The organism is Kitasatospora sp. NPDC059577, assembly GCF_042735475.1.
Lineage (GTDB): Bacteria > Actinomycetota > Actinomycetes > Streptomycetales > Streptomycetaceae > Kitasatospora.
Genome location: NZ_JBHWBZ010000039.1, coordinates 1 through 57122 on the forward strand (window position 1 = coordinate 1; position 57122 = coordinate 57122).

At 74.2% G+C, this 57122-nt stretch carries 47 protein-coding genes; 23 read left to right on the plus strand and 24 right to left on the minus strand.

Annotated features, from left to right (window positions below; all coding sequences use genetic code 11):
- From ACFV0O_RS26210 to ACFV0O_RS26220, 3 genes are all read right to left on the minus strand, one after another.
- On the minus strand, window positions 1-1068 hold a 1068-nt coding region (locus ACFV0O_RS26210; protein WP_380345835.1), incomplete at its 3' end, for an FtsX-like permease family protein.
- On the minus strand, window positions 1065-1751 hold the full coding sequence (locus tag ACFV0O_RS26215; RefSeq protein WP_380345837.1) for an ABC transporter ATP-binding protein: 687 nt from the start codon (window positions 1749-1751) through the stop codon (window positions 1065-1067). The genes ACFV0O_RS26215 and ACFV0O_RS26210, both read right to left, overlap by 4 nt.
- On the minus strand, window positions 1748-2272 hold the full coding sequence (locus ACFV0O_RS26220) for a PadR family transcriptional regulator (RefSeq protein ID WP_380345839.1): 525 nt from the start codon (window positions 2270-2272) through the stop codon (window positions 1748-1750). The genes ACFV0O_RS26215 and ACFV0O_RS26220 overlap by 4 nt, the downstream gene beginning before the upstream one ends.
- A 390-nt stretch (window positions 2273-2662) precedes the next feature.
- On the opposite strand from ACFV0O_RS26220, the gene ACFV0O_RS26225 reads away from it, so the two are divergent.
- Window positions 2663-3319, plus strand: a complete 657-nt coding sequence (locus tag ACFV0O_RS26225; protein WP_380345841.1) for a hypothetical protein — start codon at window positions 2663-2665, stop codon at window positions 3317-3319.
- A 117-nt stretch (window positions 3320-3436) separates the two neighbouring features.
- On the opposite strand, the gene ACFV0O_RS26230 is transcribed toward ACFV0O_RS26225, so the two are convergent.
- Together ACFV0O_RS26230 and ACFV0O_RS26235 are read right to left on the minus strand one after the other, a co-directional pair.
- Window positions 3437-4120, minus strand: a complete 684-nt coding sequence (locus ACFV0O_RS26230; protein ID WP_380345842.1) for a YoaK family protein — start codon at window positions 4118-4120, stop codon at window positions 3437-3439.
- A 46-nt stretch (window positions 4121-4166) separates the two neighbouring features.
- A complete protein-coding gene (locus ACFV0O_RS26235; protein ID WP_380345844.1) occupies window positions 4167-4310 on the minus strand; it encodes a hypothetical protein in 144 nt (47 codons plus the stop codon).
- Window positions 4311-4535: 225 nt separating this feature from the next.
- Here ACFV0O_RS26235 and ACFV0O_RS26240 point away from each other — a divergent pair, with 225 nt between their 5' ends.
- From ACFV0O_RS26240 to ACFV0O_RS26255, 4 genes are all read left to right on the plus strand, one after another.
- The gene (locus ACFV0O_RS26240; RefSeq protein WP_380345845.1) at window positions 4536-5336 is read left to right on the plus strand and encodes an ABC transporter ATP-binding protein; all 801 of its coding nucleotides are present in this window, start codon (window positions 4536-4538) and stop codon (window positions 5334-5336) included.
- Complete coding sequence (locus ACFV0O_RS26245) at window positions 5330-8071, plus strand: FtsX-like permease family protein (RefSeq protein ID WP_380345847.1); 2742 nt, start codon at window positions 5330-5332, stop codon at window positions 8069-8071. The genes ACFV0O_RS26240 and ACFV0O_RS26245 overlap by 7 nt, the downstream gene beginning before the upstream one ends.
- A 313-nt stretch (window positions 8072-8384) precedes the next feature.
- The gene (locus tag ACFV0O_RS26250) at window positions 8385-8756 is read left to right on the plus strand and encodes a BlaI/MecI/CopY family transcriptional regulator (RefSeq protein ID WP_380345849.1); all 372 of its coding nucleotides are present in this window, start codon (window positions 8385-8387) and stop codon (window positions 8754-8756) included.
- Window positions 8753-9649 (plus strand): M56 family metallopeptidase, encoded by an 897-nt coding sequence (locus tag ACFV0O_RS26255; RefSeq protein ID WP_380345851.1) that lies wholly within the window; start codon window positions 8753-8755, stop codon window positions 9647-9649. Before ACFV0O_RS26250 ends, ACFV0O_RS26255 begins: the two co-directional genes overlap by 4 nt.
- 107 nt (window positions 9650-9756) lie before the next feature.
- Here ACFV0O_RS26255 and ACFV0O_RS26260 read toward each other — a convergent pair whose 3' ends face one another.
- A complete protein-coding gene (locus tag ACFV0O_RS26260) occupies window positions 9757-10842 on the minus strand; it encodes an NlpC/P60 family protein (protein WP_380345853.1) in 1086 nt (361 codons plus the stop codon).
- A 418-nt stretch (window positions 10843-11260) separates the two neighbouring features.
- On the opposite strand from ACFV0O_RS26260, the gene mutA reads away from it, so the two are divergent.
- The 3 genes from mutA to meaB are packed head-to-tail and all read left to right on the plus strand — an operon-like array spanning window position 11261 to window position 16340.
- A complete protein-coding gene (mutA, locus tag ACFV0O_RS26265; protein ID WP_380345855.1) occupies window positions 11261-13129 on the plus strand; it encodes a methylmalonyl-CoA mutase small subunit in 1869 nt (622 codons plus the stop codon).
- A complete protein-coding gene (scpA, locus tag ACFV0O_RS26270; RefSeq protein WP_380345857.1) occupies window positions 13126-15330 on the plus strand; it encodes a methylmalonyl-CoA mutase in 2205 nt (734 codons plus the stop codon). The genes mutA and scpA overlap by 4 nt, the downstream gene beginning before the upstream one ends.
- Before the next feature lie 17 nt (window positions 15331-15347).
- The gene (gene meaB / locus ACFV0O_RS26275; RefSeq protein ID WP_380345858.1) at window positions 15348-16340 is read left to right on the plus strand and encodes a methylmalonyl Co-A mutase-associated GTPase MeaB; all 993 of its coding nucleotides are present in this window, start codon (window positions 15348-15350) and stop codon (window positions 16338-16340) included.
- A 172-nt stretch (window positions 16341-16512) separates the two neighbouring features.
- Here meaB and ACFV0O_RS26280 read toward each other — a convergent pair whose 3' ends face one another.
- On the minus strand, window positions 16513-17115 hold the full coding sequence (locus ACFV0O_RS26280) for a superoxide dismutase (RefSeq protein WP_380345860.1): 603 nt from the start codon (window positions 17113-17115) through the stop codon (window positions 16513-16515).
- Between the two features lie 390 nt (window positions 17116-17505).
- On the opposite strand from ACFV0O_RS26280, the gene ACFV0O_RS26285 reads away from it, so the two are divergent.
- The 4 genes from ACFV0O_RS26285 to ACFV0O_RS26300 all read left to right on the plus strand — a co-directional run bounded on the left by ACFV0O_RS26285 (window position 17506) and on the right by ACFV0O_RS26300 (window position 23225).
- Window positions 17506-19779 (plus strand): M9 family metallopeptidase, encoded by a 2274-nt coding sequence (locus ACFV0O_RS26285; RefSeq protein WP_380345862.1) that lies wholly within the window; start codon window positions 17506-17508, stop codon window positions 19777-19779.
- Window positions 19780-20381: 602 nt separating this feature from the next.
- Window positions 20382-21428, plus strand: coding sequence for a cytochrome P450 (locus ACFV0O_RS26290; protein ID WP_380345864.1), 1047 nt, complete (start codon window positions 20382-20384; stop codon window positions 21426-21428).
- An 81-nt stretch (window positions 21429-21509) separates the two neighbouring features.
- Entirely contained in the window at window positions 21510-22559 is a 1050-nt protein-coding gene (locus tag ACFV0O_RS26295) for a JmjC domain-containing protein (protein ID WP_380345866.1), read from the plus strand.
- A gap of 168 nt (window positions 22560-22727) precedes the next feature.
- Complete coding sequence (locus ACFV0O_RS26300; protein ID WP_380345868.1) at window positions 22728-23225, plus strand: DUF6193 family natural product biosynthesis protein; 498 nt, start codon at window positions 22728-22730, stop codon at window positions 23223-23225.
- On the opposite strand, the gene ACFV0O_RS26305 is transcribed toward ACFV0O_RS26300, so the two are convergent.
- Entirely contained in the window at window positions 23204-26482 is a 3279-nt protein-coding gene (locus ACFV0O_RS26305) for a type 2 lanthipeptide synthetase LanM family protein (protein ID WP_380345870.1), read from the minus strand. The two genes, ACFV0O_RS26300 and ACFV0O_RS26305, sit on opposite strands and share 22 nt — an antisense overlap.
- Window positions 26483-26656: 174 nt before the next feature.
- Window positions 26657-26836, minus strand: coding sequence for a hypothetical protein (locus ACFV0O_RS26310; RefSeq protein WP_350525036.1), 180 nt, complete (start codon window positions 26834-26836; stop codon window positions 26657-26659).
- A 340-nt stretch (window positions 26837-27176) separates the two neighbouring features.
- On the opposite strand from ACFV0O_RS26310, the gene ACFV0O_RS26315 reads away from it, so the two are divergent.
- Window positions 27177-27749: a hypothetical protein gene (locus tag ACFV0O_RS26315; protein ID WP_380345872.1), complete on the plus strand. Its 573-nt coding sequence runs from the start codon at window positions 27177-27179 to the stop codon at window positions 27747-27749.
- A 54-nt stretch (window positions 27750-27803) separates the two neighbouring features.
- On the opposite strand, the gene ACFV0O_RS26320 is transcribed toward ACFV0O_RS26315, so the two are convergent.
- A complete protein-coding gene (locus ACFV0O_RS26320; protein WP_380345874.1) occupies window positions 27804-30197 on the minus strand; it encodes an FtsX-like permease family protein in 2394 nt (797 codons plus the stop codon).
- A complete protein-coding gene (locus tag ACFV0O_RS26325; RefSeq protein WP_380345876.1) occupies window positions 30194-30916 on the minus strand; it encodes an ABC transporter ATP-binding protein in 723 nt (240 codons plus the stop codon). The genes ACFV0O_RS26320 and ACFV0O_RS26325 overlap by 4 nt, the downstream gene beginning before the upstream one ends.
- A 205-nt stretch (window positions 30917-31121) precedes the next feature.
- Here ACFV0O_RS26325 and ACFV0O_RS26330 point away from each other — a divergent pair, with 205 nt between their 5' ends.
- Complete coding sequence (locus tag ACFV0O_RS26330) at window positions 31122-32363, plus strand: sensor histidine kinase (protein ID WP_380345878.1); 1242 nt, start codon at window positions 31122-31124, stop codon at window positions 32361-32363.
- Window positions 32360-33049: a response regulator gene (locus tag ACFV0O_RS26335; protein ID WP_380345880.1), complete on the plus strand. Its 690-nt coding sequence runs from the start codon at window positions 32360-32362 to the stop codon at window positions 33047-33049. The genes ACFV0O_RS26330 and ACFV0O_RS26335 overlap by 4 nt, the downstream gene beginning before the upstream one ends.
- A gap of 94 nt (window positions 33050-33143) precedes the next feature.
- On the opposite strand, the gene katG is transcribed toward ACFV0O_RS26335, so the two are convergent.
- Window positions 33144-35363: a catalase/peroxidase HPI gene (gene katG / locus ACFV0O_RS26340; RefSeq protein WP_380345882.1), complete on the minus strand. Its 2220-nt coding sequence runs from the start codon at window positions 35361-35363 to the stop codon at window positions 33144-33146.
- 279 nt (window positions 35364-35642) lie between these two features.
- Between katG and ACFV0O_RS26345 the strand changes: the two genes are divergently transcribed.
- From ACFV0O_RS26345 to ACFV0O_RS26355, 3 genes are all read left to right on the plus strand, one after another.
- Entirely contained in the window at window positions 35643-36056 is a 414-nt protein-coding gene (locus ACFV0O_RS26345; protein ID WP_380345884.1) for a Fur family transcriptional regulator, read from the plus strand.
- 392 nt (window positions 36057-36448) lie between these two features.
- On the plus strand, window positions 36449-37537 hold the full coding sequence (locus ACFV0O_RS26350) for a PP2C family protein-serine/threonine phosphatase (protein ID WP_380345886.1): 1089 nt from the start codon (window positions 36449-36451) through the stop codon (window positions 37535-37537).
- A gap of 97 nt (window positions 37538-37634) precedes the next feature.
- Window positions 37635-38051: a hypothetical protein gene (locus ACFV0O_RS26355; protein ID WP_380345888.1), complete on the plus strand. Its 417-nt coding sequence runs from the start codon at window positions 37635-37637 to the stop codon at window positions 38049-38051.
- Here ACFV0O_RS26355 and ACFV0O_RS26360 read toward each other — a convergent pair.
- Window positions 38046-39389 carry a cytochrome P450 gene (locus tag ACFV0O_RS26360; protein ID WP_380345890.1) on the minus strand — a complete coding sequence of 448 codons (1344 nt, stop codon included), beginning with the start codon at window positions 39387-39389 and terminating at the stop codon, window positions 38046-38048. The genes ACFV0O_RS26355 and ACFV0O_RS26360 overlap by 6 nt on opposite strands.
- A gap of 94 nt (window positions 39390-39483) precedes the next feature.
- On the opposite strand from ACFV0O_RS26360, the gene ACFV0O_RS26365 reads away from it, so the two are divergent.
- On the plus strand, window positions 39484-40104 hold the full coding sequence (locus tag ACFV0O_RS26365; protein WP_380345892.1) for an L-threonylcarbamoyladenylate synthase: 621 nt from the start codon (window positions 39484-39486) through the stop codon (window positions 40102-40104).
- A 24-nt stretch (window positions 40105-40128) separates the two neighbouring features.
- Here the strand turns inward: ACFV0O_RS26365 and ACFV0O_RS26370 are convergent, their stop codons facing one another.
- Window positions 40129-40842 (minus strand): hypothetical protein, encoded by a 714-nt coding sequence (locus ACFV0O_RS26370; protein ID WP_380345894.1) that lies wholly within the window; start codon window positions 40840-40842, stop codon window positions 40129-40131.
- 229 nt (window positions 40843-41071) lie between these two features.
- Here ACFV0O_RS26370 and ACFV0O_RS26375 point away from each other — a divergent pair, with 229 nt between their 5' ends.
- On the plus strand, window positions 41072-41734 hold the full coding sequence (locus ACFV0O_RS26375) for an NADPH-dependent F420 reductase (RefSeq protein ID WP_380345895.1): 663 nt from the start codon (window positions 41072-41074) through the stop codon (window positions 41732-41734).
- A gap of 81 nt (window positions 41735-41815) precedes the next feature.
- On the opposite strand, the gene galK is transcribed toward ACFV0O_RS26375, so the two are convergent.
- From galK to ACFV0O_RS26420, 9 genes are all read right to left on the minus strand, one after another.
- Window positions 41816-42946 (minus strand): galactokinase, encoded by a 1131-nt coding sequence (gene galK, locus ACFV0O_RS26380; RefSeq protein ID WP_380345896.1) that lies wholly within the window; start codon window positions 42944-42946, stop codon window positions 41816-41818.
- A complete protein-coding gene (gene galT, locus ACFV0O_RS26385; protein WP_380345898.1) occupies window positions 42943-44049 on the minus strand; it encodes a galactose-1-phosphate uridylyltransferase in 1107 nt (368 codons plus the stop codon). The genes galK and galT overlap by 4 nt, the downstream gene beginning before the upstream one ends.
- Before the next feature lie 255 nt (window positions 44050-44304).
- On the minus strand, window positions 44305-45459 hold the full coding sequence (locus tag ACFV0O_RS26390; protein WP_380345900.1) for a LacI family DNA-binding transcriptional regulator: 1155 nt from the start codon (window positions 45457-45459) through the stop codon (window positions 44305-44307).
- A 42-nt stretch (window positions 45460-45501) separates the two neighbouring features.
- Window positions 45502-47238 (minus strand): glycoside hydrolase family 36 protein, encoded by a 1737-nt coding sequence (locus ACFV0O_RS26395; protein ID WP_380345901.1) that lies wholly within the window; start codon window positions 47236-47238, stop codon window positions 45502-45504.
- A 10-nt stretch (window positions 47239-47248) separates the two neighbouring features.
- Entirely contained in the window at window positions 47249-48076 is an 828-nt protein-coding gene (locus ACFV0O_RS26400) for a carbohydrate ABC transporter permease (RefSeq protein WP_360263703.1), read from the minus strand.
- Window positions 48073-49011 (minus strand): carbohydrate ABC transporter permease, encoded by a 939-nt coding sequence (locus ACFV0O_RS26405; protein WP_380345903.1) that lies wholly within the window; start codon window positions 49009-49011, stop codon window positions 48073-48075. The genes ACFV0O_RS26400 and ACFV0O_RS26405 overlap by 4 nt, the downstream gene beginning before the upstream one ends.
- The gene (locus tag ACFV0O_RS26410; protein WP_360263697.1) at window positions 49008-50354 is read right to left on the minus strand and encodes a sugar ABC transporter substrate-binding protein; all 1347 of its coding nucleotides are present in this window, start codon (window positions 50352-50354) and stop codon (window positions 49008-49010) included. Before ACFV0O_RS26410 ends, ACFV0O_RS26405 begins: the two co-directional genes overlap by 4 nt.
- Window positions 50355-50710: 356 nt before the next feature.
- Window positions 50711-52078 carry a diaminopimelate decarboxylase gene (gene lysA, locus ACFV0O_RS26415; RefSeq protein WP_380345905.1) on the minus strand — a complete coding sequence of 456 codons (1368 nt, stop codon included), beginning with the start codon at window positions 52076-52078 and terminating at the stop codon, window positions 50711-50713.
- A 50-nt stretch (window positions 52079-52128) separates the two neighbouring features.
- Complete coding sequence (locus tag ACFV0O_RS26420) at window positions 52129-52308, minus strand: hypothetical protein (protein WP_380345907.1); 180 nt, start codon at window positions 52306-52308, stop codon at window positions 52129-52131.
- A gap of 320 nt (window positions 52309-52628) precedes the next feature.
- On the opposite strand from ACFV0O_RS26420, the gene kdpB reads away from it, so the two are divergent.
- The 3 genes from kdpB (at window position 52629) to ACFV0O_RS26435 (ending at window position 56509) form a co-directional block, all read left to right on the plus strand.
- On the plus strand, window positions 52629-54815 hold the full coding sequence (gene kdpB / locus ACFV0O_RS26425; RefSeq protein ID WP_380345909.1) for a potassium-transporting ATPase subunit KdpB: 2187 nt from the start codon (window positions 52629-52631) through the stop codon (window positions 54813-54815).
- A gap of 169 nt (window positions 54816-54984) precedes the next feature.
- Window positions 54985-55470 (plus strand): universal stress protein, encoded by a 486-nt coding sequence (locus ACFV0O_RS26430; RefSeq protein WP_380345911.1) that lies wholly within the window; start codon window positions 54985-54987, stop codon window positions 55468-55470.
- A 574-nt stretch (window positions 55471-56044) separates the two neighbouring features.
- The gene (locus ACFV0O_RS26435; RefSeq protein WP_360266557.1) at window positions 56045-56509 is read left to right on the plus strand and encodes a hypothetical protein; all 465 of its coding nucleotides are present in this window, start codon (window positions 56045-56047) and stop codon (window positions 56507-56509) included.
- On the opposite strand, the gene ACFV0O_RS26440 is transcribed toward ACFV0O_RS26435, so the two are convergent.
- Window positions 56497-57120: a hypothetical protein gene (locus ACFV0O_RS26440; RefSeq protein WP_380345913.1), complete on the minus strand. Its 624-nt coding sequence runs from the start codon at window positions 57118-57120 to the stop codon at window positions 56497-56499. The two genes, ACFV0O_RS26435 and ACFV0O_RS26440, sit on opposite strands and share 13 nt — an antisense overlap.
- Between the last annotated feature and the right edge of the window lie 2 nt (window positions 57121-57122).

Below are 57122 nucleotides of genomic sequence, written 5' to 3' on the forward strand. Positions count from 1 at the left end.
GTGGTTGACGGCGAAGTAGCCGAGTTCGCCGAGGCCGGCCACCAGCGGCACCAGCCGCCACGGGCTCGGCGGCTTCGGGGTGACCCGACGGGACACCCCGAGCGGCGAGATCACGACCCGGCGCAGCGCGAACCGGGCGGCGAGCGCGGCCGCCAGCGGCACGGCCAGTGCCACGCCGACCGCCTGCGCCGGGCTCAGGCTGACGTCCCCGGCGAAGAACCGGTCACCGGTGAACGGCACCTCGGCCACCACCGGCCGCAACGCGGCGTACGTGCCGAAGCCGAGCACCGTACCGACCACCGCCGCCACCGTGGACTCCACCGCCGAGATCACCGACACCTGGCCCGGTGTGGCCCCCACCAGCCGCATCGCCGCGTAGCGCTGCTCCCGGGTGGCGGCGGACAGCCGGGTGGCCGTGCCGATGAAGACCAGCACCGGGAAGATCAGCGCCCCGGCCACCACGGTGAGCACCAGCACCAGGGCGTCGTCGTGCACGCCCGCGCCGTAGCAGTCGTTGTCGCACACGGCGGGCAGCTCGGTGGCGACGGTCGTCACGGTGGTGGCCCGCGGCAGGGCCCTGACCTCGTCCACCGTGCGGCCCACGACCACCGCCAGGGTGTCCGGGGAGGGCAGCGCGTCGTCGCCGAGCGTGCCGGCCAGTCGGCCGGGGAAGCGGTCGCCGAGTTCGACGGCCGGCGTCGTGCCCAGCAGCTTCGCCAGGGCGGGCGAGGCGTAGTACTCGCCGGGGGGCGGCAACGCGCTCAGGCCGGGCGGGACGGGCGAGGTGGGCCCGGTGGCGGCGACCTCGGCGCGGAAGACGGCCCTCCCCCGGTAGTAGTCCATCCGGGCGCTCCACCAGAGCGGGTCCACCGGGGCGGCGACGGTCCCGCCCTTGACTCCGGTGTTCATCCAGAACTGCCGCTGGTTGGCGCGGTCGATCGCGTCGACGCTGGCCAAGGTCGACAGCAGCAGCCCGACGCCGATCGCCACGGCCGCCACGATCGTCATCAGCCGGGCCACCGCCTCCCGGCCGCCGCTGACGGCCAGCCGGAGCGAGAAGGCGATCACGGGGCCACCGGTCCGGCGGTGAGGCTACGGGCCCGCCCGTCGCGGACGATCGCCTCGCGGTCGGCATAGGCGGCGACCCGGGGCTCGTGGGTGACCAGGACGACGGTGGTGCCCTGCTCCTTGGCCGAGGTGACCATCAGCTCCATCACCTGTTCGCCGGTCAGCGAGTCCAACGCGCCGGTCGGCTCGTCGGCGAAGAGCACCCGGGGGCGGGCCACCAGGCCACGCGCCAGCGCGACGCGCTGGGCCTGACCACCCGACAGCTCGCCGGAGCGGCGGCCTTCCATTCCGTCCAGGCCGAGGCGGGCGAACCAGGGGCGGGCCTCGGCCAGGGCGGAGGACCGTCGTACGCCGTTCAGCAGCAGCGGCAGGGCGACGTTCTCCTCGGCCGTCAACTCCGGTACCAGTTGGCCGAACTGGAACACGAAGCCGAAGGTGTCCCGGCGCAGGGCGCTGCGCCGGGCCTCGGACAGGGTGTCCAGCCGCTGCCCGTCGAACAGCACTTCGCCCGAGTCGGGCACCAGGATGCCGGCCAGGCAGTGGAGTAACGTCGACTTGCCCGAGCCACTGGGGCCCATGACGGCGAGCACCTCCCCCGCCTGGACGGACAGGCTCGCACCGCGCAGCGCGGGCGTCTCGCCGAACGAGAGGGTGACGTCCCGGGCCTCGATCACGGCGGTCATGCCCGCACCTCCGCGGCGAGCGCGTCGAGGCGGGCGGTGGTGAGGTCGATCCAGCGCAGGTCGGCCTCCAGGTGGAACAGGCCGTGGTCGGCGAGCAGGGCGTCCACCAGGGCGCCGGTGCGGCGCAGTTCGGTGAGTTCGCGCATCCGGCGCAGGTGGGCGGCGCGCTGGCCGTCCAGGTACTGCTCGGCGTCGCGGCCCAACATCAGGGCCAGCACCACCTTGGTGAACAGCACGGACTGCAGGTTGGGTTCGGGTGCGACGGGCTCCCGGAGCCAGTCCTCGAACTCGGTCGCCCCCGTGTCGGTGATGACGTACCGCTTGCGTTCGGGCCCGTCGCCGGGCTCCGCCTCACCGGCCACCACCTTGCCGTCGCGGGCCAACCGGCCGAGGGTCGCGTAGACCTGGCCGTACGGGAGGGGCTTGCCGCGGCCGAAGAGGGCGTCGTAGTCGCGCTTGAGGTCGTAGCCGTGGCTCGGCTCCCGCTCCAGCAGCCCCAGCAGGGTCAAAGGAACACTCATGGGAGGACCATACACCCGACGTATACTCCGAGTGTATACATGGCGAGAAGAATGCTCCGACCTGGAAGGACGCCGACGTCGGGACGCGGGAAAGCAGGGGGCGGCCCCACGACCACCCCCTGCTCCGCCGTTCGGCCCGGCACCCCCACGGTCGAACCGGGCCACGGCCGCGCCCAGGCACGGGGGGCGCCGCCGGTACCCAGCCTGCCTTGCCCGGCCCGGCGCTGCCGAGGGCCGAACGTCCCGTCGGCGGGGCCGAGCGGCACTGGCGGGACGCCCCACGGGCGTGGCGGTACTACGAACGCGCACGACTCTTGTGCGCGGAGGGGCCCGGGGTGGAAATTGGTGGCGAACCGCCTTTCGCCCCAGCACCCCTGAGGAGCCGTCAACGTGTCCAGCGCACCCCGCCCCGCACGGCCCGCGTCGCTCCCGCGGCGAACCGGCCGTCAGCTGCGGCGGGCCCTCGGCGCCCGGCACGAACCGCTGGTCCGTCCGCTCGACCGCTCCCGGGCCCGGGCCTGGCTGCTCGCCGCGTTCGGCGCGGTGCTCACCGTCGCCCTCTCGGTGGGCGGCGCACTGCTGCTCTACCGAGGTGCGGCGCCCCAGGCCGACGCCGAACGCACACGGCTGCACCGGGTCGACGCCGTGGTGCGCGGCATCCCCGACCGCGGCGCCGCCACCGGCGGGCGCTTCGCCGGGGGCCACCGGAACCGGACCGACGTCGACGTCGCGTGGACCGCCCCCGACGGCACCCCGCGCTCCGGCACCGTCCAGGCCCCGGACGCGACCACCGCCGGTGGCCGCGTCCCGATCTGGATCGACCGGGCCGGCAACGCCTCCGCTCCCCCGGTCGACCGCGCCACCCTCGCCGTCTCCGCCGCCTGCACCGGCATCGGCACCCTCCTCACCCTGTTCGCCCTCGTCGTGCTCGTGCTGCGACTGCGCCTGCACGCCCTCGACCGCCGCGCCGAGAGCGCCTGGGCCGACGCCTGGGCCCGCCTCGAACCCCGCTGGAGCGGCCGCGCCGGTCAGCGCACCGAGGACTGACCACGGGCCACGGGGCCGGGCGGCTCCGCGGGGGCCGGGCTGTTCAGCGGGGCCGGGCGGCTCCGCGGGGGCCGGGCTGTTCAGCGGGGCCGGACGCCTCGGCGAGGGCCGGGACGTTCAGCGGGGCCGGGTCCAGGCCGGGGCGGGGGTGGGCCGGGCGGCCCGGTGGACGAGGGCGGCCACGGCGAGGAGGAGGGCGAGGGCCAGGCCGAGGGCGGTCGGGACGTTCGCGTGGAGGACGAGGAGGGCGCCGAGCAGGGCACCCGCGAACATCCAGCCGGCGGAGGCGAGTCGGCGCAGGCCGGTGCGGTCGGCGGCGAGGGCGGTGATGGTCATGGTGAGCACGGTGGTGGTGAGGTCGGGGACCTTGAGTGCGCGGACCACCGCGTTCTGGCCGCCCATGGCGAAGCCGAGCAGGCCGATCAGGGTGTAGCGGACCGGGTCGGCGGTGTGGCCGACGACCGCCGCCAGGACGGTGCTCACCGCGAGGAGCCCGGACTGGACGCCGACGGCGGTGGCCAGCAGGCGGCCGCGGTGGCCGGGCAGGCGGCGGGCGAGGTGGCCGCCCGTCAGGGCGCCGAGGAGGAAGGCCGCGAGCGCCGCGAGGGAGGCGGTGGCGGAGAGGTTGGGCGCGCCGGCCAGGGCGAAGCCGAGGAAGACCACGTTCCCGGTCATGTTGGCGACGAAGACGTGGCCCAGTTCGAGGTAGCTGACGGCGTCCACCACTCCGGTGACCACGGTCAGGACCAGCAGCATCGGCACCAGCGGCCCGTGCTCGGGATCGGGGTCGGGGGTCAGCATCGGGCCTCCCAGGCGGTTCGTGTGACGGTCCTTCCGTTCTACTCCCTCAGGCGAGCGCCGGGCCGCCCGGGCCGTCCGGTTCCTCGTCCGGTTCCTCGTCCAGGTACCAGTGCAGGTCACGCACCCCCGGCTCCGACGACGGCCGGCTGACGACCTGTTCGAGTGCCGGGGCGGTGGTCGGGGCGTGCACGACGGCACCTCCTTCACGGGGTCGGGGTACCGGCGGGTCGTCGCCCCGGGGCGGTCCGGACGATCTTGATGATGGCCATCGCCGCCACCGCGGCCGGGGAGGCGCGCAGGACGCCTCCGTCGGCCCTGCCGGGCTTCCGACCATTGCTCGACAGCTTTGTAGAAGTTTGACCGGACCCGACCCGGCCTTGGATACTCGTCTCCGGCATATATAGTTCACCGACATATGCAGTTGAGCAGCCCACGAGGGGGAAGTGTGTCCCACACCGATCCGACCCGGCCCGCGCCCGTCCTGCGCCTGGCCTCCGTCACCCGGGTGCACGGGCGGGGCGCCGCCGAGGTGCACGCCCTGCGCGGCATCGACCTGGCCGTCCACCCCGGCGAGTTCGTCGCCGTCATGGGGCCGTCCGGCTCCGGGAAGTCCACCCTGCTGACCCTGGCCGGCGGACTGGACCAGCCCAGCGGCGGCGAGGTGCTGGTGGAGGGCGTCCCGCTCGGCGGCCTCCGCCGCGGCAGGCTCGCCGATCTGCGGCGACGCTCCATCGGGTACGTCTTCCAGGACTACAACCTGATCCCGGCGCTCACCGCCGCCGAGAACATCGCCCTGCCCCGCGAACTCGACGGCGTCCCGGGACGCCGGGCCCGCCGGGAGGCACTGGCCGCCCTGGAGGAACTGGGCATCGGCGAACTCGCCGACCGCTTCCCCGACGACATGTCCGGCGGCCAGCAGCAGCGCGTCGCGATCGCCCGCGCCCTGATCGGCGAACGCCGACTGGTGCTCGCCGACGAACCCACCGGCGCCCTCGACTCCGCCACCGGTGAGGCCGTGCTCGGCGTGCTGCGCGCCCGCTGCGACGCCGGCGCCGCCGCGATGATGGTCACCCACGAGGCCGCGCACGCCGGCTGGGCGGACCGGATCGTCCACCTGCGGGACGGCGCGATCGCCTCGGAGAGCCCCGGCTACCGCTCCGCGACCTGCCCGGCCGCCGTCCACCGGCCCGGCGGCACCGAGGAGATGACGTGGTGAGGCTCGGAGCCTGGCGGGTCGCCCTGCGCATCGCCCGCCGCGACGCCCTGCGCGCCAAGGGCCGCAGCGCCCTGATCGTCGCCATGATCGCCCTGCCCGTCCTCGGCGTCACCGGCGCCGACGTGGTCCACCGCAGCGGGCAGCTCAGCCCCGCCGAGCGGGTCGAGCGGGTGGTCGGCGGGGCGGACGCCCTGGTCACCGCCCTCGACCCGGGCCGCACCGTCGAACAGGCCCCGGTCGCCGAGGACGGCGCCTTCGCCGTCCAGCCCCGCCCGGGGGAACAGCCCACCGCCGAGCAGCTGAAGGGCGCCGGCACCGATCCGGTCACCCTGGTCGGCGCGCTGCTGCCCCCCGGCAGCGCGCTCACCCCGGCCCGGCCGGGGCCGGAGACCGGCGCGACCTCGCCCGAGGGTCTCGTCCGCACCCTCACCACCGAGGCGAACCTCGCCGACCCGATCTGGCGCGGCCGGATCGACCTGGTCGAGGGCCGCGCCCCGAGCGCCCCGCACGAAGTGGCCGTCACCCGGGCCTTCCTGGACCACTCCGGGCTCAAGCCCGGCGGCACCACCACCGTCCAGGGGCTGGAGCGGACCACCTACACCATCACCGGCGTCGTGGAACACCCGGACGAGCTCGGCCGGGTCGAACTCGTCGCCCGACCCGGAGAGTTGCTGGACCAGCTGATCGCCGCCCAGAGCGCCGACCGGCCGGCCGCCGGGAAGGGTCCGGCCGAACGCGGCGCCTGGCTGGTGCGGCTGCCGTCCGGGACGGCGCTCGACTGGGCCGAGGTCCAGCGGTTCAACGCCCACGGCTACACGCTCACCGCGCGCTCGGTGGCGCTCGCCCCGCCGCCGGCACGGGCCGTCCCCTACTACCGCGACGCGTTCCGCCTCGGCGACCAGGCCACCGGCAAGAACACCGAGGTCGTCGTCGCCACCGTCACCGGCATGGCACTGCTGGAGGTCGCCCTCCTCGCCGGGCCCGCGTTCGCGGTCGGCGCCCGCCGCTCGCGCCGCCAGCTCGCCCTGCTCGGCGCAGCCGGCGGCCGCCGCACCCACGTCGGCGCGGTCGTCCTCGGCGGCGGCCTCGTCCTCGGCGCGGTCGGGGCGGTGGCCGGCGTGGCGCTCGGCACCGGACTCGTCGCCGCGCTCCGGCCGCAGATCGAACGGGTCGGCGGCACGCGCTTCGGACACTTCGCCCTGCCCCCGCTGGACCTCCTGGCGATCGCCGGAATCGGCCTGGTCACCGCCCTGCTCGCGGCCGCGCTGCCCGCCGTCCAGGCCGCCCGCCGCAGCGTCACCGCCGGCCTCACCGGCCGGGACACCGTCTGCGGCCCCAGCCGCTGGGTCACCGTCGGCGGCGTGCTGCTGGTCGCCGCCGGCGCCGTCCTCGCGATGTACGGCGCGGGCGCCGTGCAGCGCGACCAGCCGGGCATCGGCGGCTACGACACCCGGACGCTCACCGTGCTCGGCGGCTCGGTGACCGCCGAACTCGGACTGCTGCTCTGCACCCCGATGCTGGTCGCCCTGGTCGGCCGCGCCGCCGGCCGGCTCCCGCTCGGGCCCCGGCTCGCGCTGCGCGACTCCGCCCGGCACCGCTCGCGCACCGCCCCCGCGGTCGCCGCGGTGATGGCCGCCGTCGCGGGCGCCGTCGCCATCGGCGTCTACACCACCAGCACCGACGCCGAGAACCGGCGCGACTACCGGCCGCAGGCCCCGTACGGCGCCGTCCAGCTCACCAGCCACGTCGACGGGCCCCGGCTCGACCGGCTGCGCGGCGAACTGGAGAAGCAGCTGACCGGTCTCGGCCCGCGCGGGGACCTCGCCGAGGTCCAGTACCGCTTCTGCGACAACTGTTCCAGCGTCGTCCAGCTGAAGGGCCCGGTGAACCTGCGCGGCCTCGGTGCCCCACCGCACCTGGCCGCCGGTGACGCCACCGTGCTGCACAACCTCTTCGCCGTCCACGACCCGGCCGTCGAACAGGCGCTGGCCGCAGGCAAGCTGCTGGTCTTCGACAAGTCCCTGGTGGGCGCCGACGGCAAGGCCGTGATGATGCTGCGCGGCGGCAGCGGCACCGTGCAGCCGGGCGAGGTCCCCAAGCCCGACCTCCAGGAGGTACCGGTCGACGCCGTCCTGGTCGACAACCCGGCCGCCGCCGGCTTCGCCCAGGGCCTGGTGCTGCCCTCCGTGCTGCCGCGCCTCGGGCTCTCCGCCCAGCCGACCGGCTCGGTCTGGCTGCCCGCCACCCCGCCCGACCGCAAGTCGCAGCAGCGCGCCGAGGCGGCCGCGGTCCGGCTGGACCGGATGGCCGAACTGACCATCGAGCGCGGCTTCCAGCCGAAGAGCGACGCACTCACGCTGGCGCTCACCGGATTCGCCGCGCTGGTCGTGCTCGGCGCGGCCGGGATCGCCACCGGCCTCGCGGCCGCCGACTCCCGGCAGGACCAGGCGACCCTCGCCGCCGTCGGCGCACCGCCGCGGATCCGCCGCACCATGGCGGGCCTCCAGTGCGCGCTGATCGCGCTGCTGGGGGCGCTGCTCGGGGCGGCCAACGGATTCGTGCCGGCGGTGGGGCTGCTGAAGTCCCGGGCGAGCGGGTTCGGCGCCAAGCCGGCGCTGATCACCGCGCCCTGGGTCGAGTTGCTGGTGGTGGTGCTGGTGCTGCCGGTGGTGGCCGGGCTGCTCGCCGCGCTGTTCACCAAGTCCCGCATCCCGCTGGGACGACGGCTGTCCTGACCGCCGCCCCGCGGCCCCGACCGGTCACCGCCGCCCGCGGTGGCCGGTCGACCCCGGACACCGGTCGGGCCCCGGGCCGTCGAGCGCCGGGCCGTCGAGCACCGACCGATCGGCTCCGGGCATCGACCGGACCATGGTCGACACCGACCGACACCGCTCGGACACGATCCGGGCACCACCCGGACACGACCCGGAACGCGCCGGGCGCCCTCCCCTGCCGGCCGGGGACGGGCGCCCGGCGCTCGCCGTACCATGGGCCGCGTTCCGGCGGGCGAAGGGCGCCGGCGGTGGGCTCGGCGAGGGAGACAGGGCGGTGCTACGCGGGTTCGGCGACCTGGAGGCCGAGATCATGGACCGGCTCTGGTCCTGGGGCCGGCCGGCCACGGTGCGCGAGGTCGTGGACGACCTGCAACAGCAGCGGGCCGTCGCGTACACCACCGTCACCACCGTCGCCGACATCCTGCACACCAAGGGCTGGCTGCGTCGCGACAAGGTCGGCCGCGCCTGGGTGTACGAGCCGACCTGCACCCGCGAGGAGTACACCGCCCGGCTGATGCACCAGGCTCTGGAGACCACCTCCGACCGGGCCGGCGCGCTGCTCCGCTTCGTCGACCGGATCAGCGGCGACGAAGCCTCCGCCCTGCTCTCGGCGCTCGCCCAGGTGAAGTCCCGGGACCCCGAGTGACCCTCGCACTGCTGGGCCTGTACCTGGCGGTGACCGGCGTCCTGCTGCCCCGCCGGCTGGCCGGCTCCGCCCGGCTCCAGGCCCGTCCACTGGCCGGCGCGGTGCTCTGGCTCGCGCTGATGGCCTCCTTCACGGTGGCCCTGCTGCTCGCCGCGCACCACGCGCTGGAGCCCTTCGCCCACGAGCCGGCCGGGTTGCTCGGCCTGCTCCCCCACGCCGAGCCGCCCGGCGCCGTCCTCCCGCACACCCACGACTGGTGGCTGCTGGCCGCCGCCGGGGCGGTGGTCGCCGCCCTGGTGACCACCGTCGGCGTCCGCACCGGACGGGCCCGTCGGCGGCACCGGGCGCTGCTGGACGTGGTCGCCGTACCCGACCGGCGCTGGGGCGCGCTGGTGCTGGATCACCCGCACCCCACCGTCTACTGCCTGCCCGGGCGCCGTTCCCGGGTCGTGCTGTCGCGCGGGGCGCTGCGGCTGCTGGACGAGCGGCAGGTCGCCGCGGCCGTCGCGCACGAGCACGGACACCTCCGGGGCCGCCACCACCTGCTCCGGCTGCCGGCGGACACCTTCGCACTGCTCCTCGGGCGGCTGCCGCTGGCCCGGCTGGGGTGCTCCGAGGTCGCGCTGCTGCTGGAGATGGCGGCGGACGACGCGGCGCTGGCCCAGGTGTCGCGGGGTGAGCTGGCTTCGGCGCTCTGTGCGTTGGCGACCGCCGGAGTTGCGGTCCCGGACGGCGGGGCGCTCGGGGTGGCCGCCACCGGGGTGCTGGCCAGGGTCCGGCGGCTGGCCCGCCCCGGCGGCGGCCGGCGAAGGCTCGCCCGGCGGCTCGGGGTGGCGGCACTGCCGGTGCTACCGGTGCTGCCGTACCTGCTGGCCTGCGCACCGCACCCGTGACGGGCGCGGGCCGGGCGCGGTGCGCCCGGGCCGGTCGGTAGGCCGTCCGCCCGGAAACGGCGTCGGCCCGCCCCCGCCGGTGCGGGAGCGGGCCGTCGGGTCCGCGGTCAGGCCGGGCGGACGGCGCCCATGTAGGGCATCACCGCGATCGGCAGCACCTCGATGTTCTTGCCGGTGCGCGGCGCGTGGATCATCTTGCCGTCGCCGATGTACAGCCCGACGTGGTGCAGGTCGTCGTAGAAGAAGACCAGGTCGCCGGGCTGGAGGTTGGCCCGGTCGATGTGCGGGCCGAACTTCCACTGGTCCTGGGACATCCGGGGGATCGTGACGCCCGCCGCCCGGTAGGCCATGCTGGTGAGGCCGGAGCAGTCGAAACTGTCGGGACCGGTCCTGCTCCAGCCGTAGGGCTTGCCGAGCTGGGCCTGGGCGAACGCGATGATGGAGGCGGCCCGGCCGCTCGCGGGCGGCGCCGGGGTGCTCATGTCGGGGCGGTCGGCGGATCGGGAGGCGCGGTCCGCCGCCCCTGCGGCGGCTGCCTGCTTGGCCTCGGCCTTGGCCTTCTCGGCGGACTGCTGGGCGTTGATCTTGGCCCGGTCCTCGGCGCTGAGCTTGTTCAGCATGTCCTGCGCCTTGGACAGCTTGGTCTGGATGTCGTTCTTCTGCTCCGCCAGCTGCTTGCCGACCGTGTCGAGCTCGGCGAGCGTCGCGGTGGCCTCGGCGCGGTCCTGGTCGAGCTTGCGCTGCTCGTCCTGGGCCTGCTTCAGCAGGCTCGCCTGGGAGTCGGCGACCTGGTTCTGCACCGCGGCGCGCTCCAGGTACGCGGCCGGGTCGGAGTCGAGCATCAGCTGGACCGACGTGTCGATGCCGTTGTTGCGGTACTGGTCGGCGGCGACCGAACCGAGCCGGGTGCGCAGCTCGTTCATGGTCTCCTGGCCGCGCACCACCTTCTCCTGGATCTGGTTGGCGTCGCTCTGGAGCTTCTGCTGCTTGGCCTGGAAGCCGTTGTAGCGCTCGATCGCCTGCTCGGCCTGCTCGTTGAGGTTGTCCACCTGCTCCTTGACGGAGGCGAGGGTCGGCGCGGGTTCGGCGTGGGCGGTGCCCGAGGCGAGGACCGCGCCGCCGGCCGCCATGGCCGTGGTGAGGACCGCCATGCGGGCCCGACCGGGGGGACTGGGCTTGCGGCGCTTTCCCATGGGCGGTCGGCTCTCCTTCGGGGGAATCTCGGCCGGAACGGACGGGCCGGGGGCGGCGAAGGCAGGCAGGACGAGCAACGGGGGGATGTCACCCCGCCCACCTTCTTCGAAGTAACTTAATAGATGAGGGCCCGGGTTCCGCAATCCCCCTGATCATGACGTTTCGGTGCCATGACGGGACATCGATCGCGTTCCGTGCCATCGGTGTTGACTACGGACGCGGCCCTGCCGCCGGTTCAGCCACCGACGCCGACGCCACGCCGCCCCGACGGGACGGCCTGCCGCAGCCCGCCCGAGCGGACCCCGCTCCCCTTGGCACCGCCCGCCCCACGAAGTGCACGAGAACCCGCCAAATCGAGGGAAAGGTCACACGCGCCGCCCCTCCTGCCGCTATGCGAACGGGCGCTAACCTGCGCACATGAAGGTCCCGCCCGATGGGCTCCCCCTCGCCGCCGAGTTCCCGGCTGCGCACCGAGAGCAGTGGCAGCAGCTCGTCCAGGGCGTGCTGCGCAAGTCCGGTGCCCAGCCCGAGGACGGCGCCGCCGCCGAGCAGGCACTCACCACCGAGCTCCAGGACGGGCTCGGCGCACGCCCGCTCTACACCGCCGAGGACACCGCAGCCGACCCCGGCTACCCGGGCTTCCCTCCGTTCGTCCGCGGCGGGCGGCCGCAGGGCTCGGCCGTCTCCGGGTGGGACGTCCGGCAGCGGCACGCCGACCGGGACCGGCGGCGCACCAACGAGGCCGTGCTCGCCGACCTGGAGAACGGCGTCGGCTCGCTCTGGCTGGAACTGGGCGGCGAGGCCCTTCCGCTGGACGCCCTGCCCGAGGCGCTGACCGGGGTGTACCTCGACCTGGCCGCCGTGGCGCTCGACGCCGGACCCGATTTCACCGCCGCCGCCGAGCAGTTGTTCGCGCTGTACGAGCAGCGCGAGGTCTCCCCCGCCGCCGCCTCCGGCAACCTCGGCGCCGACCCGCTCGGCCTGCAGGCCCGCACCGGCGACACCGCGCGCACCCACGGGCTGGTCGCCGAGGCCGCCGCGCTGGCCGCGCGCTGCGCGGCCGGCTACCCGGGCGTCCGGGCCCTCACCGTCGACGCCCTGCCGTACCACGAGGCCGGCGCCTCCCCGGCCCAGGAGCTGGGCTGCTCGCTCGCCACCGGCGTCGCCTACCTGCGCGCGCTGACCGCGGCCGGACTGTCGGTGGACGACGCGCTCGGCCAGCTGGAGTTCCGCTACGCGGCGGACGCCGACCAGTTCCTGACGATCGCCAAGTTCCGTGCCGCGCGCCGCCTCTGGGCGCGGGTCGCCGAGGTCTCCGGGGCGTCCGCCGAGGCCTCGGCGCAGCGTCAGCACGCCGTCACCTCCCGGGTGATGATGACCGCCCGCGACCCGTGGGTGAACATGCTGCGCACCACCATCGCCTGCCTGGCCGCCGGGGTCGGCGGCGCCGACGCCGTCACCGTGCTGCCCTTCGACACCGCGCTCGGCCAGCCGGACGCCTTCGCCCGCCGGATCGCCCGCAACACCCAGTCGATCCTGCTGGAGGAGTCCCACCTGGCCCGGGTGATCGACCCGGCCGGCGGCTCCTGGTACGTCGAGCAGCTGGGCGAGGAACTGGCCCGGGCGGCTTGGGCCTGGTTCCAGGAGATCGAGCGGGCCGGCGGGCAGCAGGCCGCGCTCGGCTCGGGGCTGGTCGGCGAGCGGCTCGCCGCGACCTGGGCGGAGCGCTCGGTCAAGCTCGCCAAGCGGCGCGAACCGATCACCGGCGTCAGCGAGTTCCCGCACCTGGACGAGCAGCCGCTGGTCCGCGAGCCGGCCCCGGCCGCGCTCTCCGGCGGCCTGCCGCGGGTGCGCCGCGCCGAGGCGTACGAGGCCCTGCGGGACCGCTCGGACGCGGCGCTCGCCGCCACCGGCGAGCGGCCGAAGCTGTTCCTGGCCTCGATCGGGTCCGCCTCCGCACACACCGCGCGCACCACCTTCGCGGCCAACCTGTTCCAGGCCGGCGGCATCGCGACGACCTCCCTGGAGTCCGTGGACCCGGCCGCGTTCGCCGAGGCGTTCACCGCCTCCGGCGCCGGCGTCGCCTGTCTCTGCTCCAGCGACGCCCTGTACGGCGAGCACGCCGCACCGGTCGCCGCTGCCCTGCGGGCGGCCGGTGCCACGAAGGTGCTGCTGGCCGGGCGCCCCGGTGAAGTGCCGGACGGCGTGGACGAGTTCATCTACGCGGGCGGGGACGCGGTCGCCGTCCTGACCTCCCTGCTGGACCTGATCGGAGTGGCCCGATGATCCCTGACTTCACCGGAATCGGGCTGGACGGCGACGCCGCCGCGGACGCCACCGACGAGCGCTGGCAGGCCGCCTGGCGGCAGTCCACCGGCAAGGACGTCGACGAGCTGGTCTGGGACACGCCCGAGGGCATCGGCGTCAAGCCGCTGTACACCGCGCAGGACCTGGCCGGGCTGGACTTCCTGGAGACCTACCCGGGCATCGCCCCGTACCTGCGCGGGCCGTACCCGACCATGTACGTCAACCAGCCGTGGACCGTCCGGCAGTACGCGGGCTTCTCCACCGCCGAGGAGTCCAACGCCTTCTACCGCCGCAACCTCGCGGCCGGCCAGAAGGGCCTCTCGGTCGCCTTCGACCTGCCGACCCACCGCGGCTACGACAGCGACCACCCGCGCGTCACCGGCGACGTCGGCATGGCGGGCGTCGCCATCGACTCGATCTACGACATGCGCCAGCTGTTCGACGGCATCCCGCTCGACCGGATGTCGGTGTCGATGACCATGAACGGCGCCGTGCTGCCCGTCCTGGCGCTGTACATCGTCGCCGCCGAGGAGCAGGGCGTACCGCCGGAGAAGCTGGCCGGGACCATCCAGAACGACATCCTCAAGGAGTTCATGGTCCGCAACACCTACATCTACCCGCCGCAGCCGTCGATGCGGATCATCTCGGACATCTTCGCGTACACCTCGCAGAAGATGCCCCGGTACAACTCGATCTCCATCTCCGGCTACCACATCCAGGAGGCCGGGGCCACCGCCGACCTGGAGCTCGCCTACACCCTGGCCGACGGGGTGGAGTACCTGCGCGCGGGCCTGGACGTGGGGCTCGACGTGGACGCCTTCGCGCCCCGGCTGTCGTTCTTCTGGGCGATCGGCATGAACTTCTTCATGGAGGTCGCCAAGCTGCGCGCGGCCCGGCTGCTCTGGGCCAAACTGGTCAAGCAGTTCGACCCGAAGAACCCCAAGTCGCTGTCGCTGCGCACCCATTCGCAGACCTCCGGCTGGTCGCTCACCGCGCAGGACGTGTTCAACAACGTCACCCGCACCTGCGTCGAGGCGATGGCCGCCACCCAGGGCCACACCCAGTCGCTGCACACCAACGCCCTGGACGAGGCACTCGCCCTGCCCACCGACTTCTCCGCGCGCATCGCCCGCAACACCCAGCTGCTGCTGCAGCAGGAGTCGGGCACCTGCCGGTCCATCGACCCGTGGGGCGGCTCGGCGTACGTCGAGAAGCTGACCAACGACCTGGCCGCGCGGGCCTGGCAGCACATCCAGGAGGTCGAGGCCGCCGGCGGCATGGCCAAGGCGATCGACGCCGGCATCCCCAAGATGCGCGTCGAGGAGGCCGCCGCCCGCACCCAGGCGCGCATCGACTCCGGCCGCCAGCCGGTGATCGGCGTCAACAAGTACCGGGTGGAGAGCGACGAGCAGATCGACGTGCTCAAGGTCGACAACTCCGCCGTGCGCGCCCGGCAGATCGAGAAGCTGCGCCGGCTGCGGGAGGAGCGCGACGAGGCCGTCACCCAGGCCGCGCTCGACGCGCTCACCCGGGCCGCCGAGGCCGGCCCGCAGCGCGGCGGCTCGCTGGACGGCAACCTGCTGCACCTGGCCGTCGCCGCGGCCCGCGCCAAGGCCACCGTCGGCGAGATCTCGGACGCCCTGGAGAAGGTGTACGGCCGCCACTCCGGCCAGATCCGTACCATCTCCGGTGTGTACCGAGACGAAGCGGGCCCGTCGGCATCCCTCCAGCGCACCCGCGACCTGGTCGAGCGGTTCGAGCGGGCCGAGGGCCGCCGGCCGCGCATCCTGGTCGCCAAGATGGGCCAGGACGGCCACGACCGCGGCCAGAAGGTGATCGCCACCGCCTTCGCCGACCTCGGGTTCACCGTGGACGTCGGCCCGCTGTTCCAGACCCCGGCCGAGGTCGCCCGTCAGGCCGTCGAGGCCGACGTCCACATCGTCGGCGTCTCCTCGCTGGCCGCCGGCCACCTCACCCTGGTGCCCGCGCTGCGCGCCGAGCTGGCCGCGGCGGGCCGCGAGGACATCACCATCGTCGTCGGCGGGGTCATTCCCCCGCAGGACTTCGACGCGCTCCACGCGGCGGGCGCGGCGGCGGTGTTCGGCCCGGGCACGGTCATCCCGGACGCCGCCCACGACCTGCTCACGGCCCTGGCCGCCGAACTCGGCCACGAGCTGTGAGCCGGGGTCGCTGAGGGATGCCACCGAGGACGATCGACCTCGACAGCTACGTGACGGGTGTCCTGGACGGCTCGCGTGCCTGGATCGCGCGCGCCGTCACCCTCGTCGAGTCCTCCCGGCCCGACCACCGCGCGCTGGCGCAGCAGTTGCTCCAGCGGCTGCTGCCGCACGCGGGCGGGGCGGTCCGGGTGGGCATCACCGGGGTGCCCGGTGTCGGCAAGTCGACCTTCATCGACTCCTTCGGCACCATGCTGACCGCGCTGGGCCACCGGGTCGCGGTCCTGGCCGTCGACCCGACCTCCAGCCGGACCGGCGGCTCCATCCTGGGCGACAAGACCCGGATGGAGCGCCTGGCCGTCGACCCGCAGGCCTTCGTCCGCCCCTCCCCGACCTCGGGGACCCTGGGCGGCGTCGCCAAGGCCACCCGCGAGTCGATGGTGGTGATGGAGGCGGCCGGCTACGACGTGGTGCTGATCGAGACGGTCGGCGTCGGCCAGTCCGAGACAGCCGTCGCCGGGATGGTGGACACCTTCCTCCTCCTCAGCCTCGCCCGGACGGGTGACCAGCTGCAGGGCATCAAGAAGGGCGTCCTGGAGCTCGCCGACGTCATCGCGATCAACAAGGCCGACGGCGCGCACGAGCGCGACGCCAAGGCCGCCGCCCGCGAACTCGCCGGCGCCCTGCGCCTGTTGCAGGCCCCCGACGCGGCCTGGAGCCCGCCGGTGCTCACCTGCAGCGGGCAGGAGAACGTCGGCCTCGACGTCCTGTGGGAGCGCCTGCAGCAGCACCGCAAGGTGCTCGACGCCACCGGCTCCCTGGCAGCCAAGCGCCGTGACCAGCAGGTGGAGTGGACCTGGGCCATGGTCCACGACCAGCTCTACGCCCGACTGCACGAACACCCCGAGGTCCAGCGCCTCGCCCCCGACCTGGAGGCCCGCGTCCGCGCCGGCACCCTGCCCGCGGGAGCGGCCGCCCAGCAGATCCTCGACGGCTTCTTCGGCGCCCCGTAGGCGGCGGCGCCGACCGTCCCGGGGCCGCGCCGCCGACCCTGCCGCGCACGGGGGAACGCCCCGGACCGCCCGCCCGCGCGCGGGCCCCCCCGCCCCCCCCCCCCCGCGCGCGGGCGGCGCCCCCCGCCCGCCGGCGGCGCCCCCGGGCGCCGTCGACGCCCGGGGCCGGCGGTCAGGCGCCCGTGACGGCCGCGAAGCGGGCCGAGACGTCCTGCCAGTTGACGACGTCCCACAGGCGGGTGACGTAGTCCGGGCGGACGTTGCGGTACTGCAGGTAGTAGGCGTGCTCCCAGGCGTCGAACGCCAGCAGCGGGGTGGTGCCCTGGCCCACGTTGCCGTGGTGGTCGTAGACCTGCTCCACGATCAGGCGCTCGCCGAGCGGCTCCCAGGAGAGGATGCCCCAGCCGGAGCCCTGGACGCCGGTGGTCGCGGTGGTGAGCTGCTTCTTGAAGGTCTCGAAGCTGCCGAAGTGCTCGGTGATGGCGTCGGCCAGCTCACCCTCGGGGCGGTCGCCGCCCTCCGGGGAGAGGTTCTGCCAGAACAGCGAGTGCAGGACGTGGCCGGACAGGTGGAAGGCGAAGGTCTTCTGCAGGCCGACCAGGCCGCCGAACTGCTCCTTGTCGCGCGCTTCGGCGAGCTGCTCCAGGGTGTCGTTCGCGCCCTTGACGTAGGCGGCGTGGTGCTTGGAGTGGTGCAGCTCCAGGATCTCGGCCGACATCGCCCGCTCAAGCGCGGAGTAGTCGTACGGGAGGTCGGGAAGCGTGTAGGTGCCCATCAGGACACGGCCCCTTTCGGCGGGTTGAACGATGCTGATCGTGCCGGGACAACACTATTGCGTATGACTTGCAGGAGCGAAGTATGGGCTCCCGCTTATTCCGCACGTCACATCGGGCACCACGGCCGCCGACGCCGGGTACGGGTCCCGCAGGGGCGCCGCCGACGTCGGGCGCGGGCCCCTCGGGGGCGCCGGCAACGCCGGGATCCCGACCCTTCCGGCCGAGGCCTGCAACGGACCTGACAACGTTTCGGTTTCGGCCGGCGGCAAATCCGTTCCCGGGGCTTCCCTCCGCGTCAACCCGTGTGCCATTTTACATGTCACACATCAGGAACCCGTGCGCCCCAATCACCGCACGACCTCCCTCAACGGCCCCGGAGGCCCCCACACATGCGTCCCTTCCGGATAGCGAAGGCGAACGCGCGCAGACTCCCTGCGCTCGGCGCCGCTTTCTTCATCGCCCTCGGACTCTTCGCACCGCAGGCCCAGGCGGCTCCCACCGCCGGTCCCCAGGCCAAGACCGCCGCACCCGCCGCCAAGGCCGCCGTGCCGCACGCGATCCCGGTCCCCAAGTCTCCTGACACACCGAAGGACGCGCGCCCCCTCGCCTCGGACCCGCAGGCCAAGGCCACCGCCCCGACGGCGGGCAGCACCGTCGGGGCCGCCAGGACGGCGAAGCAGCTCACCGCCGCCGCCAACGCCTGCGACGTCTCCGCGTTCACCGGCAACACCGGCGCCGCACTGGTCCAGCAGGTCAAGGCCGCCGGGCTCGACTGCGTCAACTCGCTGTTCACCCTGACCGGCACCAACGCCAAGGCCGCCTTCAACGAGGCCCAGATGGTCAGCGTCGCCAACGCCCTGCGCGACGCCTCCGCCGCCTACCCCGGCGACGACTCCACCTCCGTCGGCCAGTTGGTGCTCTTCCTGCGCGCCGGCTACTACGTCCAGTGGAACAACAAGGACGCCGTCGGCCCGTACGGCGCCACCCTGCAGACCGCCATCCGCGGTGGGCTGGACGGCTTCTTCGCCGCCCCGCACAGCAAGGACGTCACCGAGGCCAACGGTGCCACCCTCGCCGAGGCCGTCACCCTGATCGACAGCGCCCAGGAGAACGCCCGCTACACCGGCGTCGTCAAGCGCCTGCTGGACGGCTACTCGAGCGCCTGGACCGGCTCGATGGCCACCGCCGTCGCCAACACCGAGACCGTCATCGAGCGCGGCTTCGACCTGCCGGCCTTCACCGCCGCCCTGCAGGCCGACCCCTCCTTCGCCACCAGCATGGCGGGCTTCGTCACCCGCAACAGCTCCCAGTTGAACGGTTCCGACCCGGTCACCTCGATCGGCATCCAGCTCGGCAACCTGGTCGCCAACGACGCGCTGCGCGCCCAGGGCCGCCCGATCCTCAAGGACCTGATCAACCGCTACCCGCTGGTCGGCAACACCGGCCCGCTCACCATGAACCTGCTCTGGTTCGCGGAGAAGAAGGACAGCGGCAACTGCTCCTACTACGGCACCTGTGACGTCCCGGCCAGGCTCGTCCCGCTCGTGCTCACGGTCGACCACACCTGCAACGCCAACCTGCGCATCCGCGCCCAGGACATGACCGCGCAGCAGCTCGCCGACACCTGCACCAGCCTGGTCAACCAGGACGCGTACTTCCACAAGGTGGTCAAGGACAACGGCCCGGTCGCCAACGACAACAACACCAGCCTGGAGGTCGTCGTCTTCGACGACTACTACAACTACAGCCTCTACGCCTGGGAGATGTACAACATCGCCGTGGACAACGGCGGCATGTACGAGGAGGGCAAGCCCGACGTCGCCGGCAACCAGGCCCGCTTCATCGCCCACGAGGCCTCCTGGCTGCGCCCCCAGTTCCAGATCTGGAACCTCAACCACGAGTACACCCACTACCTCGACGGCCGTTACGACTTCTACGGCGACTTCGACGCCGGCATGACCACCCCGACCGTCTGGTGGGTCGAGGGCCTGGCCGAGTACGTCTCCTACAGCTACCGGGGCGTCCACTACGACGACGCCGTCGCCCAGGCCGGCAAGGGCACCTACGCGCTGAGCACCCTGTTCGACAGCACCTACGACAACGCCGACTCCACCCGGATCTACAACTGGGGCTACCTGGCCGTCCGCTACATGCTCCAGTCGCACCCCCAGGACGTCGACGCGCTGCTCGCCAAGTACCGCGTCGGCGACTGGAACGGCGCCCGCTCCCTGCTCAAGACCACCATCGGCACCCGGTACGACGCCGACTTCGCCACCTGGCTCAAGGCCTGCGCCGCCGACAACTGCGGCTCGCTGCCCACCTCCCAGGCGCCGCTGTGCACCGCCGCCGACGCCCGGCAGTTCGACAAGAACTGCCGCCGCGACGGCGTGGCCGCCACCACCGGGAACTACAGCTACAGCTTCCTGTACCTCCCGGCCGGCGTGCAGCAGCTGACCATCACCACCAGCGGCGGCACCGGCAACGCCGACCTCTACTACAACGGCGGCGCCTGGGCCACCACCGGCTCGTACCAGGCCAAGTCCACCGCCGGCGGCAACAACGAGACCCTCACCATCGCCAACCCGCCGTCCGGCTGGGTGTACTTCAGCCTCTACGGCCAGCAGGGCTTCGGCGGCGTCACCGTCACCACCAGCTACAACTGACCGACCGGGAGGCTCGGGCGACCGAGCGCTCCCGTACGCACCGGAGGGCCCCGCGGCGACGCGGGGCCCTCAGTCGTTCCCGCCGCCGTTCCCGCTGGCGTTCCCGCCGCCGGGCAGGCCGGTGGCCTCGGTCCTCAGCTCCATACCGCCATCTTCCCCCCACCCGCGGACGTTCCGGATCAGGGTTATAACAATTCCCCCAAGAATGGGCCGTCAACATTCCATAGAGATCCGATCATCTTCTGTCCGAGGGGTGTCGAAACACCGAACGGTCGGTTAGGGTCCAGGCACGAATGAAGCGCTTCGGAGTCCGCCAGCGGAATTACCGATTCGCTTCACGGCTCGGTGCGCACCCTGCGTCGCACCCACAACCACGAATTGGAGAAAGCCATGAAGATGATCAAGGCGATCGTCAAGAAGTTCAAGAAGGACGAGGACCTCGCCGCCAACGCCTGGGTCCTGCACGTCATCTGATGCACAGCTGACGGGTGGGGGCGCGGCGCGGCCGAGCCGCGTCCCCCACCCGACGGCGCGGCACGAACGCACGCCACCGACATTCCGACAAAGGCAGGGAACTCGTGGAAGAAATGGCGCCGGCCGCCGTGCGCAACCATTCCCTGGTTTATGCCCCGAGAATCCGCGACCTGCTGGACCGGACCGAGAAGGTATTCCGGATCGACCCGGCCACGGTCGGCGTCGCCGACTGCCGGCTCCTGGCCGACGTCGTCGCGGCACGCCCCGTGCGGTCCGACGAGCGCTCGGTCTACAAGCCGGCCGCGGGAGCCGACATCCCCCACGACAGCGCGACCCGGACGATCCGCGCGCTCGGACAGGACGTCATGGCGGGCATCCGGACACCGCCGCCCCCGGCCCGCGCACTCGCCGGCGCCTGGCCCTACGCGTCCACCTCCTACCTGCGCCGCTGGCTCTTCGCGTCCGACCCGCTGCCGATCTCCCTGCTGTCCAAGCGCGGCGTCACCCGCTCCGACACGCTCTCCCGGATCGTCGACCGCGCCGTCACCGTCCGGCCGGGCTCCGAGGCCGCAGGACGGTCGACCGCGCTGGCCGGACTGATCCGCGGAGCCTCCGACCCCCTGGACCGCAAGCAGGCCATCGCGATGTACCGGCGGGCGACGGCCACCCTCTGCGACGGCGTGGCCGCACTGGCCGGCAACGCCCTGTGGCTGCTGCGGCAGGAACGGGAACAGCGGGGCGAGGAGCGGGATGCGGCCCCCGCCGACCTCACCGCCGCCCTCTGGGAGACCCTGCGGCTGCTCCCGCCCGCGTGGATGCTGTGGCGCAAGGGCGGGGACGCCTACACCGCACTGCACCCCGAGATCGGCCCCGGGGACGACGTCGCGCTGTTCCCGCTCCTGATGCACCGGCACCCGGACTACTGGTCCGACCCGATGGAGTTCCGGCCCGAACGGTGGACCGGGGTGGCGGACCCCGAGAAGACGCCCGCCTTCATGCCGTTCGGGTTCGACGGCGCGCGCTGCTGGGCCAAGCACCTGGTCGTCCCGCTGGCCGAACGCCTGCTGACCGTCGCCTTCGACAACGGCCTCGTCATCCGGGGACCGCACCGGGACGCCCCCGTCCCCCTGCGCTCCCTGCTCTCCGTGCGGTTCGACGCGGCGACCGGGGCCTGACCCGGCGGCTCCGGGCCGGAAACCGCCGACCGCCGACCGCCGACCGTGAGAACCGAACCCCCTGACACCACGGGACACACCATGGAATCGCCCACGCTGGCCCACTGGGTCGGCGACGTCGAGAGCTTCGCCGACCACCGGTGGCAGCGCGAGCCCGCGGTCTTCACCCCGCAGGCCCCCGCCCCGCCGTTCGACCTCGACGCGTTGGACGACGCCTTCGACGGCGGGCTGCTGCGCACCCCCTACCTGGAGATGGTCCGCTCCGACAAGGTCACCGTCCCGGCCGAGGCCTTCACCACCCCGCGCGTCGTCAACGGCGTGACGTACGAGGGCTTCGCCGACCGGGTGAAGGTCCTCGCCCGCCTGCGCACCGGGGCGACGCTGCTGCTGCGGTGCGTCGACCAGTGGCACCGCCCGACCGGTGAGCTGGTGACCCGGCTGTCGGAGGAACTCGACCGGCGCGTCGAGGCGTTCTTCTTCCTCACCCCCGCCGGCAGCCAGGGCCTCGCGGTGCACCGCGACGACGCCGACGTGTTCGTCCTCCAGACCGCCGGACGCAAGACCTGGTACGTCCACGACGCGCCGGCCACACCGGACTGGTCCCTCGGAGAACTCCCGGACGACGAGCACTCGCCGCAACGCCTGCGCCGCGTCCTCGAACCCGGCGACGTGCTCTACGTCCCGCGCGGCTTCGCCCACCGCGCGGTGGGCGCCGGCGGGCTGTCCGCCCACCTGTCGCTGACCGTCCGCGACCTCTCCCTGGACGACCTGCGGACGGCCCTCGCACGCCGGCTCGCCGAGGGGTTGGACCTCCCGGCACGACCGCTCGGCCAGGCCGCGATCGCCGACGCCTGCGCCACCCTGCTCGGCCATGCCAGGACGCGGCTCGACACGGTCGAGCCCGGGGACCTGCTGCGCGCCGCCCGGGCGGCTCGGCCCTCCTCCGCGCAGCCGGCCTCGCCGGACGCACCGGCCGCGCGGAGGGGGCCCGGCACCGCGACGGAGCCGGAGACCTTCGCCGGCACGGCCCAGGCCTGGGAGACCGGCGGCCCCGGCACCGGACGCGCCGGGCTGGGGTCCGTCGGCCGCACCTGGCGCCGGCTGCGCGACGCTGCCCGCGCCGCCGACTGACGCCGGTCCGGCGGGGCGCCGGGCCACCGGGCCGCCGTTCGTCCGGCGGGTCCCGGCGGGTGTCCCTCGATCCGGGCGATTCCGAGCCGGGAACGCCGAGTTGGTGGCGGTCGATCACGGAGGAGTCCGTGCTGTCCGTTCCCGAACGGGACGGGCAGACTGTTCGGCATGCGATCCGACGATCAGAACGACATCCCGCCCAAGCCCGCGATGCCGGACGTCGCCGCCGCCCGCGCGATCGGCCCGGACGCGGCGGTGGAGGCACGGTGGCAGACGGTGATCCCCCGGTGGGAATCGACCGCACGCACCCACGGGCGCGGTCCAGGAAGTGAATGCGTCGACCTCGTCCGGCTGCTGCGGGCGGCGTACGCCGAACCCCGGCTGCGCCGGCTCTACCCCTGGACCAGCCACTACACCCTGCGGTTCAGCCGCTCGACGACCTCCCCGTGGACCGACGAGGGCAACCCGTTCGTGGAGCCGATGGGGGGCGGGGTCTACCGCGTCCACCCCCCGTCCGGCCACGACCCGCTCGGCAGTCCGGCCGGCCCGGAGGCGGCCGTCGCGCTGGTCGTCGAGCACCTCCCGCCGGACCTCGGACCGGTGGTCGACCGGGTCGAGGAGAAGGGGGACCGAGCCGGGGCCGGTCAGGGAGCCACCGGCGGGTGAAGGGCGAGGAGGGACGGCACGCGGGCCGGGGCGGCGAGGCGGAGGAGGCCGTGGCCGATGCCGGCGAGGCCGACCATGAGGGACGGGCTGTGGACGCCGTGCGGGAGCCCGCAGACCCAGCCGCGGGTGTCGAGGGCGTCCATGGTGGCGCGGGCCCGGGCGTGCCAGGGGACGCCCGCGAGGTGGAGGGTCTCCAGGTTGCCGAGGTCGCCGTGGCAGAGCGAGAAGTTGAGGCCGAAGCCCTCGCGGCGAACCGTGTCGAGCGCGGTGTCCCGCTCCTTGCGCAGCAACTCCGCTCCGTCCGACAGGAGTTCGGCGAGTTCGACCCGGGCCAGGGCGATCCCGGAGGCGCCGTGGCACCAGAGGGCGGGAAAGGAGGGGCCGTCCGGACCGCCGTCCTCGCGGACGTCGCGCCAGTTGGCGGCGGACGGGTCGAACAGGGTGCGCTCGTAGTCGAGCGCGGCGAGCGCGAGTTCGGGCAGCGCCGGATCGCCGAGGCGGCGGCCGGCGCGGGCGAGGGCCCAGGCGATCCCGGAGCCGCCGTGGGCGAACCCGGCCAGGGGGCGGTCGGCGGCCCCGGCGAGGGAGGCGGGGAGCCAGCCGACGCCGCCCTCGGGGTGCGGGGCGGCGGACCGGGCCAGGCGTTCGGCGCAGGCGGCCAAGGCGGCGGTGACGGCCGGGCCCGGCCGGACGGCCTCCCAGGCGAGCAGGCCGCCGATGGCACCCGCGTTGCCGGAGAGCAGGTCGTGGAGGGTGTCCTCGGGTGCGGTGGCGGCGATCCGGCCGATCACCAGCCCGGCCAGGTCGTCGAGTTCGGTGTCGGGGTGGTGGGCGGCGAACTGCGCGAGGGCGTAGAGCACGCCGCCCGTCCCGGCCAGCCCGCCGCCGAGCCGGTCGGCACGGCGGCGGATCTGGTGACGGAGCGTCAGTTCGGCGGCGCGCGCGGCCTCGCCGTGCGACCGGTCCCCGGTGACGACGGCGAGCTGGTGCAGGAAGAGCGTGATGCCCGCGGTACCGCTGTAGAGGTCCGGGCCGAGTTCGGCGGGGGCCCAGCGGCCGGGCGGCGTCCAGTTGGGGCCGGCCCAGGCGAGGTCGGCGCTGCCCCGGTGGGCCTCGCGGAGCAGCTGCTCGCCCGCCTCGACGGCCTTGGCGAGGGCACGGCCGGCGAGCCCTGCCGCCTCGCCCGCTCCGTCGAGTTCGCCGGCCTCGGCGGGTAGGTCCCGCACGTCGACGGTGACCGTCCGGCGCGGCTCGCGAGCACCGTCGGCCGTCGTCACCGACAGCCGCAGGAGCTGGAGTTGGTGGGCGAGGTCCTCCTCGCCGAGGCCGTCCGCCTTGGCGAGCGCGAGGTCCAGGGCGGGCCGGTCGGTGACACCGGGGATGACGGCGCCGGTGGCGGAGCGGGCGTCGACGCCGTCCGGGCGGACGGTGAAGACGGGCACGTCGCCGCGCCACAGGTCGGCGCGCTCGTGGGCGACGAAGGCGAGGGCGTGCTCCTCCCAGGCGGCGAGCGCCCAGAGCCGGTCGAGGTGGCGGTCCTGGTCGAGGGCGTCGCGCAGCAGGTCGGGGTGGCAGGCGGTGTTGAGGAGGCTGCGGTACTCGAAGGTGTCGCGGCGCAGCAGCCGGGTCTCGTCCCCCGCGAACGCCCGGAGCAGCGTGCGGAGCCGGTCCTTGTCGGCGGCCAGCAGCCGGTAGGCTTCGGTGAATCCGGCTTCCAGCGCGCCGAGGTGGTCGGCCAGTCGCAGCGGCTGCCCGGCGGGGACCGGACGGCTGCCGGGCGCTTCGACGGGCAACCTCCGGTACTCCAGGCGCAGTTCGTCCGTTCCCTGGCCGACGAGGACGGGGGCGGGCCGGGGCGGGAGGCTGGCCGGGTCCCAGCCGAGGGCGGAGAGGTCGGTGCCGCCGTTGCCCTCGTCCCACATGCGTTCGGGGAGCAGGCCGGAGCGCAGGACCGAGTGCCGGGCCCGGTGGCGGGCGAGCCGCTCGGACTCGGAGAGGTCCTTGGCGGGCTCGTGCAGGTCGGGGTGGAGGAGTGCCTCCAGGTCGATGAGGACGGGCTGGTCGCGGACGGCGAGCAGGTTCTGGGCGTGGCAGTCGACCGCGTCCAGGACGTACATCAGCGCCGCGAGGGTTCCGGCCCGGTGGTAGAAGTCGCTCAACTCGGCTTCGTCACGGGCCGGTTCCGCGGTGACGTGGGCGACCCAGCCGTAGCCGTCGCCGGGCAGGTGGGCGAGGTCACGCAGGGGCAGCCGCAGCCGGGGGTTGAGCCAGTGCAGGAGTTGCTGGAAGTGCGTCTCGGCGCCGAACGGGCGCGGCTTGTGGACGATCCGGACGCCGTGCTCGAAGCGCAGCGAGCCGACCGTGGCGCCGCCCCGGTGCGAGTCGCCGAGACCGGTGGTGAGTTCGGCGAGCCGGCCGAGCGGGCGGCCGTCCGCGAAGGTGGCGGTGAGGGCGGGCAGATCGGCGGCGAGCCGGCGGAACAGGGTGAGGGTGGTGTCCGTCCACTGCTCGGCGGCGGTGACGAGGCGGAACGCCAGGACCGGGTACTCGGCGAGGAGGTGCAGTGCCCGCTCGGGGCGGGTGAGCCGGTCCAGGAAGTCGCGGTAGCGCAGCTCGGGGGTCTCGCCGGTCGACTCGCCGGTGAGGCGGGCGACATGGAGCTCGGTGATGACGGTCCGGGTGGCCATCCCGTGGACGGTCGCGGTGAGCGCGGGGAGGGCGAGCGCGGTCAGGTCCTCGGGGGTGCCGAGCGCGGGGGCGTCCAGCGCGGCGATCCCGGCGCGCAGCCGGTCGCGGGCGTCGGCGAGCAGCGGTGCGACGAGCCGGGCGAAGGCGTGTTCCTCGGGAACGGCCGGGGCGGGCGGTACGGCCAGGGCGGGCGGAACGGCCGGGGCGGCTTGGCCCTCCGGAGCGGCTGCGGGGGCGTGGCGGTGGAACGCGGCGGCCAGGCGCTCGGCCCACGGGGGCACCCCGAGGCGGTCGGCGAGCGCGTCCGGGTGCTCGCCGAGGAGGGCGCGCAGGGCCTCCGGGTCGAGGCCGTCGGCGGCGAGGCGGCGCTCGAACCAGCCGTCCCGGTCGAACGGCGCCTGGGCCCGCCAGCGGTCCAGCTTCCGGCCGGCCCGTTCGGCGGCCTCCCGTTCGGCGGCCTCCTGTTCGATGGTCTCCCGTTCGAGGGCGCCGCCCTCCGGCACCGGGCCGCGGGCGGACAGCGGGACGGCTCGGGCGGCAGCCCGGAGGAGTTCGGACGCGTCGGCCACGGGGCGGTGCTGCCTCTCTGCTCTGGGCTGGGCTGCCCGGCACTGCATTGCGCTGCGCTGTGCTGCGTTGCATTGCGTTGCGTTGCACAGCGCTGTTGGACGGCCGCCTCCGAAGGGTGCGGCACGGACCGACGCGGACCGCCGGTAGGACCGGCGGCCGCGTCGGCTCCGGTGTCAGAAGCTGCAGACGTGCCCGCAGCTCGACCAGCCGCCGCAGGTGCTCGCCTGCACGGCCGCGGTCACGTAGAGCTCGTCCGTCGGCTCACCGGCCGGGTGGACCTGGTGGCCCTGACCGAGGGTGAGCCGGAAGTCCTCGTCCTTGAGCGCGCGAACCTGCTCAGCCGTGGGCTGCATGGTGCCTCCTCCAAGCGTTCGGTCTGGCACGGGTGTGCCGGGTCGGGATCCTGACAGCGGCCCACCCCTCACACCAGGGCTCGCGCATCACCGGTTCCGATTTCGGCCAGGATCGAAATAGCGTCCGCCCGGCGCCCTCCTCCCCGTTCCCCCAGGCCACGTCCGGCCCGTTCGCGCGACTCGGCCCCACAGACCCCCGCACACCTGTCCGAAAGCCGGACGGCTGCCACGGGGTGAACCCCGGCTGAGGTTTGAACGCCGCCCTCCTGTGGCACCGCCCTGCACCCAGGGTGACGATGGAGGCCCGGCCACCCGCCGGTCCCGGCCCGATCGGAGTGCGATGAGCGAGCAGCACAACGCCGTCCTGCTGACCTTCCCCGATGCCGCCGACTGGCGCCCGGCCTTCGAGGAGGCGCAGCACCTGCCGGGCCTGCGGGTGGCCGCCGCGCTGGAGCGCAGCACCGACGGGGTGCTCGACATCAAGGACACCTTCACCCGGGGCGCGGGCGTCGCCACCGTCGGCTCGGGCCTGCTGGGCGGGCTGGTCGGGCTGCTCGCCGGGCCGGTCGGCATGCTGCTGGGCTTCGCGGCCGGCGCGGCCCTCGGGAACGCGGCGGAGGAGCGGAACGCGTCCGAGGCCGGCGCCGCGCTGATCGTGCTCTCGACCCGGGTGCCGGACGGTGGCGCGCTGGTCGTCCTGGAGATGCGGGAGGCCTCGCCCGGCCCGGCCGACGACCTGGCCGCCCGGCACGGGGCGACGGTCGAGCGGATCGACGCGCACACGTTCACCGAGCAGGTCCGGGCGGCGGAGAAGAAGGCCGAGGAGCAGCGGGCTGCGGAGCATGCGAAGGAGCACCAGCCCACGGCACAGGGGCCCGCCGACGGGCCCGCCGAGGGGCCCGGCAAGGCCTGACCGCGCCGTCCGGCGCGCGCCGCCCGCCGCCACCCGGGCCTCCCGCGACCGCCGTCACTCCGCCCGCAGGGCGTCCACCGTCCTCGCCCGGGCCGCCCGGACGGCCGGGAGCAGCGCGCCGAGCACCGCGATCAGCACGCCGCCCAGTCCGAGCAACGCCAGCAGCGGGGTGGAGAGGACGTCCAGCGCCGAGGCCGGGAAGTTCAACCCGGCGGAGTGGCCCATGGCCGGCACCGTGACCCGGTGCAGCAGCAGGCCGACGGGCAGGCCGAGCGCGCCGCCGACGGCGCCGACCAGGACCACCGAGGCGAGCACCGCGGCCACCGTCTGCGCCGGGGTCATGCCGATCGCCTTGGTGACACCCGTGTCCCGTCGGCGTTCCCTGGTCTCCAGGACGACGGTGTTGAACACCCCGAGTCCGGCGACCGCCACCAGCAGCGCGGTCAGCGTGGCGGTGAGGGACCGCATCGCGAGGATCACGTCGCTGGAGCCGTGCGGCGCGTCGGCCTCGGCGGTCATGTGGGCGGGGGCGAGTGCGGCGCTGACGGCGGTGGCGAAGGCGGCGCGGTCGGTGCCGGGCTTGAGGCCGACGAACCAGACGGCCGGCGCGGGAGCCGTTCCGGGCGGGAAGGTGGCGGCGTCGGTGAACAGTTCGTCGGTCTGCGCGTGGGGGTCGAAGACCTCGCCGACGATCCGGACGGTGACGGCCCGTCCGTGGGTCGTGAAGGTCACCCGGTCGCCGAGCTTCGCCGAGGCCTCGGTCAGGAAGGTGGCGGGTGCGACGGCCTCTCCCGGCCCCCGGTACCAGCGGCCGGACACCATCCGGTAGCCGGCCCGGCTGCTGTCGCCGGTGAAGGCGGTCACCGTGGTGTCGCCGGCGACGCCGGGCACGGTGACGTCCTCGACGCCGGTGCCGTAGTAGGACGCGGTGCCGGGCTGGGCGGCCAGCGCCGCCGTGACGACGGCCGGGTCGGCCGCGACCGGCCCGGGCACCGGGGCCGGCCGGCCCGCGGCCGGCGCGTCGGGCCGTTGGGGGTGCACCAGGACGTCGGCGACGTCGTGGTTCTTCGCTTCCTGCACCCAGGCCATCGTGCCGCCCATGCCGACGGCGAACACCGCCGCCGCCGTGCCGAACAGCACCGCCGCGAGCGTCCCGGCGGCCCGGGCCGGGCGGGCGAAGGGCTGGGCGAGACCGAGGCTCAGCGGCCGGGGCAGCGGCAGCCGGGCGGCCAGCGCGGCGGCGCGTCGTGCGACGGCGTCCCGCCGGGTGCCGCCCGTCGTCCGGCCGACGGCGAGCGCATCCACCGTGCGCAGCCGTCCGGCACGGGCGGCGGCGGCCCAGGCGGTCAGCGCGACGGCGACGAGGGTGCCGCCCGCCACCGCGACGTCGACCCAGGGCGCGATGCCGGAGGTGGTGGTGCCGTAGAGCTGCCCGGTGGTGGCGAGCACCGGGACGGTCAGCAGGTTGCCGACGACCACGCCGAGCAGGGTGCCGGCGGCGGCCGGGACCAGGGCCTGGGCGACGTACGCCCGCACCACCTGGGCGGGGGTGCAACCGAGGGCCTTGAGGACGCCGATCCGCCGGGTCGCGGTGCCGACGGCGCCGGCCACCACGTTGCCCGCCACCAGGACGGACATCGCCAGGCCGAGCAGGCCGAAGGCGACCATGAACGGCAGGAACAGCGCGGTGTTGCGGTCGGAGCCCTGTCTGGCGGTGAGCCAGGACTGCGCGCCGGTGAGCGAGCCGGCGGGCGCGGCGGCGGCCACGGCGGCGCGGTCGGCGGCCACCTCGTCGGCGGTGCCGGCCCGGGCGAAGCGGTAGAGCAGCGCGTAGCCGGGGGTGTCGCCGGGCGCGGTGAGGGCGGCGACGGCGTCCGGGGTCACCCAGGCGTCGGAGGTGCGGCTGACGGACCGGGCGAGGCCGACGACCTTGAGCACCGGTGCTCCCGGCAGGCCGGGCAGGCGCAGCGTGCCGCCGACGTCCGCCTGCTGGTTCCGGTACCCGGTGTCGATCACCACTTCGTCCGGCCGCTCGGGCCACCTGCCCTGCAGGAGGTCGACGTCGTCGACGTCGGCGGCGGCCGGGACGCGGCCGGTGACGGTCATCGGCGCCATGGTCAGGCCGGGCGGGACGCCCGCGTCCGTTCCCGGGCCGGGTTCGGGGTCGACGGTGACGGTGCGGAACGGCCCGGCGGCGGCCGTCACCCCGGCGGCGTGCACGGCGGCGGCGAGCTGCCCGGCGTCCGTCCTGGTGCCGTCGAAGCGCGCGGTGAGGTGGGCGCCGTGCTGACGGTCGAAGGCCCGGTCGAAGGGGGCCTGGGAGGCGACCAGCAGCGAGCCGCCGAGCACTGAGCAGGTGGTCGCCACCATCGCGGCCAGCCCGACCGCGACCGACTGGGTCCGGCGCCTGCGGACCCCGGCGCGCACGACCCGGCCGAGCGCGGTCACGCCGTGACCTCCGAGTCCGCCTCGACCCGGCCGTCGCGCATCCGGACCGTGCGGGTCGCGCAGTCCTCGGCCAGGCTCAGGTCGTGGGTGACGAGCAGGACGGTCTGGCCCTCCTCGTGCAGGTCCCGGAACAGCTCCTTGACGTCCTCGCCCGAGGCCGAGTCCAGCGCACCGGTCGGCTCGTCGGCGAGCAGCAGCGTCGGCCGGTTCATCAACGCCCTGGCCACCGCGACGCGTTGGCGCTCACCGCCGGAGAGCCGGCCCGGGTGGGCGCGGGCGTGCCGGTCGATCCCGAGCGACTCCAGCAGCTCGCCGGCCCGGCGCCGGGCCTCGGCGCGCGGCACGCCGGCCAGTTCACCGGCGAGCACCACGTTGTCGGCGACGGTGAGGTCGTCCAGCAGGTTGAAGAACTGGAACACCATGCCGATGGTGGCGCGCCGGTAGCGGGCCGAGGCCGCCTCGCCCAGCCGGTCGACGCGGACCCCGGCCACGGTGACCGTCCCGGCGCTCGGCCGGTCCAGTCCGGCCACCAGGTTCAGCAGCGTGGACTTCCCGCTCCCGGACGGCCCGAGCACGGCCACCGACTCCCCCGCCCGCACGCTCAGCGTGACTCCGTCCAGCGCCGCCCGGGCCCCCGCGTAGTGGCGGCTCACCCCGTTCAGCTCGATCACCGGGCCGCCGCCCGGCCCCGGTCCTGTCACTCCTCGGACGCCGCTCATCCCCGCTCCTTCGCACGTTCCGCCTGCTGGTCGGCACGACGGTACGGACGGGCGGCGCCCGGTGGCGTCCGCCGCCCGCGGCAACTCCCGTACCGCGCCCGGCGGACCGGACGCGGCGTCATCCTTGCGACGTAGTCGGCGGATGTACCGGTCACCGCCGCCCGCGGGGCTGTGCCGGGCGGCCCGCGGCCCGCACAATGTCCCGGTGATCAACCATCCGACGGTGCGGCGGCTGCGCGCGGCGCTCCGCCCGGCCGACGGCCCGGGCGACGCCCCGCCGCCCCGGCCGACCCGGCGCGGCCAGGCCTTCGACGTCGCCCTGGCCCTCTTTCTCGCCGTCAGCAGCGGTCGCTACGCCACCATCGCGGACAATCCGCAGGTGACCACGGTGACCGGGCTGTTGCTGCTGGTCCCGCTGGTGCCGCTGCCCCTGGTGCTGCGCCGCCGCCACCCGCTGGCGGTGCTCTGGACGGTGCTGCCGGCCGCGCTGCTGGTCCGTCACCAGTCACAGGACATCGCGTACTCGGCGGGCGTGGCGGTGATCGTCGCCGCGTACAGCGTGGCCGCGTACGGGCGCCGTCCCGCGGCCGTGCTGCTCAGCCTCCCGGCCGCGACCGCCGCGCTGGTGCTGCTCTTCGCCGAGGCCAAGCTGCCGCACTTCCCCAACGGGGTGATCGCCGCCCTGGTGCTGGTGCCGGTGTTCGCGGTCGCCTACGAACTGCGGATGTGGCGCCGCCGGGTGGACGAGGGGCGGGAACGGCTCTCCGCGCTGGAGCGCGCGCAGCTGGCCGCGCTGCGGCGCGCGGTGGAGCTGGAACGGGCGCGCATCGCGCGGGAGCTGCACGACGTCGTCACCCACAACGTGAGCATGATGACGATCCAGGCCGGGGCCGCCCGCAAGATCCTGGACACCGCCCCGGACAAGGCCCGCGAGGCGATGGCCGCGGTGGAGTCCGGCGGGCGTGCGGCGATGACCGAACTGCGGCACGTGATGGGCCTGTTGACCATCGATTCGGAGACCGGCGGGGACCCTGCCGCCGAGGCCGACCTCAGCCCCCAGCCCGGCCTCGGCCGGCTGGACGCACTGGTCGAGGGCGTCCGCCGGGCCGGGCTGCCCGTCGAGCTCGCCGTCCGCGGCGAGCACCGGTCCGTACCGCCCGGGGTCGAACTGGCCGCCTACCGGGTCGTCCAGGAGGCCCTGACCAACACCGTCAAGCACGCGGGCGGCGCCGCCGCCGCGGTGACCGTCGAGTACGCCCCCGGCCGGCTGACGGTGGACGTCACCGACACCGGCGGCCGCCCCACCGGCGCCGCCGCCACCGGCAACGGGCGCGGCCTGCTCGGCCTGCGCGAACGCCTCGCCGTCTACGGCGGCACCCTGCAGACCGGCCCCCGGCCGCGCGGCGGCTACCGCGTCACGGCCCTGATCCCGTTGGAGAGTCCATGAACGCGCAGCCGATCCGAGTGGCGGTCGCCGACGACCAGGCCCTGGTCCGCACCGGCTTCCGCCTGATCCTGGAGTCGGAGGGGATCGAGGTCGTCGCCGAGGCCGAGGACGGCGAGCAGGCCGTCTCCGCCGTCCGCCGGACCAGACCGGACGTCGTCCTGATGGACATCCGGATGCCCGTCCTGGACGGACTGGAGGCCACCCGCCGGATCCTCGCCGCCCCGTCCGAGCAGCCACCGCGGATCATCATGCTGACCACCTTCGACCTCGACCACTACGTGTACGCGGCCATGGCCGCCGGGGCGAGCGGCTTCCTGCTCAAGGACGTCACCCCGGAACACCTGGCGGCCGCGGTCCGGCTGGTCCGCACCGGGGACGCGCTGCTCGCCCCCGCCATCACCCGCCGCCTGGTCGAGCGCTTCGCCCGCCCGGACGCCCCGACCGCCGCCGCGCCGCACCGGGAGCTGGGCACGCTCACCCCGCGCGAACTGGAGGTGATGGGGCTGCTCGCCCGCGGCCTCAGCAACGCCGAACTCGCCGCCCGGCTGCAGCTGTCCGAGGCGACGGTGAAGACGCACGTGGCCCGGATCCTCGGCAAGCTGGGCCTGCGGGACCGGGCCCAGGTGGTGGTCGCGGCGTACGAGACCGGGCTGGTCAGCGTGGGGTCGGTGCCCGAGCTGCCGTAGCGGCCGGGGCCGGGCGTGGGTCCGGGCCGGGGCCACGACGGGCCGGTCCCGTCGGCCGACCGTCGGCCGGGGCCGGGGCCACGACGGGCGGGGATCAGGCAAGGTCGAAGCGGTCCGCGTTCATGACCTTGACCCAGGCCGCGACGAAGTCCGTCACGAACTTCTCCTTGGCGTCGTCGCTCGCGTACACCTCGGCGACGGCCCGCAGTTCGGCGTTCGAGCCGAAGACCAGGTCGGCCCGGGTGCCGCTCCAGGTGACCTTGCCCGAGGCGTCCCGCGCCTCGAAGGTGTTCGAGTCCCCCGAGGTGGCGGTCCAACGGGTGTCCAGGTCCAGCAGGTTGACGAAGAAGTCGTTCGTCAGCGCGCCGGGGGTCGCGGTCAGGACACCGTGCGCGGACCGGCCGTGGTTGGCGCCCAGCACCCGCAGGCCGCCGACCAGTACGGTCAGTTCGGGGGCGCTCAGGCCCAGCAGGTTCGCCTTGTCGAGCAGCAGGTGCTCGGCCGGCAGCCGGTTGCCCTTGCCCACCCAGTTGCGGAAGCCGTCGGCCTTGGGCTCCAGCGCGGCGAAGGTCTCGGTGTCCGTCAGCTCCTGCGGCACGTCCACCCGGCCCGCCGCGAACGGCACCTCGACGGCGAGGCCCGCGGCCTTGGCCGCCTGCTCGACGCCGACGCCGCCGGCCAGCACCACCAGGTCGGCCAGCGAGACCTGCTTCCCGCCGCCCGCCTGCGCGTTGAACTCGCGCTGCACGCCCTCCAGGGCGCTCAGCACCGAGGCCAGCCGGTCGGGCTCGTTGACCTCCCAGCCGATCTGCGGCTGCAGCCGGATCCGGCCGCCGTTGGCGCCGCCGCGCTTGTCGCTGGAGCGGAACGAGGAGGCCGCCGCCCAGGCGGTGGAGACCAGCTCGGCCACCGACAGGCCGGTGGCGGTGATCCGCCGCTTGAGGTCGGCCACGTCCGCGACCCCGACCTGCTGGTAGTCGACCGTCGGCAGCGGGTCCTGCCAGAGCAGCTGCTCGGACGGGACCTCCGGGCCGCGGTAGCGCACGACCGGGCCCATGTCGCGGTGGGTCAGCTTGTACCAGGCGCGGGCGAAGGCGTCGGCGAACGCGTCCGGGTCCTCCAGGAAGCGCCGGGAGATCGGCTCGTAGACCGGGTCGAGGCGCAGCGACAGGTCGGTGGTGAGCATGATCGGCACGTGGCGCTTGGTCGGGTCGTGCGCGTCCGGGACGGTGCCCTCGCCGCCGCCGTCCTTGGGCTTCCACTGGTGGGCGCCGGCCGGGCTCTTGGTGAGCTCCCACTCGTAGCCGAACAGCGTCTCGAAGAAGCTGTTGTCCCAGGTGACCGGGGTGGGGGTCCAGGCGCCCTCCAGGCCGCTGGTGATGGCGTCGCCGCCGACACCGGTGCGGAAGCGGCTCTTCCAGCCGAGGCCCTGCTGCTCCATCGGCGCGTCCTCGGGGTCCGGGCCGACGTTGTCCGCCGGGCCGGCGCCGTGGGTCTTGCCGAAGGTGTGGCCGCCGGCGATCAGCGCGACGGTCTCCTCGTCGTTCATCGCCATCCGGTAGAAGGTCTCGCGGATGTCGCGGGCGGCGGCGATCGGGTCCGGGTTGCCGTTGGGGCCCTCGGGGTTGACGTAGATCAGGCCCATCTGGACGGCGGCCAGCGGGTTCTCCAGCTCGCGGTCGCCGGTGTAGCGCTCGTCGCCCAGCCAGGTGGTCTCCGGGCCCCAGTAGACGTCCTCGTCCGGCTCCCACTCGTCGACCCGGCCGCCGCCGAAGCCGAAGGTCCGGAAGCCCATGCCCTCCAGGGCGACGTTGCCGGCCAGGACGATCAGGTCGGCCCAGGACAGGCTGCGGCCGTACTTCTTCTTCACCGGCCACAGCAGGCGGCGGGCCTTGTCCAGGCTCGCGTTGTCGGGCCAGCTGTTCAGCGGGGCGAAGCGCTGCTGACCGCCGCCGGCGCCGCCGCGGCCGTCGCTGATCCGGTAGGTGCCGGCACTGTGCCAGGCCATGCGGATCATGAACGGGCCGTAGTTGCCGTAGTCGGCCGGCCACCAGTCCTGCGAGGTGGTGAGCACCTCCTGGATGTCCCGCTTGACGGCCGGGAGGTCGAGCGCTTCGAAGGCCGCCGGGTAGTCGAATTCCGCTCCGAGCGGGTTGGCCACGGCGGGGTTCTTGGCAAGGATCTTGAGATTGAGCCGTTCCGGCCACCACTGGCGGTTGCCACCGCCCTGGGTGGGGTGCGGCGCGCGCCCGTGGTTCACCGGGCAGCCTTCCGCGTTCGCCCCTACGCCGGTTGCATCGTGGATGTCAGACATGGGAATCCTTCCCTCACAAGGCGGATCACGGTGTCTTCGCTGGCTGCCTTCGGCACCTGTCGGTGCTGTCCGGAGCTTCGTGCCACGTGTTGCTGCTGCGTACCACAGCAACGGGAGCCACGTGCTGTTGCTGACCAGGCTAGCGCCGGAGCCGATCCTACGATGGACGGAATCCAAGTCAAGAAAGACACCAAGCCCATATCCGATCGGGATCCGGAGGCCGCAGGATGTGTATTGGTAAACTCCGGTCTTCCCCTTGACCTGAATAGGTGAACCGATATGAGTGACCTGCTGGAGCGACTGCGCGGGCGCGGCTGGCGCCTGACCTCCCAGCGGCGTGTCGTGGCCGAGGTCCTGGACGGCGAACATGTGCACCTGACCGCGGACGAGGTGCACGCCCGGGCGGCCGAGCGCCTCCCCGAGATCTCCCGGGCGACGGTCTACAACACCCTCGGCGAGCTGGTCACGCTCGGCGAGGTCATCGAGGTCTCCACCGACGGGCGCGCCAAGCGCTACGACCCCAACGCCCACCGCCCGCACCAGCACCTGGTCTGCACCGGCTGCGGCGCCATCCGCGACGTCCACCCCCTCGGCAACCCGCTGGCCGACCTCCCGGCCGAGCAGCGCTTCGGATTCACCGTCTCCCAGGCCGAGGTCACCTACCGGGGGCTCTGCCCGGTCTGCGCGGGCTGACCGCCCGTCCCGCGCGGCCACGGGGACCCCTGACCCGCTTCCGCGACCCCAACCGGGATGCGCACGCCGTCGGGGCGCCGGGAGTTCGGCGCTCCGGATGCTCCTCCCGTACGGCGCGGGGGCGGTGACCGGCAACCTCGCCGCCGGACGGGCCACCGACCGCCGGGGACCCGACACCGTACTGACCGCCGGATAGGCCGCACTGGCCGCCGCGCTCGGCGGACCGGCCCGGCTCGCCGCGGCCGCAGAGCTCCGCGGCGCCGCCGGCCGGACCGCCGGTACTGCTCCGGGGCACCGGCAGCCGGTGCCGGACACGGCCACTGGCCCGAGGTGCCGCCTGCCGGGAGCCCGGAGACAGTGGAGGGTGGGGCCTTTCCCAGCCTGGAGGACACGTGCGTGCCGACAGACCGGACGGGATGCCGCCGCTGCACCTGCCGCGGCACACGAGGCTGCTGCTGTTCTGCGCGTTCCTGCTGCTGGTCGCCGCCGTCGTGGCCGACCTGGTGACCGGGCCCGGGACGACGTTGTCGCCCGTGCTGGCGGTGGCGCCGGTGCTGGCCGGGGCGACCACCCGCAGCGCCCGGGTACCGCTGGCGGCCGGCGGTCTGGCCGTGCTGGCCGTCGGACTGCTGGAGACCACCAACACCGAGCTGCCGACCGAGGTGCACGTCACCGCGCTGATCACCGTGCTCGCCGCGACCCTGGCCAGCGCGGCCAACGTGGTGCTGGTGGCGGCCCGCGAGCGGGAGCTGTTCCAGGTCCGCACGGTGGCCGAGGCCGCACAGCGGGCCCTGCTACGGCCCCCACCGGAGCGGATCGGACCACTGCGGGTCGCGGTGCGCTACGTCGCGGCGGCAGCCGAGGCCCGGATCGGCGGCGACCTGTACGCCGTGGTCGAGACCCGCTTCGGAGTACGGATCCTCCTCGGCGACGTCCAAGGACACGGGCTCCCCGCCGTGGAAACCGCCGCGGACGTCCTCGGAGTGTTCCGCGAAGCCGCCCGCACCGAACCCGACCCGGGCCGGCTCGCCCAGCGACTGGACGCGGCACTCACCGCCCGCCCGAACGCAGACCGCTTCGCCACCGCACTCCTGCTCGACGTACCCCCGGACCGGGGCCCGGTCCGGGTCGTCAACTGCGGCCACCCACCCCCACTGCTCCGCCGCTCCGGCCGCGTCAGCGAACTGGAACCACCGTTCCCGGCACCCCCACTGGGCCTGCTCGGACTGACCGACGACCAGTACCCCACACGACACTTCGACCCCCAACCCGGCGACCTGCTACTCCTGCACACCGACGGCGTGACCGAGGCCCGGGGCGCCGGGGGCGTCTTCTACCCGCTGGAGGAGCGCCTGCCGGGGCTGCCCGCGGGGAGCCCCGCCGACCTGCTGGACGCCCTGCTGGCAGACGTGGGGGAATGGGTCGGCGCCGTCGGCCTGACCGACGACGCGGCGCTGCTCGCGATCCGCTGGGAGCCGTGATCGGAGCCGGGAGCGGCGGCGTCGTAGAAATGAGCACCGGCGGCAACCGAGACATCAGTCTCGCCTTGGCTGCGAACGCACAGGATGGAGCCGTGAGTTGGAGCAGACGTACGTCCTTCTGATGACGAATGGTGAGAACCGTCGCGCCGGCTGGCAGATCTGGGCGAAGGACCTCTTGGCGCAGGAAGTGGGTCGAGGCCGCGCGCGGGTCGTTTCAGAGCTGCACATCGTCCCGAGCTGGGAGCACCGCCTCTACACGGCCGATCTGCGCACGCCGTCCGGCCGGCGGGCCAAGGTCGGACTGCTCTTGGCCGAGCCCGACGACCACCCGCGGATGAAGGACTTCTTTCCTGGGCTGGCGCTGCTTGCCCCGGCTTGGGACGGCGGCTACCGGGACCTGGTGAGGCGGTGCGCGGAGGTGTTCGTGCCGTACCTCGAAGCTGGTGTCCCGATGGATTGGGCACTCCACTGCGAGCGCCCCCTTCGTTCCGACTCTGCCGCGCCGGAATCATGAGGTAAGGCCCATCGGCTGCGGCCGGGGAGCACCTGTCCATCCCCAACGAACACGCAGATCTTTCAGCCCGTTCTGAAAGTTCGAGACCAGTCGCTTCGGCGGCACGGCCGAAACGAGCTCCAGACCCGGCAGGTCGGCGACGATCCGGTGGATCAAGGCCGACATCTGGATCCTCGCAAGTCGCGCTCCCACGCAGAAGTGGGGGCCGAACCCGAAGCTGACGTGGTCGTTCGGCGTGCGAGCGATGTCCAGGCGGTCCGGCTCCGGGAAAACCGCTTCGTCTCGGTTGGCGGATGCGTGGTAGACGACCACCTTGTCCCCGCCGCGGATCAGCTGCCCGGCCACCACCACGTCTCGGGTGGCGGTGCGTCGGAAGTCCAGTACCGGGGGCCAGAATCGAAGCAGCTCATCCACCGCCGTGGGCATCAGGCCCGGCTGTCGACTCAGGCGGGCGAACTCGTCGGCATGGGTGAGCAGGGAGTACAGCCCGCCGGGCAGACCGTTGCGCAGCGTCTCGTTGCCGGCGACGGCGAACAGGAAGAACATCGTCTCGAACTCGGCGGCGGTCAGGCCGGCTTCGCGCATGCGGGCGACGATGCTGCCCGGCGGTGGCTGTTCGGCGAGTGCGTGGGCGTAGGCGAACATGTCGGCGAGCGCCGTGCGGGAACGCGGGTTGAGCGGGCGGCCGTCGGGGGTGGTGAGGGCCGCGGGGCGGTGGGCGAGGGCCGCGCGGCCGAGGTCGGTGAGGTGGGACGGGTCGGCGGTGCTGGATTCGGCGTGGTCGGGGTCCTGGTATCCGATCACCCGGTTCGACCAGTCCACCAGCAGCTGCCGGTCCTGATCGGGCACGCCCAGGATCCGGGCCAGGGTCCACACCGGCAGGTCGGCGGCGATCGGCACGAAGTCGGCCTCGCCCAACGGACGGATCGCGGCCACGAGTTCGGCCGCGCGCCCCTCGATGGCGACGGTCAGCTCGGCCAGCGCCCGCGGGGTGAACGCCGCGGCGACGGTGCGGCGCAGCCGGGAGTGGTCGGGCGGGTCCTGGTTGAGCATCATCGCCCGGGCGAACTCCAGGTCGGCCGGGGTGTCGGGGTCGCGGATCTGGGTCGCCCCGAGGTGCGAGGAGAACACTTCCGGTGTGCGCAGCACGTGCTTCACGTCCGCGTGCCGCAGCACCGCCCAGTAGCCGGTCCCGGCCGGCCAGTCCCCCACCGCCGGCTCCTCCACCCAGCACACCGGCGCCTCGGCCCGCAGCTCGCGGAACAGCTCGTACGGCACGCCCTCGGCGTAGGTGGCGGGAAGGAAGATCCGGTTCGCCCGCGCCTGATCGAAGCCCATGCCGACCGACCGTACGCCGTGCCCCGGCGACCTGTCAGGACGCGGGACGACGCGGCTGCGGGCTTCGGTCGCCGGGATCCCGTAGGGTCGGCCAATGGCGAAGTACTTCGACGTGCATCCAGAGTCCCCCCAGCCGCGCACGATCGGCACCGTGGCGGACAGCCTCCGGTCCGGGGCCCTCATCGCGTACCCGACCGACTCCTGTTTCGCCCTGGGCTGCCGGCTGGACAACCGCGACGGCCTCGAACGGATCCGGTCGATCCGGCGTCTCGACGAGCGCCACCACTTCACCCTGATGTGCGAGGACTTCGCGCAGCTGGGGCAGTTCGTCCAGCTCGACAACAACGTCTTCCGGGCCGTCAAGGCCGCGACGCCGGGCAGTTACACCTTCATCCTGCCCGCCACCAAGGAAGTCCCCCGCCGCCTGATGCACCCGAAGAAGAAGACGGTGGGCGTCAGGATCCCCGACCACGTCGTCACCCGGGCCCTGCTCGCCGAACTCGGCGAGCCCCTGCTCTCCAGCACCCTGGTCCTCCCCGGCGACGACGAACCGATGACCCAGGGGTGGGAGATCAAGGAACGGCTCGACCACGTGCTGGACGCCGTGGTGGACTCGGGCGACTGCGGCACGGAACCGACGACGGTCGTCGACTTCTCGGGCGGCGCACCGGAGATCGTCCGGCGCGGGGCCGGGGACCCGTCGCGCTTCGAGTGAGCGTCCGGCACCGAGCGGAGCGTCTCAGCTCCCGGCCGGGCCGGGCGGGGCGGTCGTCACCAGGACGTCGTGCACGGTGAAGAGCTGTTCGAGCGGGCCGGATCCGTCGGTCCGGTCGATCGCCTCCTCGACGGCGCGCCGGAGGGCCGGGCCGCGCAGCCACGCGGTGAAGGCCAGGTGGGCGGCGCCCCCGCGGTCCCAGAAGGCGTTGCGGGGCCTGCCGCCGCTGTCGAGCAGGAACTCGTGCAGCCTGTCGACGGCGGTCGCCGTCGCCAGCCGCTCCCACGCCGCCAGCCGGCCGTCGGTGCCCGCCGGGTCGGCGGCGGCGAGGGCGCACAGGACGGCCTCGGCGTCCCACCACGCGGGTCCGGTCAGGACGTCCGACCAGAGCGCGTCCAGGAGTTGGCGCAGGTACGGCGCCTCCGGCCAGTCGGACCAGCCCGCCCGGGCCAGCTTGAGGCAGAACGGCTCCAGGTCGGGGAGGGTGAGCTCGCCGGCGAGGAGGAGCTGGAGGATCCGGGGCGTGAAGTACCGCAGGTCGGCCGGGGAGCCGACGGTGTTCAGCACCGATGCGGCGTACCGCGTCAGGTCCTCGGGCCCGAGCCGCTCCCGGGGCGTGCGGAGCAGGGTGTCGATCGCGACCTGCGGGGTGCAGCAGGGGCAGGCGTCGATCACGGTGGGTCGCGGCGCGGCGGCGAAGGCGTCGGGCAGGCCGTCGACGAGGTTCTGGAGTCCCATGGTGGGGTCATTCAACACGGGTCGCGGGCACGCCTCCGGGTCCGGCCGCCCTGCGCCCCCGTCCCCGCCCTGGGCGTGTTCCCGGGTCCGGGCGCGGGCGCGGGCGTGGGCGCGGGCGCGGGGCCGGGAAATTCACCCCTGTGCGGGGAATCGCAGCGATCACCGGGTGGTTGGGCCAAGGCGACGAGCCAGTACGGACATCGCGGTACTCGCAGACGAGGGGCTTCCCATGAAGATCGGCATCATCGGCGCGGGCAACATCGGCGGCAACCTGACCCGGCGGCTGACCGCGCTGGGGCACGACGTCTCGGTGGCCAATTCGCGCGGCCCGGAGACGTTGAAGGGCCTGGTCGAGGAGACCGGCGCGACGGCGGTGACGGTCCCCGAGGCGGCGCGCGGCGCCCAGGTCGTGGTCGTGACCGTCCCGCTGAAGAACGTGCCGGACCTGCCCGCCGGGCTGTTCGACGGGGCCGCCGAGGGCGTGGCCGTGATCGACACCGGCAACTACTACCCGAAGGAGCGCGACGGCCGGATCGACGCGATCGAGGACGGCGGCATCACCGAGAGCCGGTGGACGGAGCAGCACCTGGGGCACCCGGTGGTGAAGGTGTTCAACGGCACCTACGCGCAGGACCTGCTGGAGCGGCCGCTGCCGGCCGGCGACCCGGGGCGGATCGCCGTCCCGGTGGCGGGTGACGACGAGGCGGCGAAGCGGGTCGTCCGGGCGCTGGTCGACGAGCTGGGCTTCGACACGGTGGACGCGGGCGGCATCGACGACTCCTGGCGCCAGCAGCCGGCCACGCCGGTGTACGGGCTGCGCGCCGGGGTCGCGGCCGTGACCCGGGCGCTCGCGGAGGCGTCCCCGGAGCGCCCGGCGGCCCACCGGGCCTGAGCCCGGTGCCCGTGCCCCGGGGCCTGCGTTCAGGCCTTGGGGCACCAGCACCGGCACCAGCGCCGGGCGCCGGGCGCGGCCTCAGGCGAGCCGGCGCGCCCCCTCGGCCGGAACGGCGGTGAGGGTGCGCGGCTCGGCGTACCCCGCGGTGCGGAAGGCCGCGGTGACCTCGGCGGCGACGCGCCCCGCCTCGGCCGCGTCGACGAGGGCGATGACGGAGCCGCCGAAGCCGCCGCCGGTCATCCGGGCGCCGTGGGCGCCGGCGGCCAGGGCGGCTTCGACGGCGAGGTCGGTCTCCGGGCAGGACACCCGGTAGTCGTCGCGCAGCGAGGCGTGTCCGGCGGTGAGGACCGGGCCGAGCGCGGCCGGGTCCCCGGCGTCCAGGTGGGCGACGGCTTCCTCCACCCGAGCGTTCTCGGTGACGACGTGGCGCACCAACGGGCGCAGCTCTGCGGGGAGTTGTGCGAGCGCGTCGGCGAGTGCGGACGGCTGCAGGGAGCGCAGTGCGGGCAGCCCGAGCAGGGCGGCGGCCCGTTCGCAGTCGGCCCGCAGGGCCGCGTACGCGCCGTCCCCGAGGTCGTGTTTGACCCGGGTGTCCAGGACCAGCAGCGCGAGGCCCGCACCGGCGAGGTCGACCGGCACCTGGCGTGCCGTCAGGTCCCGGCTGTCCAGGAACAGCGCGGCGCCGGGGCGGCAGCACATCGAGGCCATCTGGTCCATGATCCCGCACGGCACGCCGACGAAGGCGTTCTCGGCCCGCTGGGCGAGCAGGGCGAGTTCGGGTGCGGTGAGGCGGAGTCCGTACAGGTCGGCGTAGGCGGTGGCGACGACGCATTCCAGGGCCGCCGAGGAGGAGAGTCCGGCGCCGCCGGGGACGTCGCTGTCCAGCCGGATGTCGGCGCCGCCGACCTGGTGTCCGGCCTCGCGCAGCGCCCACACCACTCCGGCGGGGTAGCCGGCCCAGCCGGGCACCGCGCCGGGCGCGAGGTCGGCGATGCGCAGTTCGGTGACCGGCCCGCGGCCCTGGGCGGACCAGAGCCGCAGCCGGCCGTCGTCACGGCGGGCCGCCCGGGCGCGGACGGTCTGCGGGAGGGCGATCGGCAGCACGAACCCGAGGTTGTAGTCGGTGTGTTCGCCGATCAGGTTCACCCGGCCGGGGGCGGCCCACTCGCCTTCGGCGGGGCGGCCGTAGAGCTCGGTGAAGGTGTTCACGGGGCGACCTCCCGCAGCCGCCGGGCCGCGTCCTCGGGGGTGACGTCGTTGACGAAGGCGTCCATGCCGGATTCCACGCCGGCCAGGTACTTGAGTTTGTCGGCGGTGCGCCGGATGGTGAACAGCTCCAGGTGCAGGGCGAGTTCGGCGCGCTGCCCGGCGGGCGCCTGGTGCCAGGCGGAGATGTACGGGGTGCGGCCGGCGGGGAAGAGCCGGTCGAAGCGGCGCAGCAACTCCAGGTAGATCGCCGGGAATTCGGCGCGCTGCGGTTCGTCGAGGGCGGTCAGGTCGGGGACCCGGCGGTGCGGGTACAGGTGCACCTCGTAGGGCCAGCGGGCGGCGAAGGGCACGAAGGCCGTCCAGTGGGTGCCGGTGAGGACGGTCCGCTCGCCGTGGGCGCGTTCGGCGGCGAGCAGGTCCTCGAAGAGGTTGCGGCCGGTGGCGGCTCGGTGGTCGGCGGCCCGGACGGCCGTCCGGGCGGTGCGCGGGGTGGTGAAGGGGAAGGCGTAGATCTGGCCGTGCGGGTGGGCGAGGGTGACGCCGATCTCGGCGCCCCGGTTCTCGAAGCAATAGACCTGTTCGACGCCCGGCAGCGCGGAGAGTTCGGCGGTGCGGTCGGTCCAGGCGTCGAGGACGAGGCGGGCCCGTTCGGGGGTGAGGTCGGCGAAGGAGGCGTCGTGGTCGGCGGTGAAGCAGACCACCTCGCAGCGGCCGGCGCCGGGGCCCGCGGTCCACAGGCCGTCGGCGTCCCGGGAGGGGGCGGCCGGCGGGCCTGCGAGCGAGGGGAAGCGGTTCTCGAAGACGGCCACCTGGTAGTCCTCGGCCGGGATCTCGCTGAGCCGCCCGTCCCGGGACGGGCAGAGCGGGCACTCCTCGGCGGGCGGCCGGTAGGTGCGGGCCTGGCGGTGGGCGGCGATGGTGACCCGGTCGCCGGTGACGGGGTCGAGCCGGACCTGGGAGCCGGGGACCTGCAGGTCCAGCGGGCGCCGGTCGACGGCGTTCCGGGGGGCGGCGGTGCCGCGGTCGTAGTAGATCAGCTGCCGACCGTCCGCGAGTCCGGTCACGGTCCTGCCGGTGGGCTGAGTCAGGGTTGTCCCCGCCATGGCCTTCTTCCTCCGAGTGAAGCCATTGGAATCAACAGAAAGCTACAATCTCAAACATTATCCACCAGCACCACTGGCCGGCCGTGGTCGAAGGAAGCCTCCCGACGGCTGACAGCGCGCGGTTGGTCTCCTCCTCGGCCGGGTTGGGCGTGGTCGGCCCGGCCCCGGGGAGAGGCCGTGGCAGCCGGTCGGCGAGCCGATCGTCGCCCCGGCCGCCGGCCGGCTGCCGACCGTCACCCAGCCCCCGGCCGTCGCCTAACGTCCGGGGGCCGTCGGGCCGTCGGCCGCCGCCTGCCCATCGGCTGCCGCCCCGCCGTCGCCCGCCGGCTGACGGCCGGCCAGCGGCCACCCGCTGCTCCCCCGCACCACCAGCTCGGTCGCCAGCTCCGCCCCGGCCGACGGCACCGCCCCGTCCCGCACCTGGCCGAGCAGCCGGTCCACCAGCGCGGCGGCGATCGCCCGCAGCGGCAGCCGGACGGAGGTCAGCGCGGGGTGCAGGTGGCGGCAGAGCGGCGTGTCGTGGAAGCCGGTGACGGCCACCCCGCCGGGCCCGACCACCAGCCCCTCCGCCCGGACCGCCTCGTACACGTCCAGCGCCAGCAGGTCGCTGCCCGCCGCGAAGGCGGTCGGCCGGTCGGGCCCGCGCAGCAGCGCCCGGACGGCGGTGACCGCCGGCCCGGACCCGCCCGGGCCCAGGGCCGCCGCCCCGGCCGTCCCCGGTGCGGGGAGCGCCACCGCGGACAGCCCCAGCCGCCGGGCCTCGGCGAGGAAGCCCGCCCGCCGGGCCGCCATCCAGGGCAGGTCCTCGGCGGTCCCGAGGTAGCCGATCCGGCGGTGGCCGAGCTCCGCGAGGTGGCGCACCACCGCGGCCGTCGCCGCGTCGTTGGCGATGTCCACCCAGTGCTGCGGCTGCCCCGGTCCGGTGCGGCCGAAGCTGACGAAGGGGACGCCGAGCCGGGCGACGTGCGCGATCCGGGCGTCCTCGGCGAGCACGTCCGCCAGCACCAGCCCGTCCACCTGACGGGCCGCCACCAGTTCGTCGATCGCGGCCGCCGGGTCGCCCGCCGGCGGGGCGGGCCGGAACAGCAGCACCCGCTGGCCCTCGGCCCCGGCCGCGTCGACCAGGGCCTCCAGGAAGCCGGCCATCAGCGGGTTGGGGTCGAGCGGGTCGTCCACCGGGGCGAGGTAGCCGAGGGTGCGCCGGGCACCGCTGCGCAGGGAGCGCGCCGACTGGTCGGGCTGGTACCCGAGTTCGCGGATCGCCGCGGTGACCCGGTCCAGGGTCTCGGGGCGGACCCGCTGCGGGGCGTTGAGCGCGTTGGAGACGGTCTGCCGGGAGACCCCGGCCGCGCGGGCGACCTCCTCGATCGTGCTGGCGCCGCGGCGCGGCCGCTGCGGTCCCTCGGGCATGCGTCCCCTCCCAACTGGTACGGCGGGCCCGGCCGGGCACGGTCAGCGGCGGCGCAGGGTGAGCAGCCCGCCGCGCGGTACGGGGACCGGCTCCGACCGGTCCAGTGCGACCTCGCCCTGCCGGACGATACGCCCCCGGGCGTCCTGCACCGTCACCGCGGCGGTGCCGCTGCCGCCGGTGAGCCTGACGTCCGGGTCGGCGTCGGCGTTGGCGACCAGCAGGGTGCGCCAGTCGTCGCCGGAGGCGTCCACCGGCAGTGCGGCGTAGCGGGCCACCGCGACGGTGTCGGATCCGCGCGCGGTGACCATCGGGTAGCCGAGGTCGGGGCGGGCCGGGAGCAGCTCGCCGAGTTGCAGGGTGGCGGTGTGCTCGCGGACGACGCCGAGCCAGAAGGCGATCGCCTCGCGCTGTCCGTCGTCCTGCGCGGCGAGGTCGACGGAGATCTGCGGGACGGAGAACAGCACGTTGATCAGGTGGCAGGCGATCTGCTCCGGCGGCTCGGCCGGGTGCCACATCAGCATGTCGGCGTGGACCGGGACGGGCCCGGCGGCGAGCCGCACGTCGACGGTGCGCTGCCGGTTCTCCTGCGGGCTGAGCGGGCAGTCGGTGGCGCGGATCATCGTGACGTACGGCCACAGGCGGGGGCTGACGTACGGCTGGCGGTGCTCGATCATCGCCTCGGGGTTCGCAGCGGTGATCCGGCGGCGGATCCCGGCGAGCAGCCGTTCGACGCCCTCGTCGACGCCCGCGCAGTCCGCCCCGGGGCCGGGCGCCGGGGCGTCGGCGCGCGCGAACCAGTCGACGAAGTCGACCTTGAGCCCGTCCATGCCCCACTCCTCGACGGCGCGCACGAGCCGGTCGGTGAGGAAGGCGCGGACCTCGGGGTAGCGGGGGTCGGCGACGACCGCGCCCATGTGGGCGGCGTCGGCGAGCGCGTGGTGGCCGATCTTCCGGTACGCGGCGCTGTCCTTGCCGATGAAAGGCAGCGCGTACCAGAGCAGGTAGCGCACCCCGAGGTCGTGGACGCGCCGCACGTGGGCGGCGGTGTCGGGCAGCGAGACCGGCTCCCAGTCGCCGCAGTGGGCGTAGCCGCGGGTGCGGTCGGCGGTCATCCAGCCGTCGTCCACGATGATCACGTCCAGGCCGAGTTCCTTGCCGAGCGCGGCCTGGGTCTCGACGCCCTCGGGCGAGACGTCCTGGTGCATGGAGTACCAGGTGGAGTACGCGGGGCGGCGGGCGGCCTCGGGGATGTCGGCCTCGTGGTCGGCGCCCCACCAGGCGGTGAGGTCGGCCAGGCAGCGGGCGTAGTGCCGGCGCGAGGTGTCGATCCGGACGGTGAGGCCCTCGGGGGCCTGCGCCCAGAACCGGAACTCGCCGGTCTCCTCGACGACTCCGGCGCCGGCCAGCACGTCCGGGCGCCCGGCGGCGAAGGCGCAGAGCGCGACGTCCCCGGTGCCGACCAGTGCGGCGATCGGCGCGCCGACGGTCAGGCCGGTGCGGCGCGGGGCGCTCCAGGCGGCGGGCAGCCAGCCGGTGCCGCGCGGCTCGGGCGTCCACAGGGCGGTGGCGTCGACGCAGGGGACGCGCCATTCGATCCGGACCTCGCCGGAGTCCTCGGCGGTCACCTCCACCACCCCGTCGGCGACCTCCTGGGCCGTGGCGGCGCCGCTGACCAGCAGGTCCAACCCCTGGGCGTGGAGCGGGCGCAGGCCTCCGGCGGCGGTGGGGGCGTGCGGTTCCCAGATCTCGATCGTGCTCTCGGTCGTGCTGTCGGTCATGGTGTCGTCCTCAGCCCTTCGTGGCGCCGGCCAGCAGGCCGGAGATGAACTGCCGCTGGAGGACCAGGAAGAGGACCATCATCGGCAGGGTGGAGAGCGCGGTGCCGGAGAGGATCGCGCCGTAGTCGGTGTTGCTCTTGTTGCCGTGCAGCGTCGCGAGGGCCACCGGCAGGGTCTGCATCTCGGGGCTGCGCAGGGCCACCAGGGGCCAGACGAACTGGTTCCAGGAGCCCAGGAAGAGGAAGATCGACAGGGCTGCCAGCACCGGTCGCATGACCGGCACGACGACGCTCCACAGCACCCGGAACTCGCCGGCGCCGTCGACCCGGGCGGCGTCCAGGAGTTCGTCCGGCAGGCTGGTCAACGACTGCCGCATCAGGAAGATGGCGAACGGCACGCAGAGGCCGGGCAGGATGAGCGCCTGGTACGTGTCGAGCAGGCCGAAGTTCATCATCATCTTGAACAGCGGCACCAGCATGACCTGTTCGGGCACCACGAGGGTGGAGAACAGGAGTGCGAACAGCACGGTCCGGCCGCGGAAGCGGAACTTGGCGAAGGCGTAGCCGGCCAGCAGCGCCACGACGAGCGCGCCGAGCGTCTGGATCCCGGCCACCAGCAGCGAGTTGCCGACCACCCGGAGCAGGCCGATCTTGGCCTGGAGGTGGTCGAGGTTCTCGCCCAGGTGGCCGCCGGGCAGCAGTTTCGGCGGCCAGTCGAAGATCTCGGTGTCCTTGCGGGTGGAGGCGACCACCAGCCAGTAGAACGGTCCGATGGACAGTCCGGTGACCGCCGCGAGGGCGAAGGTCAACGGCCAGCCCCGCAGTCTTTTCAGGTTCACTGGTCGCGCTCTCCCATCAGGCGCATCTGGACCGCGCCGAGCACCGACACCAGCAGGGTGAGCGCGTAGGCGATGGCGGAGGCGTAGCCGAAGTCGAAGTACCGGAAGCCGTTCTGGTACAGGTACATGGAGACGGTGAGGGTGGCGTTGTCCGGGCCGCCGCCGGTCAGCACGTAGGGCTCGTCGAAGAGTTGGAGCGTGCCGATGGTGGACAGGACGACGGTGAACAGCAGTACCGGGCGCAGCGCGGGCACGGTGATGGCGGTGAAGCGGCGGATCGGCCCGGCGCCGTCGACCATCGCGGCCTCGTACAGCTCCTTGGGGATGCCCTGCAGGCCGGCCAGGTAGATGACGGCGTTGTAGCCGGTGTAGTGCCAGGTGAGCACGAGGACGACGGACATCCGGGCCCAGAACGGATCGCCCAGCCAGTCGACGGCGGGCAGGCCGACGGCGTTCAGCGCCCAGTTGACCGCACCGTCGTCGGTGTTGAGCAGGAAGGCGAAGATCACGCCGGTGGCGACCAGGCCGGTGACGGAGGGCATGAAGACGCCGAGCCGCCACACGGCCCGACAGCGCACCACCGCCGAGTTGATGCCGACGGCCATCAGCAGGGCCAGGCCGAGCATCAGCGGGACCTGGACGACGAGGATCTCGGCGGTGTTGCGCAGGGCCGTCCAGAACAGCGGATCGTCCAGCAGGCGCTGGTAGTTGGCGAGGCCGGCGCCGTGGGTGGCGGCGCCCGAGCCGGTGGTGAAGGACAGCAGCAGCGAGTCGACGACCGGGTAGGCCTTGAACACGCCGAAGGTGATCAGGGCGGGGGCGAGCAGGAGGTAGGGCACGGCCCTGCGGCGGGCCCGGGCCCTGCGGTGGGACCGCCCGGCGGCGGTGACCGCCACCGGTTCGCGCAGCGCGGCGGGTCGGGTGGTGGCGGTCATGCGATGCTGCGTCCGGTCTGCTGGGCGAGCTGCTTGGCGGCGTCCTGGAGGACGGCGGCCGGGTCTCCGCCCTTGAGGAAGACCTTGGTCTGCGCGTCGCTGGCGAGCTTGAGGGCGCGGGCGTAGTCGCCGGAGTAGTTGGTGGATCCACCGCCGTCGAGGGCCAGTTCGGTGAAGGTCTTCAGGACGGGCTGGTCACCGTAGAAGGCGCTGGGCTTGGCGTACATCGGGTCGGTGTACGCCGCGGTGAGGGCGGGGAAGACGCCGCCGGCGGTGAACATGCTGTTCACCGAGGCGGTGCGGGTGAGCGCGTACTCGACGAACTTCCAGGCGGCGCGGCGGCGCGGGCTGGAGGCGGCGACGGCGAGGTGGGTGGAGTTGACCAGCGCGGTGCGCCTGCCACCGGGGGTGACCGCCGGGGGCTTGGCGAGCCGCCAGTTGCCGCTCTGGTCGGCGAACTTCTTCTCCAGGTAGTGCGCGGCCCAGGCGGGCATCGGCGCGACGGCGATCTTGCCGGCCTTCATCAGGTTGCCCCAGCCCTGGTCACCGGGGGCGTCGGCGATCAGCCCGGCGTCCTCCAGGTGCTTGACGGTGGTCATCGCCCGGACGTCCTCGGCCGAGCCGAGGGTGATCTTCCCCTGGAGGTCGAAGTAGAAGGCTCCCTGGAGCTGCATCAGGGACTGCAGGAAGTCGAGGTCGGGGCTGGGGTTGGCGGCCTTGTTGAGGCCGATCAGGGAGACGCCGGGGTTGGCGGCCTTGAAGCGGTCGGCGACGGCGATCAGGTCGTCCCAGGTGGCGAGGGCTTCGGGGTCGATGCCCGCCTTGTCGAAGTAGTCCTTGCGGTAGAAGAAGCCGAGCGGGTTGACCTCCCAGGGCAGCGCGTAGGCGTGGCCGTCCTTGCCGGTGACGACCGGCCACAGGCCCTTGGCGAACTTGTCCTTGTGGGCGTCGGCGCCGAACTCGGAGAGGTTGGCGAGGCCCCCGGGGAACTTCTCCATGTACCCGGGCAGGTAGTCGCAGCCGATGTGCAGGACGTCGCCGAGGCCTTGGCCGCCGGCCGCCATACCGACGGTGATCTTGTCCCAGATGGCGGGTTCGCCGATGTCCTGGACGTCGACCTTGATCCCGGGGTTGTCCTGCTCGAAGGCCGGGACGACGCCGCGCAGGGCCTCGGCGGCGGTGGCCCAGGACCAGACGGTGACGGTGCCGCTGTCGGCGTCCCCGCCGGAGGCGCCGCCCGAGCCGGAGCCGCCGCCACAGGCCGCGAGGGTGCCGCCGGCGGTGAGGGCCAGCAGGCCCGCTCCGGAGGCGCGGAGCAGATCGCGTCGAGAAAGGTGTGACATTGCATTCCTTTCGGTGGGGCGGCACTGGAAGACAGAGGGAAGGGAGGGGTGGCGCTCATCCTGATGCTTGTTCGGTGTTTTGAACGTTCAAACACACAAAACAAACCAGAACCAAACAGGTTCCAACGAGCGGGTCACAGCAAACGCCCGCCCTCCCCGTGCCGTCAAGACCTGGGCACGGGAAGGACGGGCTCCGCAACCGTTCCGTTATCGACCACCGACGCCGGGCCTCGGCGACAGGGGCCCGTGCCGACGACGAGATGACGGCGCAACAGCGAGCGGCGAACTCTCCGACACCTGAACGCACATGCGCGGGAAGTCGGCCGGGCCGACTTCCCGCGCACCGTCAAGGCTTCTCAGCGGCCGACCTCCCGTGCCCGGAAGTCCTCGACCGTCTCCCGCCGGATCAGCAGCCGCGCCCGGCCGTCGCGAACCGCCACCACCGCCGGGCGGCCGACCAGGTTGTACCCGGAGGCCATCGACAGCTGGTACGCACCGGCCGCGGGCACGGCCACCAGGTCGCCGGGGCGCAGGTCGGCGGGCAGCACCGCATCGCGTACCAGCACGTCGCCGGCCTCGCAGTGCCGGCCGACCACGTCCACCCGGGCCTCCCCCGCCTCCGAGCGGCGGCCCACCAGCCGGACGCTGTACGGCGATCCGTACAGGGCCGGCCGCGGGTTGTCGCTCATCCCGCCGTCCACCGCGGCGAAGCAGCGGCCGTCGGCGCCGTGCTTGACCGACAGCACCCGGTACACCGCGACCGCCGCCGGGCCGGCGATCGCGCGGCCGGGCTCCACCACCAGGCGTGGCACCTCCAGCCCGGCCTCGGCGCAGCGCACCGCCAGCCGGTCGGTCACCCGGACGGCGAACTCGGCGACGTCCAACTCCTCGTCCCCGGGCAGGTAGCGGATGCCGTGCCCGCCGCCGAGGTCCAGTTCGGGCAGCTCCACGCCGTGCCGCTCGCGCACCTCGGCGAGCAGCCGCACCAACGTGTCCACCGCCCGCAGGTACGGCTCCGCGTCGGCGATCTGCGAGCCCAGGTGGCAGTGCAGACCGGCGAGTTCGAGTCCGGGCTGGTCGAGCACCCGGGCGATCGCGTCGGACGCGTCACCGCCCTCGATCGGGAAGCCGAACTTCTGCCCGCCGACGCCCGTGCGCACCGCCGCGTGGTGCCCGGCCGCGATCCCCGGCACGACCCGGACCAGCACCTTCTGCGGGGTGTCGGCCGCCACCAGCGCCGCCAGCCGGGCGATCTCGGCCGGCCCGTCGATGACGATCCGCCCGACCCGCAGCCGCCGGGCCAGCCGCAGCTCGTCCGGGGACTTCGCGTTGCCGTGCAGCAGGATCCGCTGCGCCGGGAAGCCCGCCGAGACCGCCAGCCACAGCTCGCCGGACGAGCAGACGTCCAGGCCCAGTCCCTCGTCGGCCACCCAGTCGGCCATCGCGCTGCACAGGAAGGCCTTGGCCGCGTACAGCACCTCGGCGTGCGGCAGCGCCCGCCGGTAGGCCCGGGCGCGGGCCCTGACCTCGCCCTCGTCCAGCACGTACAGCGGGGTGCCGAACCGCTCGGCGGCCTCGGCCAGCCCGACCCCGCCGACCAGCACGTCGGCTCCCCGGCCGGGCCGCGCCGAGGCCGGCCAGGGGCTGCCGAGTGTGTCGGCGGGGGCGGTCGCCGGGGACGGGACGGGCGGGGACGGCACGGGCGGGGCGGTGAGCTGGGTCATGGCAGCTGCTCCTACGAAGGGTCGTGCGGGGGTGGGTCGCGGTCCTCGGTTCAGTCCTCGTAGTGCATCGCGAAGCGGCAGTTCGCCGGGCGGGTGCGGAGGCGGTCGCGCTCGGCCGCCGGGCCCGGTTCCGGCGGCTCGGGCTGGTCCTGGCTTCCGGCGGCGGATACCAGGCGGATGGTGCGCTCCAGCGGCCGGTCGACGTCGATGACGAGGGTGGCGGTGGTCACGGCGGGGTCCTTTCGGGCGGTGGGCCGGACGACCGGAGACTCGGTTCGTACGGCCGGACACCTCCAGTGGAGACCCTCCGCACACCGACCGCATCCCTCCTTGACGCAGGACCTACGCCCCCGCCGCCGACCTTGACGCCCTCCTGACAGCCCCGCACCGACCGCGTCAGGGTGGTGTCAAGGACGGCCGTTCCGGCGCCAAGCCCGTGTCAAGAACGGCATGGCCCGTAGGCCGCCGGTGGTGGGCTGTCCGCCGTTCCCCGTCGCTCCCCGAACCGCCGCCCCACCCGACCGGGCGGCCCGGAAGGTCCCCCGAGACGATGCGCCGTTCGGCCCTCACCACCCCGGACCACACCTCCGACCAGCAGAACTGGTTCCGTCGCCCGGAGCGGCTCGCGGCCCCGGCGCCCGAACCGCCGCCGAGCCACCGGCCCACCTCACCCGGCGGCCGCCGTCGGCTCATCACCCGGAAGCAGTTGGCCGAGGCCCTGCCCGCCGCCGTCCGCAAGCTGCACCCGCGCACCATGGCGCGCAACCCGGTGATGTTGGTGGTCGAGACCGGCTCGGCGCTCACCACCATCAGCGCCGTCCTCCACCCCGGCGTCTTCGCCTGGGTGATCTCCTTCTGGCTCTGGCTGACCGTGCTGTTCGCCAATCTGGCCGAGGCCGTCGCCGAGGCCCGCGGCAAGGCCCAGGCCGAGTCGCTGCGCCGCGCCCAGGCCGGCACCACCGCGCGCCGCCTGCTGCACTGGCGGGTCGGCACCCTCGACCACCGCCACGAGACCATCCCCGCCGAGCAGTTGCTGCTGCACGACATCGTGCTGGTGCCGGCCGGCGAGGTCATCCCCCAGGACGGCGAGGTCGTCGAAGGCGTCGCCGCCGTCGACGAGTCCGCCATCACCGGGGAGTCCGCGCCCGTCATCCGTGAGTCGGGCGGCGACCGCACCGCCGTCACCGGCGGCACCCGGGTGCTCTCCGACCACCTGGTCGTCCGCGTCACCTCCCGCCCCGGGCAGAGCTTCATCGACCGGATGATCGCCCTGGTCGAGGGCGCGAACCGGCAGAAGACCCCGAACGAGATCGCGCTCAACATCCTGCTCGCCTCGCTCACCATCGTCTTCCTGCTCTCGGTGGTCTCCCTCCAGCCGATGGCCATCTACGCCGGTGCGCCCCAAACCACCATCGTGCTGGTCGCGTTGATGGTCGCGCTCATCCCGACCACCATCGGCGCCCTGCTCTCGGCGATCGGCATCGCCGGGATGGACCGTCTCGTCCAGCGCAACGTGATCGCCCTCTCCGGCCGCGCGGTGGAGGCCGCCGGGGACGTCGACGTCCTGCTGCTCGACAAGACCGGCACCATCACCCACGGCAACCGCCGGGCCGTCGCCCTGCAGCCGCTGCCCGGCGCGACCACCGAACAGCTCGCCGAGGCAGCCCAGTTGGCCTCCCTCGCGGACGAGACCCCGGAGGGCCGCTCCCTCGTCGACCTGACGAACCGTCAGTACTGGGTGCCGCCGCGCTCCCCCGGCGAACTCGGCGAACAGCAGCCCGTCCCGTTCACCGCCCACAGCCGGATGAGCGGCGTCGACCTCACCTGGCCCGACGGCACCACCTGCCTGATCCGCAAGGGCGCGGCCACCGCCGTCGCCCGCTGGGTGACCGACTCCGGCGGACACCTGCCCGTGGAGGCCGAGCCGCTGGTCGACCGGATCGCCGCGGCCGGCGGCACCCCGCTGCTGGTCGCCGTCCACGACCGGCACGGCGCCCGCGCCCTCGGGGTCGTCGAGCTCAGGGACGTGGTGAAGGAGGGCATCGCCGAACGCTTCGCCGAACTGCGCCGGATGGGCATCCGCACGGTCATGGTCACCGGCGACAACCCGCTCACCGCCAGGGCCATCGCCGAGGAGGCCGGGGTGGACGACTTCCTCGCCGAGGCCACCCCCGAGGACAAGCTCGCCCACCTGCGGCGCGAGCAGGCCGCCGGGAACATGGTCGCGATGACCGGCGACGGCACCAACGACGCCCCCGCGCTCGCCCAGGCCGACGTCGGCGTCGCGATGAACTCCGGCACCCCCGCCGCCAAGGAGGCCGGCAACATGGTCGACCTGGACTCCAACCCGGCCAAGCTCATCGACATCGTCCGGGTGGGCAAGCAACTCCTCATCACCCGCGGCGCGTTGACCACCTTCTCGATCACCAACGACGTGGCCAAGTTCTTCGCGATCATCCCCGCGATGTTCGCGAACGCCTACCCCGGCCTGCACCACCTCAACATCATGGAACTGCACAGCCCCACCTCTGCCATCGCCTCCGCGATCATCTTCAACGCCCTGATCATCGTCGCGCTGATCCCGCTCGCCCTGCGCGGCGTCCGCTACCAGCCCGCCTCCGCCACCGACCTGCTCCGGCGCAACCTGCGGGTGTACGGCCTGGGCGGACTGGTCCTGCCGTTCCTCGGCATCAAGGCCATCGACCTGCTCATCCAGTTCGTCCCGGGCCTGGGCTGAGGACCACCGCCGGGTGCGCCTGTCAGAAGGCCGTCAAGATGTTCGCGCCTGGCGTCATGGTGGTGTCAGCGCCGGTACGGAGGAGGCCGTTCCGGGGTTCACTGGAGTCATCCGAAGCGAGGAGCACCCGACCGGAGAACCCCCACCGGAGAGACGGAGGCGAACGGCCATGACCGGGACCACCCGAGTGATCGTCGGCCTGAGCGGATCACTGAGCAGCCTGGCCGCCCTGTACCACGCCGTCGGCGAGGCGGCCCGGAACGAAGCGGTTCTGGTGCCCGTCGCCGCGTGGACCGCCGGCGAGCAGGACGGGCTGCGCCCGAACTCCGAACCGGAACACGCCGCCCGGCGCCGCCTCGACATCGCCTTCGAACAGGCCTACGGCGGCTACCCCTCCGGCCTGGTCATCCACCCGGTGGTGATCAACACCGAGCCCGGGCGCGCCCTGGTCGGCGCCGTCACCGGCCCGGACGACCTGCTCGTCCTCGGTGCCGCCACGCGCCGCCGCTTCGACCGGCTGCGCCACGGCTCGGTCGCCCGCCACTGCCGCCACCGGGCCGGCTGCCGCGTGGTCGAGGTCTCGCCCTCCGCCCTGCTCACCCGCCTCGAACTCCCCGCCCGCACCGGCGCACCGCTGCCACTGCTGGCCCACTGACCCACTGACCCGCCGGCCTGCCGGCCCGCTGGCCCACTGACCCGGGTGTCGGCGGGCGGCCGAACGGTCCGCTCCTCCCCTTGCCTCGATCCCGCCGCCTCTGCCGGGCCGGGCCGCCCGGACGGGCGCCCGACCAGGACGGGAGCCGGCGGGATCGGCCGTTCCCGGGTGGTGACGCCGCCCGATGACCGCGGAACCGGTGGCCCGCACTCGCGGCCACCGGGACGACACCGGGCGGCACCTTGCCGTACGGCCGGATTCCACAACTTCGACACCGCTGTCGAATTTGGCATGGCCAGGCTATCCTGACCCGAGGTCCGAAGAAGAGCTCCCTGCCCCGTCGATGAACGCGCCCCGCGGCGCGCCCGACCGGAAGGAGGCGCGACCCATGAGTCCGGGATGACGTCCAACCCGCCGCACACACACGCATTCTGACGGAACGTCAACACCGATACCGCACTTCACCGCCGAGCCCGTCGGGGCGTGCCCCGGGCCGCCCGCCGCCGTTGTACGGAAGGTGAATCGCCGCGCCCGCCCGAAAGCCCCGGTCACCCTGCCGAGGAAGAGGTTCCGCATGTCGACGTCCCGGCTCCACCCGCGCCCCGGCGAGGCCGCGGCCCTGCTCACCGTGCTCGGCCTGCTCGTCCTGGAGGAGATCGCCCTCGGCATGGCCGAGGAGGAGGACCGCCCCGTCATCGGCGGCATCCTGATCGGCGCCTCCGGCGCCGGCCTCCTCGTCGTCGGCGCCGTTCTCCTCACCCGCTGGCTCGACGCCCGCCGCCCGCTCCCCCTGCCGCCACTCGGCCCCAACGGCCGCGAGTACAGCGCCCGCGCCCTCGAAGGCTTCCCGATGGAAGCCGTCCGCCCCCTGCTGCTCGGCGAGGACGCGCCCCAGCTCGGCCAGCTCTACTCCGCCTGGATGCTCGCCCGCACGGGCCGCCCCGCCGCCTGGATCGCCCGCCGCCTCGACATCCCCCTCGACGCCGCCCACCTCCTGGTCGACGCCGCCCGCTCCTCGCAACTCCGTCAACGCCGCTGACCGGGCGAGGCGTTCGCCTGCGCCACCAGGTACGGGAGCAGCCCGCGCTCCGCCAACGCCGCCCGCCAGGCGTCCCGCGCCAGGACCAACTCCCCCGGCCCGTCCGCCTCCTCGCCCGGCGCCTGCGCCGACCGGGCCGCCGTACCCAGCAGCCCCAGCCCGCCGATCAGCAGGCTCACCGCCGCCGCCCCGACCGCCACCCACCCGGCACTCACCAGGGCGTGCGCCAGCACGTCCAGGTCCTCCACCAGGCCCAACAGCCAGCCCAGCAGCAGGAAGACCGCCGCCGCCACCCCGGCGACGATCGGCACGATCACCCCCAGCACCCCCCACCAGCCCGACCCGCGCCCCCGGGGCGGCGCCTCCACCGGCCGGCGCGCCACCGCGTCCGCGTCCGCCCGCAGCGTCGCGTACCGCTCGTACTCCGGCGCCGCCGCGGCCAGCACGAACTCCGCGTTCTCCCGCGCCACCCGCCGCAACCACTCCACCCCACGCGCATCGGCCCCGCCCTCGCGCAACGCCTCGCGCACCTGCGGAGCCGCGAGCGCCCGCCCGAGCTCCGTCTCGAAGTCCGCCCGATCCTGCTGCGGCAGCCGTAGCGGCCTGTCCATGC

Bases quoted from the DNA above. Each gene is read 5' to 3' on its own strand.
- ACFV0O_RS26215 (WP_380345837.1), bottom strand. From the start codon at position 1,751: ATGACCGCCGTGATCGAGGCCCGGGACGTCACCCTCTCGTTCGGCGAG.
- ACFV0O_RS26220 (WP_380345839.1), bottom strand. From the start codon at position 2,272: ATGAGTGTTCCTTTGACCCTGCTGGGGCTGCTGGAGCGGGAGCCGAGC.
- ACFV0O_RS26230 (WP_380345842.1), bottom strand. From the start codon at position 4,120: ATGCTGACCCCCGACCCCGATCCCGAGCACGGGCCGCTGGTGCCGATG.
- ACFV0O_RS26240 (WP_380345845.1), top strand. From the start codon at position 4,536: ATGCAGTTGAGCAGCCCACGAGGGGGAAGTGTGTCCCACACCGATCCG.
- ACFV0O_RS26260 (WP_380345853.1), bottom strand. From the start codon at position 10,842: ATGGGAAAGCGCCGCAAGCCCAGTCCCCCCGGTCGGGCCCGCATGGCG.
- mutA (WP_380345855.1), top strand. From the start codon at position 11,261: ATGAAGGTCCCGCCCGATGGGCTCCCCCTCGCCGCCGAGTTCCCGGCT.
- scpA (WP_380345857.1), top strand. From the start codon at position 13,126: ATGATCCCTGACTTCACCGGAATCGGGCTGGACGGCGACGCCGCCGCG.
- meaB (WP_380345858.1), top strand. From the start codon at position 15,348: ATGCCACCGAGGACGATCGACCTCGACAGCTACGTGACGGGTGTCCTG.
- ACFV0O_RS26280 (WP_380345860.1), bottom strand. From the start codon at position 17,115: ATGGGCACCTACACGCTTCCCGACCTCCCGTACGACTACTCCGCGCTT.
- ACFV0O_RS26285 (WP_380345862.1), top strand. From the start codon at position 17,506: ATGCGTCCCTTCCGGATAGCGAAGGCGAACGCGCGCAGACTCCCTGCG.
- ACFV0O_RS26295 (WP_380345866.1), top strand. From the start codon at position 21,510: ATGGAATCGCCCACGCTGGCCCACTGGGTCGGCGACGTCGAGAGCTTC.
- ACFV0O_RS26300 (WP_380345868.1), top strand. From the start codon at position 22,728: ATGCGATCCGACGATCAGAACGACATCCCGCCCAAGCCCGCGATGCCG.
- ACFV0O_RS26310 (WP_350525036.1), bottom strand. From the start codon at position 26,836: ATGCAGCCCACGGCTGAGCAGGTTCGCGCGCTCAAGGACGAGGACTTC.
- ACFV0O_RS26315 (WP_380345872.1), top strand. From the start codon at position 27,177: ATGAGCGAGCAGCACAACGCCGTCCTGCTGACCTTCCCCGATGCCGCC.
- ACFV0O_RS26325 (WP_380345876.1), bottom strand. From the start codon at position 30,916: ATGAGCGGCGTCCGAGGAGTGACAGGACCGGGGCCGGGCGGCGGCCCG.
- ACFV0O_RS26335 (WP_380345880.1), top strand. From the start codon at position 32,360: ATGAACGCGCAGCCGATCCGAGTGGCGGTCGCCGACGACCAGGCCCTG.
- katG (WP_380345882.1), bottom strand. From the start codon at position 35,363: ATGTCTGACATCCACGATGCAACCGGCGTAGGGGCGAACGCGGAAGGC.
- ACFV0O_RS26345 (WP_380345884.1), top strand. From the start codon at position 35,643: ATGAGTGACCTGCTGGAGCGACTGCGCGGGCGCGGCTGGCGCCTGACC.
- ACFV0O_RS26360 (WP_380345890.1), bottom strand. From the start codon at position 39,389: ATGGGCTTCGATCAGGCGCGGGCGAACCGGATCTTCCTTCCCGCCACC.
- ACFV0O_RS26365 (WP_380345892.1), top strand. From the start codon at position 39,484: ATGGCGAAGTACTTCGACGTGCATCCAGAGTCCCCCCAGCCGCGCACG.
- ACFV0O_RS26370 (WP_380345894.1), bottom strand. From the start codon at position 40,842: ATGGGACTCCAGAACCTCGTCGACGGCCTGCCCGACGCCTTCGCCGCC.
- ACFV0O_RS26375 (WP_380345895.1), top strand. From the start codon at position 41,072: ATGAAGATCGGCATCATCGGCGCGGGCAACATCGGCGGCAACCTGACC.
- galT (WP_380345898.1), bottom strand. From the start codon at position 44,049: ATGGCGGGGACAACCCTGACTCAGCCCACCGGCAGGACCGTGACCGGA.
- ACFV0O_RS26390 (WP_380345900.1), bottom strand. From the start codon at position 45,459: ATGCCCGAGGGACCGCAGCGGCCGCGCCGCGGCGCCAGCACGATCGAG.
- ACFV0O_RS26395 (WP_380345901.1), bottom strand. From the start codon at position 47,238: ATGACCGACAGCACGACCGAGAGCACGATCGAGATCTGGGAACCGCAC.
- ACFV0O_RS26405 (WP_380345903.1), bottom strand. From the start codon at position 49,011: ATGACCGCCACCACCCGACCCGCCGCGCTGCGCGAACCGGTGGCGGTC.
- ACFV0O_RS26410 (WP_360263697.1), bottom strand. From the start codon at position 50,354: ATGTCACACCTTTCTCGACGCGATCTGCTCCGCGCCTCCGGAGCGGGC.
- lysA (WP_380345905.1), bottom strand. From the start codon at position 52,078: ATGACCCAGCTCACCGCCCCGCCCGTGCCGTCCCCGCCCGTCCCGTCC.
- kdpB (WP_380345909.1), top strand. From the start codon at position 52,629: ATGCGCCGTTCGGCCCTCACCACCCCGGACCACACCTCCGACCAGCAG.
- ACFV0O_RS26430 (WP_380345911.1), top strand. From the start codon at position 54,985: ATGACCGGGACCACCCGAGTGATCGTCGGCCTGAGCGGATCACTGAGC.
- ACFV0O_RS26435 (WP_360266557.1), top strand. From the start codon at position 56,045: ATGTCGACGTCCCGGCTCCACCCGCGCCCCGGCGAGGCCGCGGCCCTG.
- ACFV0O_RS26440 (WP_380345913.1), bottom strand. From the start codon at position 57,120: ATGGACAGGCCGCTACGGCTGCCGCAGCAGGATCGGGCGGACTTCGAG.